34 protein-coding genes, 9 pseudogenes and 3 riboswitches (1 of these 46 running past the window's edge) are annotated in these 48014 nt (G+C 69.4%); of the genes and pseudogenes, 25 read left to right on the plus strand and 18 right to left on the minus strand.

The features are described from left to right. The 6 genes from gcvH to gcvP all read left to right on the plus strand — a co-directional run. A protein-coding gene (gene gcvH / locus BN4348_RS40835) for a glycine cleavage system protein GcvH (protein WP_066912532.1) crosses the window boundary here: on the plus strand, positions 1-104 show its final stretch. Its footprint begins 295 nt before the window's first position; only the last 104 of its 399 coding nucleotides appear in the window; its start codon lies beyond the left edge, outside the window; the stop codon is at positions 102-104. A gap of 256 nt (positions 105-360) precedes the next feature. Further along, on the plus strand, positions 361-846 hold the full coding sequence (gene garA, locus BN4348_RS40840; RefSeq protein ID WP_066912535.1) for a glycogen accumulation regulator GarA: 486 nt from the start codon (positions 361-363) through the stop codon (positions 844-846). After that, complete coding sequence (ftsR, locus tag BN4348_RS40845) at positions 846-1592, plus strand: transcriptional regulator FtsR (RefSeq protein WP_066912537.1); 747 nt, start codon at positions 846-848, stop codon at positions 1590-1592. Before garA ends, ftsR begins: the two co-directional genes overlap by 1 nt. A 65-nt stretch (positions 1593-1657) precedes the next feature. Then, positions 1658-2152 (plus strand): bifunctional nuclease family protein, encoded by a 495-nt coding sequence (locus BN4348_RS40850; RefSeq protein WP_066912540.1) that lies wholly within the window; start codon positions 1658-1660, stop codon positions 2150-2152. 305 nt (positions 2153-2457) lie between these two features. Then, a complete protein-coding gene (locus tag BN4348_RS40855) occupies positions 2458-3087 on the plus strand; it encodes a MerR family transcriptional regulator (RefSeq protein WP_066912542.1) in 630 nt (209 codons plus the stop codon). Positions 3088-3200: 113 nt separating this feature from the next. Then, positions 3201-3298: riboswitch (glycine riboswitch) on the plus strand. Between the two features lie 2 nt (positions 3299-3300). Then, positions 3301-3425: riboswitch (glycine riboswitch) on the plus strand. A gap of 32 nt (positions 3426-3457) precedes the next feature. Continuing rightward, positions 3458-6280 (plus strand): aminomethyl-transferring glycine dehydrogenase, encoded by a 2823-nt coding sequence (gcvP, locus tag BN4348_RS40860; protein WP_066912550.1) that lies wholly within the window; start codon positions 3458-3460, stop codon positions 6278-6280. A gap of 11 nt (positions 6281-6291) precedes the next feature. Here the strand turns inward: gcvP and BN4348_RS40865 are convergent, their stop codons facing one another. The 10 genes and pseudogenes from BN4348_RS40865 to BN4348_RS40910 form a co-directional block, all read right to left on the minus strand. Continuing rightward, the gene (locus BN4348_RS40865) at positions 6292-7152 is read right to left on the minus strand and encodes a haloalkane dehalogenase (RefSeq protein WP_066912553.1); all 861 of its coding nucleotides are present in this window, start codon (positions 7150-7152) and stop codon (positions 6292-6294) included. Positions 7153-7224: 72 nt separating this feature from the next. Then, the gene (locus BN4348_RS40870) at positions 7225-7866 is read right to left on the minus strand and encodes a cation transporter (RefSeq protein WP_235852876.1); all 642 of its coding nucleotides are present in this window, start codon (positions 7864-7866) and stop codon (positions 7225-7227) included. Between the two features lie 93 nt (positions 7867-7959). Then, a pseudogene (locus BN4348_RS40875) lies at positions 7960-9847 on the minus strand (hypothetical protein). A gap of 122 nt (positions 9848-9969) precedes the next feature. After that, on the minus strand, positions 9970-12159 hold the full coding sequence (locus BN4348_RS40880) for a malate synthase G (RefSeq protein ID WP_066912559.1): 2190 nt from the start codon (positions 12157-12159) through the stop codon (positions 9970-9972). 290 nt (positions 12160-12449) lie between these two features. After that, a complete protein-coding gene (locus BN4348_RS40885) occupies positions 12450-13490 on the minus strand; it encodes a hemolysin family protein (protein ID WP_066912561.1) in 1041 nt (346 codons plus the stop codon). After that, the gene (locus tag BN4348_RS40890; RefSeq protein WP_066912562.1) at positions 13487-14848 is read right to left on the minus strand and encodes a hemolysin family protein; all 1362 of its coding nucleotides are present in this window, start codon (positions 14846-14848) and stop codon (positions 13487-13489) included. The genes BN4348_RS40885 and BN4348_RS40890 overlap by 4 nt, the downstream gene beginning before the upstream one ends. A 175-nt stretch (positions 14849-15023) precedes the next feature. Then, positions 15024-16460 carry a GuaB1 family IMP dehydrogenase-related protein gene (locus BN4348_RS40895; RefSeq protein ID WP_066912563.1) on the minus strand — a complete coding sequence of 479 codons (1437 nt, stop codon included), beginning with the start codon at positions 16458-16460 and terminating at the stop codon, positions 15024-15026. A 44-nt stretch (positions 16461-16504) separates the two neighbouring features. Then, the gene (gene gndA / locus BN4348_RS40900; protein WP_066912564.1) at positions 16505-17971 is read right to left on the minus strand and encodes an NADP-dependent phosphogluconate dehydrogenase; all 1467 of its coding nucleotides are present in this window, start codon (positions 17969-17971) and stop codon (positions 16505-16507) included. Between the two features lie 107 nt (positions 17972-18078). Continuing rightward, positions 18079-18835 (minus strand): annotated as a pseudogene (locus BN4348_RS40905) (M48 family metalloprotease). A gap of 14 nt (positions 18836-18849) precedes the next feature. Further along, positions 18850-19269, minus strand: coding sequence for a BlaI/MecI/CopY family transcriptional regulator (locus tag BN4348_RS40910; protein ID WP_066912567.1), 420 nt, complete (start codon positions 19267-19269; stop codon positions 18850-18852). A 292-nt stretch (positions 19270-19561) separates the two neighbouring features. Between BN4348_RS40910 and BN4348_RS40915 the strand changes: the two genes are divergently transcribed. From BN4348_RS40915 to BN4348_RS40965, 11 genes and pseudogenes are all read left to right on the plus strand, one after another. Next, positions 19562-19978 (plus strand): PaaI family thioesterase, encoded by a 417-nt coding sequence (locus tag BN4348_RS40915; protein WP_066912569.1) that lies wholly within the window; start codon positions 19562-19564, stop codon positions 19976-19978. 349 nt (positions 19979-20327) lie between these two features. Next, a riboswitch (guanidine-III (ykkC-III) riboswitch) is annotated at positions 20328-20390 on the plus strand. Between the two features lie 117 nt (positions 20391-20507). Continuing rightward, positions 20508-21671 carry an agmatinase family protein gene (locus BN4348_RS40920; protein ID WP_066912571.1) on the plus strand — a complete coding sequence of 388 codons (1164 nt, stop codon included), beginning with the start codon at positions 20508-20510 and terminating at the stop codon, positions 21669-21671. 615 nt (positions 21672-22286) lie between these two features. Beyond that, positions 22287-22898, plus strand: a pseudogene (locus BN4348_RS40925) (PPE family protein); the annotation flags it as partial. Between the two features lie 31 nt (positions 22899-22929). Further along, on the plus strand, positions 22930-24330 hold the full coding sequence (locus BN4348_RS40930; protein ID WP_235852878.1) for a PPE family protein: 1401 nt from the start codon (positions 22930-22932) through the stop codon (positions 24328-24330). Between the two features lie 60 nt (positions 24331-24390). Further along, entirely contained in the window at positions 24391-25953 is a 1563-nt protein-coding gene (locus BN4348_RS40935; RefSeq protein WP_084454141.1) for an APC family permease, read from the plus strand. A gap of 46 nt (positions 25954-25999) precedes the next feature. After that, the gene (locus BN4348_RS40940) at positions 26000-26302 is read left to right on the plus strand and encodes an urease subunit gamma (RefSeq protein ID WP_066912577.1); all 303 of its coding nucleotides are present in this window, start codon (positions 26000-26002) and stop codon (positions 26300-26302) included. Continuing rightward, positions 26299-26613 carry an urease subunit beta gene (locus BN4348_RS40945; protein WP_066912579.1) on the plus strand — a complete coding sequence of 105 codons (315 nt, stop codon included), beginning with the start codon at positions 26299-26301 and terminating at the stop codon, positions 26611-26613. The genes BN4348_RS40940 and BN4348_RS40945 overlap by 4 nt, the downstream gene beginning before the upstream one ends. Continuing rightward, positions 26610-28325, plus strand: a complete 1716-nt coding sequence (locus BN4348_RS40950) for an urease subunit alpha (RefSeq protein ID WP_066912581.1) — start codon at positions 26610-26612, stop codon at positions 28323-28325. The genes BN4348_RS40945 and BN4348_RS40950 overlap by 4 nt, the downstream gene beginning before the upstream one ends. Continuing rightward, positions 28325-28600 (plus strand): annotated as a pseudogene (locus tag BN4348_RS40955) (urease accessory protein UreF); the annotation flags it as partial. The gene BN4348_RS40950 and the pseudogene BN4348_RS40955, both read left to right, overlap by 1 nt. A 13-nt stretch (positions 28601-28613) precedes the next feature. Further along, entirely contained in the window at positions 28614-29285 is a 672-nt protein-coding gene (gene ureG / locus BN4348_RS40960) for an urease accessory protein UreG (protein WP_066912583.1), read from the plus strand. Beyond that, positions 29285-29935: an urease accessory protein UreD gene (locus BN4348_RS40965; protein ID WP_066912584.1), complete on the plus strand. Its 651-nt coding sequence runs from the start codon at positions 29285-29287 to the stop codon at positions 29933-29935. The genes ureG and BN4348_RS40965 overlap by 1 nt, the downstream gene beginning before the upstream one ends. Here the strand turns inward: BN4348_RS40965 and BN4348_RS40970 are convergent. The 3 genes from BN4348_RS40970 to BN4348_RS40980 all read right to left on the minus strand — a co-directional run bounded on the left by BN4348_RS40970 (position 29932) and on the right by BN4348_RS40980 (position 33153). Next, positions 29932-31317, minus strand: coding sequence for an NAD(P)/FAD-dependent oxidoreductase (locus BN4348_RS40970; RefSeq protein ID WP_066912586.1), 1386 nt, complete (start codon positions 31315-31317; stop codon positions 29932-29934). The two genes, BN4348_RS40965 and BN4348_RS40970, sit on opposite strands and share 4 nt — an antisense overlap. A gap of 176 nt (positions 31318-31493) precedes the next feature. After that, positions 31494-32411 (minus strand): LLM class F420-dependent oxidoreductase, encoded by a 918-nt coding sequence (locus tag BN4348_RS40975; RefSeq protein WP_066912588.1) that lies wholly within the window; start codon positions 32409-32411, stop codon positions 31494-31496. 64 nt (positions 32412-32475) lie between these two features. Beyond that, complete coding sequence (locus BN4348_RS40980) at positions 32476-33153, minus strand: SDR family oxidoreductase (protein WP_066912589.1); 678 nt, start codon at positions 33151-33153, stop codon at positions 32476-32478. A gap of 181 nt (positions 33154-33334) precedes the next feature. Here BN4348_RS40980 and modA point away from each other — a divergent pair, with 181 nt between their 5' ends. The 5 genes and pseudogenes from modA to BN4348_RS41005 all read left to right on the plus strand — a co-directional run. After that, positions 33335-34108, plus strand: a complete 774-nt coding sequence (gene modA, locus BN4348_RS40985; RefSeq protein WP_066912590.1) for a molybdate ABC transporter substrate-binding protein — start codon at positions 33335-33337, stop codon at positions 34106-34108. Positions 34109-34111: 3 nt separating this feature from the next. Continuing rightward, entirely contained in the window at positions 34112-34915 is an 804-nt protein-coding gene (locus tag BN4348_RS40990; protein WP_066912591.1) for an ABC transporter permease, read from the plus strand. Positions 34916-35044: 129 nt separating this feature from the next. Beyond that, the gene (locus BN4348_RS40995; RefSeq protein WP_066912593.1) at positions 35045-36142 is read left to right on the plus strand and encodes a sulfate/molybdate ABC transporter ATP-binding protein; all 1098 of its coding nucleotides are present in this window, start codon (positions 35045-35047) and stop codon (positions 36140-36142) included. 97 nt (positions 36143-36239) lie between these two features. Further along, a pseudogene (locus BN4348_RS41000) lies at positions 36240-36578 on the plus strand (hypothetical protein); the annotation flags it as partial. Between the two features lie 2 nt (positions 36579-36580). After that, positions 36581-36823, plus strand: a pseudogene (locus BN4348_RS41005) (alcohol dehydrogenase); the annotation flags it as partial. A 7-nt stretch (positions 36824-36830) separates the two neighbouring features. Here BN4348_RS41005 and BN4348_RS41010 read toward each other — a convergent pair. From BN4348_RS41010 to BN4348_RS41030, 5 genes and pseudogenes are all read right to left on the minus strand, one after another. Continuing rightward, on the minus strand, positions 36831-37571 hold the full coding sequence (locus BN4348_RS41010; RefSeq protein WP_066912596.1) for a CPBP family intramembrane glutamic endopeptidase: 741 nt from the start codon (positions 37569-37571) through the stop codon (positions 36831-36833). Positions 37572-37707: 136 nt separating this feature from the next. Then, positions 37708-40062 (minus strand): annotated as a pseudogene (locus BN4348_RS41015) (phosphoketolase family protein). Positions 40063-40100: 38 nt separating this feature from the next. After that, entirely contained in the window at positions 40101-40949 is an 849-nt protein-coding gene (locus BN4348_RS41020) for an SDR family oxidoreductase (RefSeq protein WP_066912598.1), read from the minus strand. Between the two features lie 235 nt (positions 40950-41184). Continuing rightward, positions 41185-41681: pseudogene (locus BN4348_RS41025) on the minus strand (DUF427 domain-containing protein). Positions 41682-41707: 26 nt separating this feature from the next. Beyond that, the gene (locus BN4348_RS41030) at positions 41708-42610 is read right to left on the minus strand and encodes an undecaprenyl-diphosphate phosphatase (RefSeq protein WP_066912600.1); all 903 of its coding nucleotides are present in this window, start codon (positions 42608-42610) and stop codon (positions 41708-41710) included. A gap of 149 nt (positions 42611-42759) precedes the next feature. Here BN4348_RS41030 and BN4348_RS41035 point away from each other — a divergent pair. From BN4348_RS41035 to BN4348_RS41045, 3 genes and pseudogenes are all read left to right on the plus strand, one after another. Next, positions 42760-44824 (plus strand): annotated as a pseudogene (locus tag BN4348_RS41035) (CoA transferase). Positions 44825-44886: 62 nt separating this feature from the next. Beyond that, a complete protein-coding gene (locus BN4348_RS41040; protein ID WP_066912602.1) occupies positions 44887-46371 on the plus strand; it encodes an acetyl-CoA acetyltransferase in 1485 nt (494 codons plus the stop codon). Between the two features lie 110 nt (positions 46372-46481). After that, positions 46482-48014: NAD-dependent epimerase/dehydratase family protein (locus BN4348_RS41045; protein WP_066912604.1), on the plus strand; the 1533-nt coding region annotated here is incomplete at its 3' end.

A 48014-nucleotide genomic window follows, 5' to 3' on the forward strand; every position in this document is an offset into this window, starting at 1 on the left:
CCGGCTGGCTCGTGGATGTCCAGGTTGCCGACGGCGCCGAACTTCAGTCGGCGATTTCCGCGCTGCTCGACGCCGAGGCCTACCGCGGGACGCTGACCGAATGACGGTTGCTAATGTGCCTGCCAGCCCCGCTCGCCGACGCGGGCGGCGCGCCCGGTCGGGATTTCGATCATCAGGTGGTGGGGGCATCGCGGACCGGTGCGCGGTACGGTCGACAGATCGACACTTGATCGACACGCGAAGGCACTAGACAGTCAAGTAATAAGCAATACGGGGCCGAGAAAAACTCAGGAAACCCAGAGGAGAACCGGGCGTGCCGCCCGGTCGGATAACGCCACAGCGGCCAGTGAGGAGCAGCGCGTGACGGACATGGACTCGGATATGGGGAAAGACCAGACCTCTGACGAAGTCACGGTTGAGACGACTTCGGTCTTCCGCGCCGACTTCCTCAACGAACTGGACGCCCCCGCCCAAGCGGGGACCGAGAGCGCGGTATCCGGGGTCGAGGGGCTCCCGGCCGGCTCGGCGTTGCTGGTCGTCAAGCGGGGACCGAACGCCGGATCGCGGTTCCTGCTCGACCAGCCCATCACGTCCGCCGGTCGGCATCCCGACAGCGACATCTTCCTCGATGACGTCACCGTCAGCCGCCGCCACGCCGAATTCAGGTTGGAAAACAATGAATTTCACGTCGTGGATGTCGGTAGCCTGAACGGCACCTACGTCAACCGCGAGCCCGTCGATTCGGCGGTGCTGGCCAACGGCGACGAAGTGCAGATCGGCAAGTTCCGGTTGGTGTTTTTGACCGGACCCAAGCAGGGTGACGACGATGGAGGTTCGGGAGGGTAGTGAGCGCGCCCGATAGCCCGGCTCTTGCCGGGATGTCGATTGGGGCGGTCCTGGATCTGTTGAGGCCGGATTTCCCCGATGTGACCATCTCCAAGATTCGCTTTTTGGAGGCCGAGGGGCTGGTGACGCCGCAGCGCGCCGCGTCGGGATATCGGAGGTTCACCGCGTACGACTGCGCGCGCCTGCGGTTCATCCTCACGGCCCAGCGCGACCACTACCTGCCGCTGAAGGTGATCAGGGCGCAGCTGGACGCCCAGCCCGACGGTGAGCTCCCCCCGATCGGATCGCCTTACGCCGTACCGCGATTGGTATCGGTGCCGGACCGCGGGGAAGAGACCGAGGCCGGGCCCGACCCGGCGGCCGTGGCTCCGACCCGGATCCGGCTGAGCCGCGAAGACCTGGTGGAACGCTCCGGTGTGGACGAGCACCTGCTGACTGCGCTGCTCAAGGCCGGGGTGATCAACACCGGTGCGGGCGGTTTCTTCGACGAGCATGCCGTGGTGATCCTGCAATGCGCTCGGGCGCTGGCCGAATACGGCGTCGAGCCGCGGCACCTGCGCGCCTTCCGCAACGCGGCCGACCGACAGTCCGACCTGATCGCCCAGATTGCCGGGCCGGTAGTCAAGGCGGGCAAGACCGGCGCCCGCGACCGCGCCGACGACCTGGCGCGTGAGGTGGCCGCGCTCGCCATCACGCTGCACACCTCGCTGATCAAGTCTGCCGTTCGCGACGTTCTGCATCGCTGAGGATTAGACTTCGTTGGACAGCTTGGTGTTCGGGCGGGCTGAAGAGTTGCGGAGGGCAGACACAGATGGGCGAAGTTCGTGTTGTCGGCATTCGCGTCGAGCAGCCGCAGAACCAACCGGTGCTGTTGCTGCGCGAAGCCGACGGTGACCGATACCTGCCAATTTGGATCGGTCAGTCCGAAGCCGCCGCCATCGCGCTGGAGCAGCAAGGCGTCGAGCCGCCCCGTCCGCTGACGCACGACCTGATCAGGGATCTCATTGCCGCACTGGGGCATTCGCTGAAAGAGGTGCGGATCGTCGACCTCCAGGAGGGCACGTTCTACGCCGACCTGGTCTTCGACCGCAACATCACCGTGTCGGCTCGCCCCTCGGACTCGGTGGCGATCGCGCTGCGGGTCGGCGTCCCGATCTACGTCGAGGAGGCCGTGCTCGCGCAGGCCGGCCTGCTCATCCCCGACGAGACCGACGAAGAGGGCAACACCGCCGTCCGGGAGGACGAGGTGGAGAAGTTCAAGGAGTTCCTCGACAGCGTCTCGCCGGACGACTTCAAGGCCACCTAGCGCCCGCAGTCACCCATCGCGAGCAGTCGCAGAATCGCACGGGCTGCGCTCCAACCGTGCGATTCTGCGTCTGCTCGGCGAAGCACTAGGCTGGGTCTCGACATCACGGATCCATCTCATCTGGCACCGCGATGTCGACACGCTGGTCGATAGTGCGGCCACACAGCTTCGCAGCGGCCATACTTTCATCACGACTTGAAGGCGCGTCGGCTATCGAAAAGCGTAAGCTCTCTAGCACTCGGGCCTGAGCAAACGTGGCTGCGGTGCAGCCAACGAGGACAGCGCGATCGGCGAGAGGAACCACCGTGAGCGAGCAGCCACGTCAAGAGCAGCTGGATCTGGCTGACGGCGCGAACGCCGCGGACAGCGACCAGGCCGTCACCGCAGCGAGCGCGCCCGTGCAGCCGGGGCTGTTTCCCGACGATTCCGTGCCCGACGAGCTGGTGGGTTACCGCGGGCCGAGCGCTTGCCAGATCGCCGGGATCACCTACCGACAGCTGGACTACTGGGCCCGCACGTCGCTGGTGGTCCCGTCGATCCGCAGCGCGGCCGGCTCCGGCAGCCAGCGGCTGTACTCCTTCAAGGACATCCTGGTTCTCAAGATCGTCAAGCGGTTGCTCGACACCGGCATCTCGCTGCACAACATCCGGGTCGCGGTCGACCATCTGCGCCAACGCGGCGTCCAGGACCTGGCCAACATCACCTTGTTCTCCGACGGCACCACCGTGTACGAGTGCACCTCGGCCGAAGAGGTCGTCGACCTGTTGCAGGGCGGGCAGGGCGTGTTCGGCATCGCCGTCTCCGGGGCCATGCGCGAGCTGACCGGCGTCATCGCCGACTTCCACGGCGAGCGCGCCGACGGCGGCGAATCGATCGCCGCCCCCGAAGACGAGCTGGCCTCCCGCCGCAAGCACCGCGACCGCAAGATCGGCTGACGCCCCTCCGTTGGCGCGAGCGTGCGCGGGTGTACACGTTTTGCGGCGTGTCACTGCGCAGACACGCACGCTCGCGGGGGATTGACGGGGGCCGGGTAAACTGGCGCACGCGTCGCACTCGAGCGGGAGAGTTCCGTGGCCGCCAGTCACGGACGCCGAAGGAGCAACACCTCTCCGTCAACCTCTCAGGCACCCGGACCGCGCGAGTTGACGATGCCTCTGGAAAGCGGTGGAGAACCGTAACGGTCCACACCCGCCGATGGGGAAAGGCGTTCGGGCAGCACCCGGCGCCGAATCTCTCAGGCGCCCGGCGAACGGGTGAAGACAGAGGGAGAGGGCCGCTACTCCCTCGACCTCAGGAGTTCTGCCCGTGCCCGACCAGTCAACGTTCGCCTCCCGGCACATCGGCCCCGACGGCCAGGCCGTTGCGGCGATGCTCAACGTCATCGGTGTCCCCTCGTTAGACGAGCTGGCATCGAGGGCGGTTCCCGCCGGCATCCTCGACCGGCTCGTCGACGGCGCCGCGCCCGGCCTGGCCGAGTTGCCGCCGCCGGCCAGCGAGGCCGAGGCGCTGGCCGAGCTGCGGCGGCTGGCCGACGCCAACACCGTGGCCGTGTCGATGATCGGGCAGGGCTACTACGACACGCACACGCCGCCGGTGTTGCTGCGCAACATCCTGGAGAACCCGGCCTGGTACACCGCCTACACGCCGTATCAGCCGGAGATCAGCCAGGGCCGGCTGGAGGCGCTGCTGAACTTCCAGACGATGGTGGCCGACCTCACCGGCCTCGAGGTCGCCAACGCGTCGATGCTCGACGAGGGCACCGCGGCGGCCGAAGCCATGACCTTGATGCACCGCGCCACCCGCGGCGGCTCCAACCGGCTCGCGGTGGACGCCGACGTCTTCGCCCAGACCGTGGCCGTGCTGGCCACCCGGGCCACGCCGCTGGGCATCGAGATCGTCGGCGCGGACTTGCGTCAGGGCCTGCCGGACGGTGACTTCTTCGGCGTCATCACGCAGCTGCCCGGCGCCAGCGGACCGGTCACGGACTGGTCGGCGCTGGTTTCCGAAGCCCACGACCGGGGCGCGCTGGTCGCCATCGGTGCGGACCTGCTGGCGTTGACGCTGATCACGCCGCCCGGGGAGATCGGGGCCGACGTCGCGTTCGGCACCACCCAAAGGTTCGGCGTGCCAATGGGATTCGGCGGTCCACACGCCGGCTACCTGGCGGTGCACGCCAACCACGCGCGCCAGCTGCCGGGGCGGCTGGTCGGGGTGTCGCTGGATGCCGACGGGTCGCCGGCCTACCGGCTGGCGCTGCAGACGCGCGAGCAGCACATCCGTCGCGACAAGGCGACCAGCAACATCTGCACCGCGCAGGTGCTGCTGGCCGTGATGGCCGCGATGTACGCCAGCTACCACGGCGCCGACGGGCTGACCGCGATCGCGCGCCGGGTACACGGTCACGCCGAGGCGATCGCCGCCGCACTCGGCGACGCGCTGGTGCACGACAAGTACTTCGACACGGTCCTGGCCCGGGTGCCGGGACGCGCCGGGGAGGTCGTCGCCGCGGCCAAAGCCAACGGCATCAACCTGTGCCGCGTCGACGACGATCACGTGTCGGTGGCCTGCGACGAGGTCACCACGGACGAGCACGTCACCGCGGTGCTCGAGGCCTTCGGCGTGGCGCCCGCCGAGCCCGCGTGCGCCGGCATCATCACCCGGACATCGGAGTTCCTGACCCATCCCGCGTTCACGCAGTACCGCACCGAAACCGCGATGATGCGTTACCTGCGCACGCTCGCGGACAAGGATATTGCCTTGGACCGCAGCATGATTCCGCTCGGCTCGTGCACGATGAAACTCAACGCCGCGGCCGAGATGGAACCGATCACCTGGCCGGAATTCGCCCGCCTGCATCCGTTCGCTCCGGCGTCCGACACCACGGGTGTGCGCCGTCTCATCGCCGATCTGGAGAACTGGCTGGTGCAGATCACCGGCTACGACGCCGTCTCGCTGCAGCCCAACGCCGGCTCGCAGGGCGAATACGCCGGCCTGCTGGCGATCCACGACTACCACGCCAGCCGGGGTGAACCGCATCGCGACATCTGCCTGATCCCGTCCAGCGCGCACGGCACCAACGCGGCATCGGCCGCGCTGGCCGGGCTGCGGGTGGCGGTGGTCGCCTGCCGCGACAACGGCGACGTCGACCTCGACGATCTGCGGTCGAAGGTGGCCGAGCACGCCGACCGGCTGGCGGCGCTGATGATCACCTACCCGTCCACGCACGGCGTCTACGAGCACGACATCGCCGAAATCTGCGCGGCCACCCACGACGCGGGCGGTCAGGTCTACATCGACGGCGCCAATCTCAACGCGCTGGTCGGGCTGGCCCGCCCGGGCAGGTTCGGCGGCGACGTCAGCCACCTGAACCTGCACAAGACGTTCTGCATCCCGCACGGCGGGGGCGGTCCGGGCGTCGGCCCCGTGGCGGCGCGCGCGCACCTGGCCCCGTTCCTGCCGGGGCACCCCTACGCACCGGAGTTGCCCGGGGGGCATCCGGTGTCCTCGGCGCCCTACGGGTCGGCGTCAATCCTCCCGATCACCTGGGCCTACATCAGGATGATGGGCGCCGAGGGTCTGCGGGCGGCCTCGCTGACCGCGATCGCGTCGGCGAACTACATCGCCCGGCGGCTCGACGAGTACTTCCCGGTGCTGTACGCCGGCGAGAACGGCATGGTCGCCCACGAGTGCATCCTGGACGTGCGCGCCATCACCAAATCGACCGGGGTAACCGTCGACGACGTAGCAAAACGGCTGGCGGACTACGGCTTTCACGCGCCCACCATGAGCTTCCCGGTGGCCGGCACCCTCATGGTGGAGCCCACCGAGAGCGAGACCCTGACCGAAGTCGACGCCTTCTGCGAGGCCATGATCGCCATCCGCGGGGAGATCGACCGCGTCGGCGCGGGCGAGTGGTCCGCCGACGACAACCCGCTGCGGGGCGCGCCGCACACCGCGGAGTGCCTGCTGGTCTCCGACTGGGACCACCCGTACACCCGGCAGGAGGCCGCCTACCCGCTGGGTAAGGACTTCCGGCCCAAGGTGTGGCCTCCCGTGCGCCGCATCGACGGCGCCTACGGCGACCGCAACCTGGTCTGCTCCTGCCCGCCGGTGGAGGCGTTCGCGTAGCCCCGGCCCCGTCAGCCGAAGCGTTCGAGGATCGCCGCCGCGATTCGATCCGGGGCGTCCTCCTGGATGAAGTGCTTGGCCTCGGGCAGCTCGACGACGACGTGATCGGGAAACGTCGCGCGCATCCGCGGGATCGTCGGGCCGGGCCGGAACGCGAAGTCCTTCATGCCCCAGACGAACAGCGCGGGCTTGGCGCCCAGTTCGGCGGGCACCTCGCGGGCGAGCCGGGCCAGCAGGGGATGGGCGGCGAGGATCTGCTTGGGCATCTCGGCCACGCCTTTGCGCGCCTCCGGGCTGGGCTGCACGGCCCGGTAGTGCTCCATCACCGCCCCGCTCGGGCGGTGCTGGGTGCCCGCCGGGATCAGCCGTTCGACGAAAAAGTTGCGGTGCAGGACGGCGTATTGCATGGGCGGGCTGGACATGACCCGGCTGAACGCCTTGGTCGAGAACGTGTCCGCCGGCCAGAACCAGGTGTTGCCCAACACGACGCCGCGCACCCGGTCGGCGCGCTCGACGGCGACGGCCATGCTGATGGGGCCGCCCCAGTCCTGGCCCATCGTCAGGTAGCCGTCGAGCCCGAGGTGATCGACGAACTCGCCGACCACCTGGGCGTGCTCGTCGATCTTGTAGCCGAACCCCGCGGGCCGCTCCGATAGCCCGAAGCCGAGGTAATCGGGTGCGATGCAACGGAACCGGTCGCGCAACGCGACGATGATGTTCCGGTACAGAAAGCTCCACGTCGGGTTGCCGTGACACAACAGGATCGGCGGCCCGTCGCCCTCGTCGATGTAATGGAGGCGCCCGCGCGAGCTGTCGAACCAGCGCGACTGGAACGGGTAGAGCTGAGGATCCGGGGTGAAATCGATCTTCATGGGGCTCCCTTCGGCAACGCCCACGATGCTATGGCGGAGGGGTGACAACGCCGCAGCGTCAACGGGAGGCGGTCAGCATTGGCATGTTTGGCCGCGCCAGGACTGCAGGCCTTCCCAGCCGGCGGCGGCGGCGATGCCCAGGCCGATGACCGGGTCGACCCACCAGACGCCGGGCCGGGCGGCCGTGACCGCCAAACCGACGAGCACGGCGGCGGCCTGGGCGGCGCACAGGTAGTTCTGGGTTCCTTCGCCGGCGGTGGCCCCCGAACGAAGCTCTTCGGCGAGCCCGCGCTTGGCGCGGCCGAGGATCGGCATCGCCACCACCGCGGCGGCGGTGAGCGCGATGCCGATCGCGGTGGTTTCTGCGTGGTCGGCGCGCAGCAGGTGGTGAATGGACTCGGCGGCGATGTAGGGCGCCAGCAACCAAAACGACACGGCCACAGCGCGCTGCGCGTTGCGTTCGGCGGTCGGGGAGTGGGTGCGGGCACCGGTGAACCGCCAGATCACGATGACGCTGGCCACCCCCTCGACACCGCTGCCCAGCGCCCATCCGGCCAGGGCGATCGAGCCGGCGGCCAGCCCTTGCCAAAGCCCCAGGACCGCTTCGGTGAGCATCCAGGCCAGGCTGACCCACGACAACCGCCGCGCCCACCGAGCCGCGCGGAGCCACCGCGGGTCAGCCGCGGATGTCTGCGGCTGCGGCGACTGACACATATCGCAGCAGGGCTCGATCGCTGTCATTGGCAAATGTTATCGCCGAATCCGAGCCGATACCGCGACACCTCCGGTGACCCGGCGGTGTCGCCCTTAGCTCAAAAACGTGTTGAGGGCCGCGGCGAGGTCGGGGGACGCCGAGGTTGCCAGGTTCTGGTAGCCACCGCCGCTGAGCTGAGCGACGGCTTCCCATGTTGACCGGTCCGGGTCGCCGCCGAAGTCGACGACGTTGACCGCGATCGGTTTGGCCGGGTCGGCACTCTTACGGATGAAGTCCTGCAGGCCGGCGCCGTCCAGGGTCTGATCGGTGTGCGGCCCCGAGGTGATCACCAGGATCGAATTCGCCTGCCCCGCATGATAATTGGCCTGCATTTCCTGGTAGATCATGCGCAGTGTGGTGAACGACACGGCGCCGCCGGCCGACGAATACTGCTTGTCCAGCGCCGCCGCCAGCGCCGCCGAGCGCGGCTGGCCGTTGATGGGGTCACCCAGCGGTCCGCCGGGCACCTCCGAGCGACCCTCGTGGCCGTCGAAGGTCCACAACCCCACGCTGGCGGTCGGCGGCAACGACTTGATCTTGTCGCGCAGCGCGCCGATGACGTTGGCGAGCCGGGTCTTTCCGCCTTCATCGGCGGGCATCGACTGGTCCAGCATGATGGTCGCGGCCAGTCCGCTCGACGGGGCGGCCATGGCTTCGGCCAGCGTGGCGCGCATCGCGTCATCACCCACCGACAGGGTGGCGGGCAGCGCGGGGAAACTGGTGACCGGGCTGCTGGGCGGCTTGACCCCGTTGACCCGGAAGCCGGCCTTGGCCAGCTTCGCGAGTTGCTCAGGCTTTTGCAGGAAGCGGGCGAATCCGCTGGCCGCGGAGGTCTGCTCCTGCGTCAGCCACGAGCCACTGAGCAGCACCGCGGGAAAATCGGCGACGGGCGCGGGTCCCGGCGGCAGCCAGGAGGCCAGCGTGCTCTTGGCATCGGACATCGACTGGCCGCGCGCGAACAGCTGCTGCTCGGTGGTGACCACCGCGTGCACCGGCGCGCTCGCCGCGTCGCCGGGCTTCAGCAGCGCGTTCATCGCCTCGGTCAGGGAGTTGTCCGCCAGCTTGGGCTGCGCGCTCAGCAACGTGCGCACGGCGCCGGTGCCCTGCGTAGCCGGCGCACCGGCCGGAACCGAGGCGGCCGCGACNCATGACCGGCGACGTCACCAGCGAATGGCTTTCGGTGATGGTTTTCTGGCCCGCGGTGGCGGCCAGCCGCGCGGCGGAAACGGAGCTGCCCGGGATCCACAACGCCGGCTGGCCGCCCAAATCCGAAGGCCACTTGCCGACGAATCCGTTCAGCACGGCGTCGGAGCCGGCCGGTTTGACGCTGACCACCATGCAGTGATCGCCGACCGGGCCGGCCGTGGCGTTATAGCCCTCGGCGAGCTGCTGCACGGGCTCGGAGATCGACGGGTCGGCGATGACGGCGACCGACTCCTTGCCGCCGACGCAGCGCGCGGCGGCGCTGTGCGAGCGGTGCGACAACGCGTCACCGAAGAAGCTCCACAGGATCACGGTGCCCACCACGACGACGACGGCGACGAGCGCGACGATCACCCCGATGCTGACCCCGCGCCGCCCGCCCTCGCTGCGGTGGCCGCCGAGGCGCTCGCCGAGGCCCCGGTGCCCGCCCCGTAACCGGGACGACAGCGACGGCGGGGAGGCCGGCGGCCCAGCGCCCGCCGGACCCGGGCTACGCGGCGGGAATTCCGGATAGTCGTCGGCGGTGGGCGCGAACTTCTCGGCGGCGGGATAGGGGTTATCGCCCTCGCCGGGAAAGCCCTCGTCGACGTAATCGCCTGCGCGCCAATAATGCTCATCGGCCGCGCCATCGCGGTGATGGTGACCCGTGTCGTCGGAAGCGTCCAGATCGTCGGCGAAGTATTCGTCAGCCGGCTCATCGACGGCATCATCCGGGTCGGGCATGCTGTGCCTACCCATACCGGTGCCCGCCGCCTTTCCGTCGACTCATCATGTGAATTGTTTTCACCATGTGAGATGTTGTGGACTCGGCCCAGATTCTAGTCATCGGCCGCGCTACTTACCGCATCGTCGAGCCGGTTTCAGCCACCGGCGGCGCGGGCTTTGAACTCCCGCCGGCGCCGATGCAGGATCGGCTCGGTGTAGCCATTGGGCTGCTGCGTTCCGGACAAGATCAGCTCCTGGGCGGCCAGGAAGGCGACGCTGTCGTCGAAATTGGGCGCCATCGGCAGGTATTTCGCGTCACCGGCGTTCTGCTGATCCACCATCGGGGCCATCCGTTCCAGGCTGGCCCGGACGTCCTCGCTGGTGATCACGCCGTGCCGCAGCCAGTTGGCCAGCAGCTGGCTGGAGATCCGCAGCGTGGCGCGGTCCTCCATGAGCGCGACGTTGTGGATGTCGGGCACCTTCGAGGACCCCACGCCCTGGTCGATCCAGCGCACCACGTAGCCCAGGATGGACTGGCAGTTGTTGTCGACCTCCTCGCGGATCTCCTCGGGGGCCCAGGCCAGCTCCTTGGCCAGCGGGATGGTGAGCAGCTGATCGATGCTCGCCCGCTTCTTGCCGGCCAGCTCGTTCTGCACTTCGATGACGTCCACCTTGTGGTAGTGCATGGCGTGCAGGGTGGCCGCCGTCGGCGAGGGCACCCAGGCGGTGCTGGCGCCCTGCTTCGGCTGGCCGATCTTCTGCTCGACCATGTCGGCCATCAGCTCGGTCATGGTCCACATGCCCTTGCCGATCTGGGCGTGCCCGGCGAACCCGGCGGCCAGGCCGGTGTCGACGTTGTTGTCCTCGTAGCCCAGGATCCACGGCTGGGTCTTCATCGCGCCCTTGCGGACCATCGGACCGGCCTCCATGGAGGTGTGGATCTCGTCGCCGGTGCGGTCCAGGAATCCGGTGTTGATGAACACGATGCGGTCGGCCGCGGCCTTGATGCACGCCTTCAGGTTGACGGTGGTGCGCCGCTCCTCGTCCATGACGCCGACCTTGAGCGTGGTCTGCGGCAGCCCGAGCACGTCCTCGACCCTGCTGAACAGCTCGGTGGTGTAGGCCACCTCGTCGGGGCCGTGCATCTTGGGCTTGACGATGTAGATGGAGCCGGTGCGGCTGTTGACCAGCGGGCCGTTCGCGTCGGTGGCCTTCAGCCCGTGGACGGCGCACAGCCCGGTGAAGAGCGCGTCCTGGATGCCCTCGAAGATCTCGTTGCCGTCGGCGTCGAGAATCGCGTCGTTGGTCATCAGGTGTCCGACGTTGCGGACGAACAGCAGCGCGCGCCCGGGCAGCACCAGCTCGCCGCCGTCGGGGGTGGTGTAGTGCCGGTCCTGGTTGGGCACCCGGGTGAACGTCTTGCCGTCCTTGTCGACCTCGGCGGCCAGGTCGCCCCGCATCAGGCCAAGCCAGTTGCGGTAGGCGGCGGTCTTGTCGTCGGCGTCGACGGCGGCCACCGCGTCCTCGAAGTCGATGATCGTGGTGACCGCCGACTCCAGGACGACGTCCTTGATGCCGGCGCGGTCGGTCCTGCCGATGGGCGAGGAGGGGTCGATCAGGATCTCGATGTGCAGGCCGTTGTTGGTCAGCAACACCGACCAGTCGGGGGAGCCGAGCTCGCCGCTGTATCCGACGAACTTCTCGGGCTGGGCCAAACCGGTGGACTCACCGCCGCGGTCAACCTTCAGCCGGCCGTCGTCGATGCTCAGGCCGGTCACGTCCGCCCACGAACCCGACGCCAGCGGCACGGCCTCGTCGAGGAACTGGCGGGCGTAGGCGATCACCTTGTCGCCGCGCACCCTGTTGTAGCTGGTGCCCTGCTCGGCGCCGTCGGTTTCCGGGATCACGTCCGTGCCGTACAGGGCGTCGTACAGCGAGCCCCACCGGGCATTGGCGGCATTCAGCGCGAAGCGGGCGTTGGTCACCGGCACCACCAGCTGGGGGCCCGCCGTCGTGGTGATCTCGGGGTCGACGCCGGACGTGGTGATGCTGAAGTCGGCGGGCTCGGGCAGCAGGTAACCGATCTCGGTCAGGAACGCGCGGTAGGCCTGTGTGTCGATCGGCTCGATGACCCGCTGGCGGTGCCATTTGTCGATCTGGGCCTGCAGCTCATCGCGGCGGTTGAGCAAATCCTGGTTCTGCGGAGTGAGGTCGGCGACGACTTTGTCGACGCCCGCCCAGAAGCTGTCCGGGTCGATATCGGTGCCGGGCAGGGCCTCGTTGTTCACGAAGTCGTAGAGCACTTTGGCGACGCGCAGGTTCCCCACCGACACGCGATCAGTCATCTTTCTCCTCCATAACGGGCTCCGTAATGGGCCACGCGGGACCTCACCGGCCTCAACAGGTATTGACGTCAGCCTACCGACCGGCGGCCTGACGACCGTCACCCGGCCGACCCACAACTGCAGGTCACGCCGGGCTCCAGCCACAACGATGGCGCCGCGGCGGGCCTGAGGGCCGCTGCGGGCAACGCATGTTCCGCGGGCCGGGACCCTCTGCTTTCCAGCATCTCGGTGACTGGTAGCCGTTGGAGATCATACGGCCTGCGTCGGGCCTCACCCGCCGGCCAGGCCGACTATGCGTCGCGCATGGCGCCGACGAGGTCCTCCACCAGATCTTCCATCGCCACCATCGCCACGACGGCTCCGTTGTCATCGGTCACCAATGCCAGGTGGCTGTTGCTGCGGCGCATCCGCGACAGCGCGTCGGCCAGCGGCAGCGACCGGGGGACCTGCGGCAGCGGTCGCACCAGCGCCAGGTCGATCACCGTCTGCGGGTCGTCGCCGAGCGTCAGCACATCCTTGATGTGGACGTAGCCGATGAACTGCGCGTCGAGGTTCACGACGGGGAACCGCGAGTATCCGGTCTGGGCCAGGGCGTGTTCGACCGCGCCCACGGTCGGCCCGGAGCCCGCCGTGGCCACCGGTACCGCCTGGATTTCGGCCAGCGGCCGCGCCACCTGGCCGACCGTGCGGTGGCGCAGCTGCAGCGCCCGGGTCAGCCTGCCGTGCTCCTCGGCATCCAGCAGGCCTTCCGACACCGATTCGCTGATCATCACCCTCAGCTCCGTGGTCGAAATCGCCAGGCTGAGTTGGGACTTGGGCTCGACACGCAGCGCGCGCAGCACCACGTTGGCGCATTTGTCGTAGAACGCGATGAACGGCCGCGCGGCGCGCACGTAGGCCAGGTAGGGCGGAACCAGCAGCATCGCGGCGCGCTCGGGGCCGGCCAGCGCGATGTTCTTCGGCACCATCTCGCCCAGCAGCACGTGCAGCGTCACCACGATCGCCAGCGCGATCACCAGCGACACCGTGTGCAGCAGCGCCGGTGGCATCCCCGTCAGCCCGAACGCGCCACGCAGCAGGTTCGCGACCGCGGCCTCCCCGATCCGGCCCAGCAGCAGCGAGGCGACCGTCACGCCCAGCTGCACGCCGGCGAGCATGGACGGAAGATTCTGGCCGGCCCGGATCACCGTGACCGCGCGCGCCTTGCCCTGCTCGGCCAGCGCTTCGAGGCGGTCGCGCCGGGCCGAGATCAAGGCGAACTCGGCCCCGACGAAGAACGCGTTCACCCCGATCAGCAGGATCGCCAGCAACACTCCCAGCGTGTCGTTCATCGGGGGCCTTGTCCCGTGGCGGTCCCGTCCTGCTCCTGCAGCTCGAGCACGTCGATCCGACGACCGTCCATCCGAACCACCGTCGCCCGCCAGCGCATCGACGAATCCAACAGGCCGTCGGCGTCCAGGGCGGTCAGCTCCACCGTCTCCCCGGCCACCGGGATGTGGCCGATCTCGCGCAGCACCAGACCGCCGATCGTCTCGTAGGGCCCTTCGGGGGCCCGATATCCGGTCGCCGCGGCGACCTCGTCGATGCGCAGCAGCCCGCTCACCCGCCAGCCGGTGCCGGCCGCGACGACGTCGGGGGTGGCGTCGTCGTGTTCGTCGCGGACGTCGCCGACGATCTCCTCGATCAGGTCCTCGACGGTCACCATGCCGGCCGTGCCGCCGTATTCGTCGACGACCATCGCCGTTTGCAGCGGATTGGCGCGGATTTCGGCCATCACCGCGTCGCCGTCCAGCGTCGAGGGCACCACCGGAACGTGCTGCGCGAGGGTGGTCAGCAGGGTTTTCGGGCGGTCGGCCGGCGCGATGGCGAACACCTGCTTGACGTGCACGATGCCGACGGTCTCGTCGAGATCGCCGTCGACGATGGGGAACCGGGAGAAGCCGGACTCGGCGGCGGCGACAACCAGATCGGCGACCGTGTCGTCGGTTTGCAGCGCGACGATCTTCGACCTCGGCGTCATCAGCTCCTCGGCCGTCAGTTCGCCGAACTCCAGCGATCGCCGCAGTAGCACGGCGGTGGCCGCGTCCATGGTGCCGCTGCGGGCCGAGCTGCGCACCAGGGACGCCAGTTCCTGCGCCGAGCGGGCCGAGCGCAGCTCCTCGGCCGGCTCGATGCCCAGCTCGCGGACGATCCAGTTGGCCACGCCGTTCGTCAATCGGATGGCCGGGGTGAAGAGCAGCGAGAACAGCAACTGAAAGCCCACGACGGCGCGGGCGCTGGACAGCGGGCGCGCGACGGCGAGGTACTTGGGAACCAGCTCACCGAACACCATCGACACCGACGTCACCACCACCAGCGCCAGGAACGCGATGATCCCGTCGGCCAGCCGGTTCGGGACGCCGATCGAGCTCAACGCCGGATGCGGCAGGTCCGCCACCAGCGGCTCGGTCAGGTACCCCGTCGCCAGCGTGGCGGTGGAGATGCCCAGTTGGGCGCCCGACAGCTGAAACGACAGCCGCTGCTGGGCGCGCTGGATGAAGCGGTCGCGGCGGCCACCGGCGCGCGCGTTGGCGTCCACCACGCTGCGGTCCAGCGCGGTCAGCGAGAATTCGGCCGCGACGAAGACCCCGTTGGCGAAGATGAGCAGCGCGATGGCCAGCAGGCTGACCGCGGTGAGGGCGACGTTCACGACCGCTTCCTGCGGAAGGCCCGGCTCGGTGGCGGGGCCTCGACGCGTGCCTGCGGCACGTCATCCCTTTCCCTCGATGCGGCGCAGCGCTTTGCTGCCGGCCGAAAACTCACGTGAATTCACATGGTAGCCAAGACGTCCAGCGGGCTGAACGACCGTCGGCGACTTAGCGCGCTCACCAGCCCAACGGCAGCGGATGCCCCTCGGCGAACCCCGCGGCCGACTGCACGCCCACGACGGCGCGCTCGTGCAGCTCGGCCAGGGTGCACGCGCCGACGTAGGTGCAGGTGCTCCGCACTCCCGACGTGATGTGGTCGATCAGGTCCTCGACGCCGCCGCGGTCGGGGTCCAGCCCCATCCGCGCCGTCGAGATGCCCTCCTCGAACAGTGCCTTGCGGGCGCGATCGAACGCGGTCTCATCGCCGGTGCGCGCGACCACCGCCCGCTTGGACGCCATGCCGTAGCTCTCCTTGTAGGGCTGGTCGTCGCGGTCACGCATCAGGTCTCCGGGCGACTCGTACGTCCCGGCGAACCACGACCCGATCATCACGTTGGACGCTCCGGCCGCCAGCGCCAGCGCCACGTCGCGGGGATGGCGGATGCCGCCGTCGGCCCACACGTGCCCGCCGGCTTCCCTTGCGGCGGAAGCGCATTCGAGTACGGCGGAGAACTGGGGGCGGCCCACGCCGGTCATCATCCGGGTGGTGCACATCGCGCCCGGCCCGACGCCGACCTTGACGATGGTCGCCCCCGCGCCCAGCAGATCCCGGGTGCCCTCCGCCGACACCACGTTCCCCGCCGCCAACGGCAGACCGAGCTCCAGCTCGGCCACCAGCTTGATCGCGTCGAGCGTCTTGACCTGATGCCCGTGCGCGGTGTCGATCACGAGCAGATCCACGCCGGCCTCGGCCAGCGACCGGGCCTTGGCGCCCACGTCACCGCTGATGCCGACGGCCGCGCCGATCCGCAGCCGCCCGCGGGCGTCGGTGTTCGGCGTGTACAGCCCGGCGCGGATCGCCCCGGTGCGGGTGAGCACGCCGGCCAGCGTGCCGTCCGCGTTGGTCACCATCGCGACGCCGATCGGGGAGTGCTCGAGCAGGTCGAAGATCTTGCGGGGTTCGGTGCCCATCGGGGCGGTGACGAAGTCGGTGGCGACGACGTCGCGCACCCTGGTGAACCGGTCCACGCCCAGGCAGGAGGATTCGCTGACCACACCGATGGGACGGCCCTCGAACAACACGACGGCGACGCCGTGCGCGCGCTTGTGGATCAGGGCCATGGCGTCGGACACCGAGTCGTCGGGCTCCAGCACCACCGGGGTGTCGAGCACCAGGTCGCGGCTCTTGACGAACTGCACCATCTGCTGCACCGCGGTGATCGGGAGGTCCTGGGGCAGGATCACGATGCCGCCCCGCCGCGACACCGTCTCGGCCATCCGCCGGCCGGCCACCGCGGTCATGTTGGCGACCACGACGGGAATGGTGGTGCCGGAGCCGTCGGTGCTGGCCAAGTCGACGTCGAAGCGCGACGCCACCTCGGACCGGTTCGGCACGATGAAGACGTCGTTGTAGGTCAGGTCGTAGCCCGGCCGGTGTCCGTCCAAGAACCTCATGTCAGTCGGCTTGCCCCCTTTCGGCGCTTCTACACGCAGGCCAGCTACGCGGGCACTTCGCTGCGGTCACCGCTCCACAGGGTGTGGAAGCGCTTGTCCGGGTCGTCGTCGGTGCGGCCGTAGGTGTGCGCGCCGAAGAAGTCGCGCAGCCCCTGGGTGAGCGCCGCGGGCAGCCGCTCGGTGCGCAGCGCGTCGTAGTAGGACAGCGCCGAGGAGAAGCCCGGGATCGGGATGCCCAGCCGGGTGGCGGTCACCACGACGCGGCGCCAGCCGTCGATCGCGGCCTCGATCGCGCTGCGGAAGTACGGCGCGACGATCAGCGTCGGCAGGTCGGGGTCCTCGTCGAACGCGTCCTTGATCCGGTTGAGGAATTTCGCCCGGATGATGCAGCCGCCGCGCCAGATGGTGGCCAGGTCGCCGGGCGTGATGCCCCAGTCGTATTCGGCGCTGCCGGCCTGAATCTGGTTGAAGCCCTGGGCGTAGGCGATGATCTTCGACGCGTAGAGGGCCTGCCGGACGTCCTCAACGAATTGCGTTGCGTTGGTGGGCCTTTCACCGAGCTGGCCGGACGCCAGCCCGGTGGTCGCCTTGCGTTGGGTCACCGAACCCGACAGCGCGCGGGCGAACACGGCCTCGGCGATCCCGGTCACCGGGACACCGAGGTCCAGGGCCGACTTCACGGTCCAGCGGCCGGTGCCCTTCTGCTCGGCCTCGTCGAGGATGACGTCGACGAGCGGCTTGCCCGTCTTCGCGTCCTTCTGGCGCAGGACCTGGGCGGTGATCTCGACCAGGAAGCTGTCCAGGTCGCCGGAGTTCCACTCGTCGAACACGTCGGCGATCTCGTCCGCGGTCTTGCCGAGCCCGTCGCGCAGCAGCTGGTAGGCCTCGCCGATCAGCTGCATGTCGGAGTACTCGATGCCGTTGTGCACCATCTTCACGAAGTGCCCCGCGCCGTCGGGCCCGATGTGCGTGCAGCACGGCACGCCGTCGACGTGCGCGGAGATCTCCTCGAGCAGTGGGCCCAGCGACGTGTACGACTCTGCGGGTCCGCCCGGCATGATCGACGGCCCGTTGAGCGCGCCCTCCTCGCCGCCGGAGATGCCGGCGCCGACGAAGTGCAGGCCGCGCTCGCGCATCGCCTTCTCGCGGCGAATGGTGTCGGTGTAGAGGGCGTTGCCGCCGTCGATGATGATGTCGCCTTCCTCCATGGCGTCGGCGAGCTCGTTGATGACGGCGTCGGTGGGGTCGCCGGCCTTGACCATGATGAGCACCCGCCGCGGCCTCTCCAGCGCGTCGAGGAACTCCGCGATGGTCTCCGATCGCACGAACTTGCCCTCGTCGCCGTGGTCCTTGAGCAACGCGTCGGTCTTGGCGACGGACCGGTTGTGCAACGCGACCGTGTAGCCGTGGTGGGCGAAATTGCGGGCGATGTTCGATCCCATCACGGCCAGGCCGGTGACGCCGATCTGCGCGGTACCGGTCTTCGCGTCCTTGGAAGTCGGGGCACTCATCTGTTGGCCTCTCAGTGTCGGGGAACTAACTTCCGAAAAGCTTTCGGTCACACTGTGGCACAGCGGTCACCCATCCGCCCGGGCTGATTGGCTCTTCGCAGCGGGCGTCAGAGGTTGAACAGCCGGCGCAGCTCGGTGAGCCACGGGACGACCAGCGCGACGGTGGGCACCACCATGACGGCGGCCGCGGCCAGGTACGCGGCCGCCGAGAGCCTCAGGCTGTTGCCGCGCCCGGACAGCCGCCGCACCCGCACCACGGTGCTGGGGCCGCCNCAAATCGTGGCGGGCCCGCAGGTGGGCTCGCTCGTGGGTGAGGATCGCCGCGACTTCCTCATCGGCGAGCGCGCTCAGCGCTCCTTCGCTGACCACGACCCGGCTCCGGACCCCGGGCAGGCAGTAGGCGAGCGGCTGCCGAACATCCAGGATGCGAAGGTCGCGCGTGCGGGCGCACGGCTGGGCGGTGGCCGCGTCGTGCCCGACCCCGACCAGGTCGACGACCATGCGGTGATGGGCCCGCCGGCGGCGATTGGCGATGGCCACCCGCAGGACGGCGACCATCAGCCGGGCGCCGACCACCACGGTCAACGCCAACACTGCGATGTAGGCCGCCCAGAGCGGCCAGCCCAGCCGGGCGGCGGCGCCCATGACGCTGGCCGTGGGCCGCCCGTCGGGGCCGGGCACGAGCAGCCTGCTGGCGATCGCGATGCCGGCGCTGAACGCCGACAGGACCGCGGCCAGGGCGACCGCCTGCCACAGCACCATCGCGGCGCGCGGGGCGCGCAACGGCCACGTCGCGCGTGCCAGTAGGGCCGGCGCCGGGCCGACCAACAGCACCGCGAGGAGGGTGAAGGCCAGCGCGGACACGCTGCTAGTCTCCCTCAGTCCTCCGCCGCCGCGCCAGCCGACGGCGTGTTGTTGCGTTGATTGGCTTCCAGTTCGGCGAGTGCGCGCCGCAGCGCCTCGGCCTCGTCGGCGCCCACCCGCTCGACGAAGTGCACCAGCGCCGCCCGCCGGTCCCCGGAGTCCTCCGCCTGCGCCAGCGCATCGACCATGAGCCCGGCGACCAGCTCGTCGCGACCGTGCACCGGTGCGTAGCGGTGGGCGCGGTCGTCACGGATCTGGGAGACCAGGTTCTTCTTGGCCAGCCGCTGCAGGACGGTCATGATCGTCGTGTATGCCAGGTCGCGCCGCGCAGACAACGCTTCGTGGACTTGGCGGACGGTTTGGGGTTCGGCCGTGGACCACAAATGATCCATCACGGCGCGTTCCAGATCCCCCAGCCGGGTCAGCTTGGCCATAGTGCGTTCATCTCCTGAGCGTCGAAATAAGCGTACTCCGCTTACTACTGACGGTCGTACCAACACGTTCCCGATGCGACCTGTTCGGTGAAAACGTACCTTGCGAAATTAGGGCAGCCTTGCCTATGCTGATCTCGGTCGAGCGACAATGACCGTGGCAGAGTCCTGAGGGCTGCAGCGACCCCCGGTCTACTCGATCGGCGAGCCCCGCGCCCGGCGCGGGGCTCGCCCGTTTTACGGGCAGGCGTTCCGCCCCGGCGGCGCCGGGTCGCCAATGGTGTAGACACATAACGTGCCACCGCCGCCCGACCCGACGTTGCCGCCGAACTTCACCGCGCCGTTCGACACCGAGTTGGGGCTGCGGTTCACCGAGCTGGGCCCCGACGGCGCCCGCGCGCAGCTCGAGGTCACACCGAAGCTGTTGCAGCCGATGGGCCTCGTGCACGGCGGCGTCTACTGCTCGATGATCGAGAGCATGGCCAGCGTGTCCGCCTTCACCTGGCTGAACGCGAAAGGCGACGGCGGCAACGTGGTCGGCGTCAACAACAACACGGACTTCCTGCGCTCGATCGGCTCCGGGACGGTGTACGGCAGCGCCGAACCGATTCACCGCGGCCGGCGTCAGCAGCTGTGGCTCGTCACGATCACCGACGACACCGATCGGGTGGTGGCCCGCGGCCAGGTGCGGCTGCAGAACCTCGAGGCATAATTCCCAGCAAGTTCCCAGCAGTCGGCCAGGCGTTACCGAGGCTTCCCCCGACGCGGTGCTCGGTCGCCGAAAATTCCTGTTCCGCAAGGGAAATCCCGACGCTCTGAATCCGGTTCTCGGACCGGCGTGCACTCGTTCCGTTCGGCCGAGTCTTCACGAACGCCTCGAGCCTGCGGGCGAATGCTTGCGCACAGTCCTCCGCTAGAGACGTTGCCCTGCAACATCATTCATGAACGCATTAGCGGCCAGAGACGTACGGACCACCACGCCCGGGCAGAGCCGGTCGCCGCTGCGCGACACGACCACCGGAGAAGTTGCAGCCGCCGGCCGAGCCGGTACCTTCGATAGCGGCGCGCCGCAGCGGCCGCCCGGACGAGTTCGCCGTACCCGGAAAGCGACAAGACGGCGACCGCGGGATGCCTGGCGCGCCGGTTCACCCAAAAGTGGGTCTTGAACCCGTCTTCCGCTTAGACGCCGGTCGTCGGGGCATCCTCCGCCGTGAATTGGTTCGCGACGAGAGGACACATTGATGACAAACCCGTTCGCCGGACAGGCCGACATTCCCAACCGGGAAGGTAGCTGGGCGCAGCAGGCCGAGGCGGAACTCCCCACCCGCCGGCATCGCGAAGAGATCGAGCGGTGCCTGGCCCACGGCCTCGAAGCGGCCCCCACGATCAACGACCGCACGCTGTCCACCTTTTCCCGCGGCGAGCTGCCGCACTTCGCCGGGGAGCGCGGCACGTTCCTCAAGTGCCCGTTCCTGGAGGACGTGAACGACGTGGGCGACGCCGAGGTGGCGGTCTTCGGGGCGCCGCTGGACGCCGGGACCACCTATCGGCCGGGTACTCGGTTCGGGCCGATGGGAATCCGCCGCTCCACCAACCTGTTCGGCACCTACTGCTACGAACTCGGGGTGGACCTGCGGGAACAACTCAACATCGTCGACATCGGCGACGTGGTCACCATTCCGGCCAACATCGAGAAGTCTTTCGACCAGATCAGCACGGCCATGTCCCACGTGGTGTCGAAGGGCGTGTTCCCGGTGATCCTGGGCGGCGACCACTCGATCGGGTTCCCGACGGTGCGAGGTCTGGCCCCGCACATGGACGGCAACGTCGGCATCATCCACTTCGACCGCCACGTCGACACCCAGGAAACCGATCTCGACGAGCGGATGCACACCACGCCGTGGTTCCACGCCACCAACATCAAGAACGCGCCGGCCACCAACCTGGTCCAGATCGGCATCGGCGGCTGGCAAGCCCCGCGCGCCGGCGTGCAGGTGGGCCGGCAGCGCGGCAGCACCGTGATCACGGTCGGCGACGTCGAACGCGTCGGAATCGAAAAGATCGCCGAAATCGCGCTCGAAACGGCGTGGAAGGACGCCAAGGCGGTCTACCTGTCGTTCGACATTGACGTCATCGACGCCGGCTTCGTGCCCGGCACCGGCTGGCCCGAGCCCGGTGGCCTGTTGCCGCGCGAAGCGCTGAACCTGATCCGGATGATCTCCGAGCCCGGACTGAACGGCATCGAGGTGGTGGAGTGCTCACCGCCCTACGACTGGGCGGAGCAGACCGCGCTGATGAGCAGCCGGGTCATCCTCGACAGCCTGGCCGTCATGGTGCGCGCCGGAAAGCTCGGCAAGAAGCCGGCCGCCATGAAGCGGCACGCGTGGGGACCCTATAGCGACTAGCCGCCGGCGCGAGTTTCACCAAGCCTCCGCCCCGGACGGCGGCTGCCAATTGCTGGATATGAAATTGGCAAAGCCGTTGGGGGCCGGAGGTGTCGGCGCTGGCACCATCGACCGGGTTCGCGTCGCGGTTGCGCGCGGCGGGGGGCTTGGGCTTCGGGCGGAGCCCGGGTGCGCGAACTTCGGAAGCTCCCCATGCGGGGTTTCCGATTGCGTAAACGGTCTGTTATGCAAGCATTTTCATGCGTGTGCCGCCGTACCCCGCTGCGGCTGAACCAATCGCATGGCGCGCTCCCGCCGCTCGGGACAAGGGCGCTTGAACCTTAGCTGGCGGGCGCTGCGGCCGGATGCCCAAGCGCGACGGCAGTTCATTTTCAGCTACTTCTCAGGCGTTAGCCAGCGCCATTACAGCGAGCTGCGTCACCATGTAGTCATTGTGCGGCGATCTGGACGCTGGTACGGCAAGGTGCACGTTGGTGCGCTGTCGTGCACATCGCGGGGGACACCATATCGCGCGCATCGCCGGGCGTTCAAAAACCAGCGCCCAGCCTTCGTTCGCGCGGGCGTCCCGGCCAGCAGAGCCTGCGTCGGGCGGCCTTACCAGGGGGACTTGTGACGCTGGATTTTGCGGCATTGCCACCGGAGGTCAACTCCGGACGCATGTATGCCGGGCCGGGCTCGGGGCCGATGGTGGCCGCCGCGGCGGCCTGGGACGGGTTGGCCGCGGAACTCAATATCGCGGCCAGTTCGTATCGCTCGGCGGTGTCCGAGCTCACCGGCGGGCCGTGGGTGGGTCCGTCGTCGACCACGATGCTCGCGGCGGTGACGCCGTACATGTCGTGGATGAGCGCCACGGCCGCGCAGGCCGAGCAGGCGGCCGGTCAGCTCAAGTCGGCGATCGCGGCCTACGAGGCCGCATTCGTGGCGACCGTGCCGCCACCGGAGATCGAGGTGAACAGGGCCCTGCTGGCCGCGCTGGTGGCCACCAACTTCCTGGGGCAGAACACCCCCGCGATCATGGCCACCGAGGCGCAGTACGCCGAGATGTGGGCCCAGGACGCGGCGGCAATGTACGGCTACGCCGGGGCGTCGGCGGCGGCGACGAAGCTGATTCCCTTCGCCTCACCGCCGCAGACCACCAACCAAGGCGGTACGGCCACGCAGGCCGCCGCGGTCAGCCAGGCCGCGGCGTCTGCGGCCGGGCCGAGCGCGCAGTCCGGCCTAACCCAGGCGATGAANAGGCGATGCTGTGATCGGCATCCTGGATTTCGCGGGGTTGCCGCCGGAGGTCAACTCCGCCCGGATGTATGCGGGTCCGGGGGCCGGCTCGCTGACGGCGGCCGCGGCGGCGTGGGAGACGCTGGCGGCCGAGTTGGGTTCGACGGCGAGCTCGTATCGCGCGGTGGTGTCCGGGCTCACCGGCGGGCCCTGGGTGGGTCCGTCGTCGGAAACCATGACGGTGGCGCTGACGCCGTATCTGTCGTGGATGACCGCGACCGCCGCCCAGGCCGCGCAGACCGCCGGTCAGCTCGGCTCCGCGGTCGCGGCCTACGAGGCGGCGTTTGCGGCCACGGTGCCTCCGGCGGAGATCGAGGTGAACCGGGCGTTGTTGGCGTCGCTGGTGGCCACCAACACTTTTGGGCAGAACACCCCCGCGATCGCCAGCACCGAGGCGCAATACGAACAGATGTGGGCGCAGGATGCGGCGGCGATGTACGGCTATGCCGGGGCGTCGGCGGCGGCCACGAGGTTGACGGCGTTCGGCACACCGCCGCCGACCACCAACCAGGCCGGGACGGCGAGTCAGGGCCCTGCGGTCAGCAACGCCGCCACCACCGCGACCGGCTCGAGCACCCAATCGACGCTTGCCAACGTGCCAAACCTGCTGCAGGGCATGTCGGCACCGGCGGCATCGGCCCCCCCGTCGAATCCGATCATCGACTACCTCAACGGGCCGAACCCGATCCTGAGCACGCTGAACAGTTATCCGTTCCAGACGTTCCACACGCTGAGCGCCGGCACGGCGGGTTATCAGATCCTCTCCGAGGGTCTGAACTTCGACGCGTCCGGCGCGATGCTGACCCTCGCGCCGCCGGTGGCCGCGGGCTGGAATCCGTTGGTGAACGCGCTGACGGCCCCGGCGGCCGCAGCGTCCGACGTGCCGGGGGCCGGAGCGCTGGGCGCCGGGCTCGGGTCGAATCTGGTGAGTTCGTCGGGCGCATCGGCGGCCCTGGGCGGGGCGGCCACGGTTGGCAACCTGTCGGTGCCGCCGTCGTGGGGCAGCTCCCCGGCGATCCGGCTGGCGGCGACGGCATTGCCGGCCACCGCCGCCGACGGCTCGCCGCTGGCCGGGCTTGCCGCGCCCGGAACCTTCTACGGGGGCATGCCCCCGATGGGCCCGGTGGCCAGCGTCGTCAACGCGCCACGCGGCGACGGGCCACGGGCGCGGTCCCGCCACAAGGTGGTCGCGGCGCTGCCCGGTGAGCAGGAGGATCCCGCGGCCCCGTGGGTCAAGCCGGGGGCGCCCGCGGACGGCGACGGCGCGGTCAGCGAACGGGAAGAACTCGCCCAGCTCCGCAAGGCGGTCGCGGACGTGACCAGGCAACGCGATGTGCTCAAGCGCACGGCCGCGACGCTGATTAAGGAGGGCACGCAGAAGTAGTCGCGAAGACCGCATTTGTACAACAGGTTTCGATGATTGGGGTCGGTTCAATTGTTTTTCATGAAGTTCGCCGGGTCTGACCAAAGCTTAAAGAGCGACCCGGCCGTCGATGTGGAACCAGCGATCGCGCACAAGGGTACGGCCCCCGAGGCGGTGCCCGACGCCGCGCATGAGGACGAGGACCTCGCCCAGCTGAAGGCGTTGGGATTCTCCTCGGAGTTCAGGCGCGACATGAGCCCGTGGGCCAACTTTTCGCTGGGCTTCACCTACCTGTCGCCGGTGGTCGGCATCTACACGGTGTTCGCGTTCGCCTTGGCCACCGCCGGTCCGCCGATGATCTGGAGCCTGCTGATCGTCGGCGCGGGCCAGATGCTGGTGGCGCTGGTGTTCAGCGAGGTGGTCGCGCAGTTCCCGGTGGCCGGCGGCGTCTACCCCTGGGCGCGGCGGCTGTGGGGCCGCAAATGGGCATGGATGACCGGATGGGTCTACATGTTCTGCCTGCTGGCGCTCATCGCGGATGCGGCCTTCGGCGCGGGTCCCTACCTGGCCGCCATGGTCGGGTTCCGCCCGACCGCGCTGGCCAAGATCTTCTGCGCGCTGGCGGTTTTGGCGGTGGCCACCCTCATCAACCTCACCGGCACCAAGATCCTCGGCTACTTCGCGATCTTCGGCTTCACCGCGGAGCTGATCGGCGCGCTCGTGGTCGGCGTCTGGCTGCTGATCACCCACCGGGCCCACGGCCTGGGTGTGCTGTTCCACAGCTTCAACGCCCAGGGCAGCCACAGCTTCCTGTACGCGTTCCTGGCCGCCAGCCTCATCGGCTTCTATCAGTTCTTCGGGTTCGAGGCGTGCGGCGACGTGGCCGAGGAGGTCCGCAACCCCGGCATCCAGATCCCGAAAGCCATGCGCCGCACCATCTATGTCGGCGGGGCGGCATCCACGTTCGTGTGCCTGAGCCTCATCCTGTCGGTGACCGACTTCGGCGCGGTCATCCGCGGTGAGGACACCAACCCCATCTCGACCGTTTTGCAAAGCGCCTTCGGCGACGTCGGATCGAGGGTCGTGCTCGGCATCGTGTTGATCTCGTTCGTGTCGTGCGCGCTGAGCCTGCAGGCGGCCGCCAGCCGGTTGATCTTTTCCTACGGCCGCGACGGGATGATCTTCGGCTCCCGGCTGTTGGCCCGCTTCGACCACAAGCGGCACGTGCCGCCGTTCGCGCTGCTGGCCGCGGTCCTCGTCCCGGGCGCGCTGATCATCGGGACCATCGTCTCCGAGCACCCGCTCAACAAGCTGGTCAGTTTCGGCACGGTCGGCGTCTACCTCGGGTTCCAGATGGTGGTGTTGGCCGCCCTGCGGGCAAGGCTGAAGGGCTGGAAGCCGTCCGGCAAATACCGGCTGGGCCGGTGGGGAATGCTCATCAATGTCAGCGCCCTGGCCTACGGCGTCGCGGCCATCGTCAACATCTGCTGGCCGCGCACGCCCGACGCCCCCTGGTATGACAACTACGTCGTTCTGCTGATGGCGGGCATCATCATCGGCGTCGGCCTGCTCTACATGGTGTCGGCCCGGGCCTACGCCAACAGCGAGGCCGCCCACGCCGACGCCATTCCGCAACGGGCCTGACTCGAGGTGTCACCTACCGCCGCGCAATGGCAGGATCTACCACGACATGCTTCTCACGCCGCACGAGCAAGAGCGACTGCTGTTGTCCTACGCCGCCGAGCTGGCTCGGCGGCGTAGGGCGCGAGGGTTGCGGCTGAACGTCCCCGAGGCCACCGCCGTCATCACCGACCATATTCTCGAAGGCGCGCGGGACGGCCGCAGCGTCGCCGAGCTGATGGCCAGCGGATGTGAGGTGCTCAGCCGCGACGACGTGATGGAGGGCGTACCGGAGATGATCGACGACGTGCACGTGGAAGCGACGTTCCCGGACGGCACCAAGCTGGTCACCGTCCATCACCCGATCGCATGATTCCCGGCGAGATCCTGTACGGCGCAGGCGATATCGAGATCAATGCCGGCGCGCAACGGCTCGAGATGCAGATCGTCAACACCGGCGACCGCCCGGCGCAGGTCGGCAGCCACGTCCACCTGCCGCAGGCCAACGCGGCGCTGGCGTTCGACCGCGCTGCGGCCCACGGGTACCGGCTGGACATTCCGGCGGCCGCCGCTGTCCGTTTCGAGCCGGGCATTCCCCGGACGGTCGGGCTGGTGCCGCTGCGGGGACGGCGTGAGGTGCACGGCCTGGACCTGAACCCGCCCGGACGGCTCGACCCGTCATGACGCGGCTGTCCAGGCAGCGCTATGCCGACCTGTTCGGCCCCACCACGGGGGACCGGATCAGGCTGGCCGACACCGACCTACTGGTGGAGATCACCGAAGACCGCTGCGGCGGACCGGGTCTGGCCGGAGACGAGGCCGTGTTCGGCGGCGGCAAGGTGCTGCGCGAGTCGATGGGCCAGGGGCGCGCCAGCCGGGCCGACGGCGCGCCCGACACCGTGATCACCGGCGCGGTGATCATCGACTACTGGGGAATCATCAAGGCCGACATTGGGATTCGCGACGGCCGCATCGTCGCCATCGGCAAAGCCGGCAATCCCGACATCATGTCGGGCGTGCACCCGGACCTGGTGGTGGGGCCGTCCACCGAGATCATCGGCGGCAACGGACGAATCCTGACCGCGGGGGCCATCGACTGCCACGTACACCTGATCTGTCCGCAGCTGATGCCCGAGGCGCTGGGGTCCGGCGTCACCACCATCGTCGGCGGCGGCACCGGGCCCGCGGAGGGCACCAAGGCCACCACCGTCACCCCCGGCGAATGGCACCTGGCCAGGATGCTGGAGGCGCTGGATTCGTGGCCGGTGAACTTCGCGCTGCTCGGCAAGGGAAACACCGTCAACGCCGACGGCTTGTGGGAGCAATTGCGGGGTGGCGCTTCGGGTTTCAAGCTGCACGAGGACTGGGGATCGACGCCCGCGGCCATCGACGCCTGCCTGACCGTGGCCGACGCGGCCGGCGTGCAGGTGGCGCTGCACACCGACACCCTCAACGAGATGGGGTTCGTCGAGGACACCCTGGGCGCGATCGCCGGCCGTTCGATCCACACCTACCACACCGAGGGCGCCGGCGGCGGGCACGCTCCCGACATCATGCGGGTCGCCGCCGAACCGAACGTGTTGCCCAGTTCCACCAACCCGACCCGCCCGCACACGGTCAACACCCTCGACGAGCACCTGGACATGCTGATGGTCTGCCACCACCTCAATCCCGCGGTGCCCGAGGACCTTGCGTTCGCCGAAAGCCGGATCAGGCCGTCGACGATGGCCGCCGAGGACCTGCTGCACGACATCGGCGCGATCTCGATGATCGGCAGCGATTCGCAGGCGATGGGCCGCGTCGGCGAGGTCCTGATCCGCACCTGGCAGACCGCGCACGTGATGAAACGCCGCCGTGGCGCGCTGCCCGGCGACGGCACCGCCGACAACAACCGGGCGCGGCGCTACGTCGCGAAATACACGATCTGCCCGGCGATCACGCACGGCCTCGATCACGAGATCGGCTCGGTGGAGGTGGGCAAGCTCGCCGACTTGGTGCTGTGGGAGCCCGCGTTCTTCGGGGTGCGACCGCATGCGGTGCTCAAGGGCGGCATGATCGCGTGGGCGGCGATGGGCGACGCCAACGCGTCGATCCCCACCCCGCAGCCGGTGCTCCCGCGTCCGATGTTCGGCGCCGCGGCGGCTCCCGCCACCTCGGTGCACTTCGTGGCGCCGCAGGCCATCGAAGCGGGCTTGGCCGAGAGACTGGCCGTCGACCGGCGATTGGTCCCCGTCCAGGACGTCGGCTCCGTCGGCAAGGCCGACCTGCCGCTCAACGACGCCATGCCGAGCATCGAGATCGATCCCGACACCTTCACCGTGCGCATCGACGGCGAGGTCTGGCCGGAGCAGCCGGCGACGGAACTTCCCATGACACAACGATATTTCCTGTTCTGATGGTCCAGTTACCTTTGGCCACGCTGCTCGCACTGGCCGACTCGCGACTGCCCACCGGCGCACACGTGCACTCTGGTGGCGTCGAAGAGGCCGTCACCAGCGGGATGGTGACGGACCTGGCCACGCTCAAGGCGTTTTTGGTTCGCCGGATTCGCACGCACGGGCTGGTCACCGCCTCGGTGGCGGCCGCGGTGCACCGCGGCGAGATCTCCCTCGACGACGCGGACCGCGAAACCGACGCGCGCACCCCGGCCCCCGCGGNCCTCTTCGTCTCCTGAAAGGCCAACCATGTCAACGCACCTGCATGCCCACCCGCACACGCACCACGATCGGCCGAAACGGCTCCGGCGGCCGGGGGAGCCGCTGCGCATCGGTGTGGGGGGACCGGTTGGCTCCGGCAAGACCGCGCTCGTCGCCGCGCTGTGCCGACAGCTGCGCGGTGAGAAGTCGCTGGCGGTGCTGACCAACGATATTTACACCACCGAGGACGCCGACTTCCTGCGCCGCAACGCGGTGCTGCCCGACGACCGGATCGCGGCCGTGCAGACGGGGGGCTGCCCGCACACCGCGATCCGCGACGACATCACCGCCAACCTCGACGCGATCGACGACCTGATCGCCGGCCACGACGACCTGGACCTCATCCTGGTCGAGTCCGGCGGCGACAACCTGACGGCCACGTTCTCCTCGGGCTTGGTGGACGTGCAGATCTTCGTCGTCGACGTAGCCGGTGGCGACAAGGTGCCGCGCAAGGGCGGACCCGGGGTGACCTATTCGGATCTGTTGGTGATCAACAAGATTGACCTGGCGCCGTTGGTCGGGGCGGACCTGCAGGTGATGGCCCGCGACGCGGACGCCGTGCGCGTGGGCAGACCGACGATCATGCAGTCGTTGACCAAAGACCCGGCGGCCACCGAGGTGCTGGCCTGGGTGCGCGCCCAGTTGGCCGCTGTGACCTGATGCACTCCGAGGTCGTGCTGGTCGCCTCCCGTGACCGGTTGCCGCGCATCCAGTGCCGCGGCGGCGGCATCCAGGCGCGCTGCACCGCGGCCGCCACGGTGCACTTGGTGTCGGCCGCCGCCACCCCGCTGGGCGGCGACACCATCGACATTCGCATCGTCGTCGAACGGGGCGCCCGCCTGAAGTTGCGCAGCGCCGCCGCCACCGTCGCCCTGCCCGGGGCGGGCACCCCGACGTCGCACGCCCACTGGGCGATCGAGGTGGCCGGGAGCCTCGACGTCGACCTGGAGCCGACCGTGGTCGCCGGCGCCGCCCGGCACCTGTCCAGCGCGGCGCTGTCCCTGCACGACGGCGGCGTGCTCCGGTTTCGCGAACGGGTGCAGATCGGCAGATGCGGTGAGCGCGAGGGGTTCTGGTCCGGATCACTACACGCCGACCGCGACGGCCTTCCGCTGCTGCGCCACCGGGTGGAATTGGGCGCGGGATCGCTGGCCGACGACGACATCTCGGCACCCCGCGCCGCCATCAACGAATTGCGCTACCCCGCAACGAGTTTCGAGACGACAGCCGTCGACGACGGATCGACCGTGCTGGCGTTGGCCGGCGGCGGGACGCTGAGCACCTGGCAGGCCGACCGGCTGGCGGGTTAGCTCGCCCGCCTGGCCGCCGGACGCTTGCCCTCGGCGGCGAGTACCGCCAGCTGTTCGAGGCGGGTGCGGGCAAACGCCTGCTGCTCGGTGATCGTGAGTTGGCCGCGGCGAGTGCTCAAGAAGGTCACCGTCCACGACAGCAGCGTGCTGACCTTGGTCTTGAATCCGACCAGATAGACCAGGTGCAGCACCAGCCACATCAGCCAGGCGATGAAGCCGCTGAACTCCAGCGGACCGACCTTGGCGACCGCGGAAAACCGCGACACCGTGGCCATGGAGCCCTTGTCGAAGTATTGGAACGGCTCGCGCTCGGCCGGGTCGGCGCCGTCCAGTTCGGCCTTGATCGCGGCGGCGGCGTACTTGGCGCCCTGGATGGCGCCCTGCGCCACGCCGGGCACGCCCTCGACGGCGGCCATGTCGCCGATGACGAACACGTTGGGATGCCCGGGGATGGAAAGGTCGGGCAGCACCTTGACCCGTCCGGCCCGGTCGAGTTCGACCGAGGACTGCTCGGCGAGGTCTCCGCCCAGCCCGCTGGCCTGAACCCCGGCGGACCACACCTTGCACGCGGACTCGATACGCCGGGTGGTGCCGTCGGAGTCCTTGACCGTGATGCCGTTGCGGTCGACGTCGGTGACCATCGCGCCGAGCTGGATCTCGACGCCCATCTTCTCCAGCCGCGCCGCCGCCCGCTCGCCGAGCTTTTCGCCGAACGGCGGCAGCACCGCGGGGGCGGCGTCGAGCAGGATCACCCGCGCCTTGGTGGAATCGATGTGCCGGAAGGAACCCTTCAGGGTGTGGGAGGCCAATTCGGCGATCTGCCCGGCCATTTCGACGCCGGTCGGGCCGGCGCCGATCACCGTGAACGTCAGCAGCTTGGCGCGACGTTCGGGGTCGCGGGACCGCTCGGCCTGCTCGAAGGCGCTCAAGATACGTCCGCGCACCTCGAGGGCGTCGTCGATCGACTTCATGCCCGGCGCGAACTCGGCGAACTGGTCGTTGCCGAAGTACGACTGGCCGGCGCCGGCGGCGACGATCAGGCTGTCATACGGGGTTTCGTAGGTGTGGCCGAGCAAATCCGAGACGACGAACTGGCCCTCCAGGTCGATGTGCGTGACGTCGCCGAGCAGCACCTGCACGTTACGCTGCCTGCGCAAAACGACCCGGGTGGGCGGGGCGATGTCGCCCTCCGACACGATGCCGGTGGCGACCTGGTACAGCAGCGGCTGGAACAAGTGGTGGGTGGTGCGCGCGATCAGCTTGATGTCGACATTCGCGTGCTTGAGCTTCTTTGCCGCGTTGAGCCCGCCGAATCCCGAACCGATGATGACGACTTGATGACGACGCTCGGGTGCAGCAGTTGTTTCTGCCTGCGTGCTCATGGTCGGGCTGCTCCTGATCGGGGGCTCCTGGTCGCGCGAGTTCAGTTAGCTACCACGCTAGTAAAGCCGATACCCGCAAGCCCAGATCGTAAGCATGTGTAATCAAGCACATTGCGCATCGGGCCTGGTCGAGTGAGCGTGATACTCGTCATGCCCGATGCCCAATGCGTCGTGCGTTACAGCCCGACGACGGGGCGCAGCGCTTCGCCGGCCGCGCTGATGATGCCCGGCGTGTAGAAGGGCAAATTAATGATCACCCCGTCGATCCCGGCGTCCAGCACCTTGGTCTGGATTTGTTCGGCGACCGACTCGGCGCTACCGACCACCATGCGCTGGGTCATCTCGGCGGGGATCTGGTCGGCCTTGAAGTTCTCGTCGATGACCGCCGTGGTCAGGGTGCTGGTCTCCAGCGTGGCCGGGTCGCGGCCGATCTCCTCGCAGCGCTGCTGCACGACCTTCAGCTTCGCCGGCAGCTCGTCGAACCCGGCGATGACGTTGAGGTGGTCGAAGTGCCGCGCGGCCATCGGGATCGTCTTCTTCTCGCCGCTGCCGCCGATCATCAACGGAATGTGGTCGCGGAAGCGGGGATTGGCCATCGCCTGGTCGACCCGATACCACTTGCCGGAGAAGGTCGGCCGCTCGCCCTTGAGCATCGGCAGGATGATCTGTAGCGCCTCGTCGAGCCGGTTGAACCTGTCGGTGAAGGTGCCGAATTCGAAGCCCAGCTGGTGGTGCTCGAGCTCGAACCAGCCGGCCCCGATACCCAGGATGGCCCGGCCCTGGCTCACCACGTCCAGCGTCGTGATGATCTTGGCCAGCAGCGTCGGATTGCGATACGTGTTGCCGGTCACCAGGGTGCCCAGCTGCACCCGTTCGGTTCCGGTGGCCAGCGCGCCCAGCGCGGTGTAGGCCTCCAGCATCGGCTGGTCGGGATCGCCCAGCATGGGCAGCTGGTAGAAGTGGTCCATCACGAAGACCGAATCGAATCCTGCCGCTTCGGCCTCGCGGGCCTGGGCCAGAACGGTGGGGAAGAGCTTGTCCACCCCGGTGCCGTAGGAAAAGTTGGGAATCTGCAAACCGAGTCGAATAGCCACGCTAGCTACCGTAGCCACCGCCCGGGCGTCCGAACCAGAGCGTCAAGCCGATTTGGATTCAGCCTCAGGCGAAATGCGCCAGCGCGCCGTGGCTCACGTGCAGCGTCTGGCCGGTGATGTGGCGAGCCGCCGGGGTGGTGAGGAACAGCGCCAAGCGGGCCACCTCCGCGGCGGCCGGTGGCGTGGTGCGGGAAAGGCCGTCGTAGCCGGGCTGGACGCTGCGTCCACTGGCCACGGCGTTGATCGTGATGCCGCGGGTGCCGAAGATGTCCGCCTGCCCGGCGATCCAATTGGACAGTGTCGCTTTGATTGCGGCGTCGACGCTCCCGGCGGTGGGGTTCTCGGCCACCACGCCGATGATGGAGCCACCGGAGCGAAGGTTATCGCCGACGGCCTGCACGGTCAGCACCGCTGAGAGCACCGTCGCGTCGAGGGCATGGCGCCACGCGGCGGCGGTGTCGGATGGCGAGTAGGTGCGGGGGTCGCCCTGGTCCCGGGTCGGCGCCGGCACGTGGACGATGGTGTCTAAGTGATGCGGGAACAACCCGCGCACCGATTCCAGGCTGGCCGGGTCGGTGGTGTCGCAGACGATCGCGTCCGCATCGAGCTCCTTGGCGGCGATCTCGAGGTCGTCGCAGCGCGCGCCCACGAGGGTCACCTTGTGACCGTCATCGCGGAAGCCCTCGGCAACCGTGCGCCCCAGGTCCGTGTCCCCGCCCGTGACCAGCACTTCCACTGCCATGCCCTCCCTGTCTCGGCCGCTATGGCATCAATCCACGGTTCATGTTACTGGACAGTAGCTGTCGATGAAATTCCGGACGCGCGCGACGCGCGGATAAATTTGCATAACGCTTCACGCGTCACTTTTTTGCGACGATTCGTCCCAACAGCGGACCGCATCCTCGGCGGGATAGGGTGCACGCATGCGGCGGATCGGGATCCTGGCCGGTGCGATTTCCATGCTGCTGGTCGCGGGCCTGGCCGGGTGCGGTTCGAAATCGCCCTCGGCCCCGCCTCAGGCGTCCGGGAAGCTTGAGGTGTTCGGCGCCGCCTCGCTCAAGCCGGTGTTCACTCGGATCAGTCAGCAGTTTACCGGCGAAAATCCTAGCAGCACAGTCGATTTCGAGTTCGCGGGGTCCTCCGAGCTTGCCACCCAGTTGACCCAGGGCGCGACGGCCGACGTGTTTGCGTCGGCCGACACCGCCCAGATGGACGCCGTCGCCAAGGCGGGCCTGCTGGCCGGCAATCCGACCAACTTCGCCTCCAATACGCTGGTCATCGTCACCGCCGCGGACAACCCGAAAAAGGTCGGATCCTTCGTGGACCTCACCAGGCCGGGGCTGAGCGTGGTGATCTGCCAGAACCCGGTGCCGTGCGGGGCGGCGACCCGGCGCATCGAGGACAACACGGGGGTGCACCTCAACCCGGTCAGCGAGGAGCTCAGCGTGACCGATGTCCTGAACAAGGTCACCACGGGGCAGGCCGACGCCGGGCTGGTGTACGTCACGGACGCCCGCGGCGCCAGCAACACGGTGGCGACCGTGAATTTCCCGGAGGCCGCGGCGGCGGTGAACGTCTACCCGATCGCGGTGTTGAAGAGCGCCCCGCACCCCGCGTTGGCGCAGAAGTTCGTGGCCATGGTGACCGGTGACGCCGGGCAAAACATCCTGGCCCAGTACGGCTTCGCCAAACCCTGACCCGTGCACCGGCCTACGGATCTGCCGCGGTGGGTATACCTCCCCGCCACGGTGGGCACGGCGTTCGTGGTGCTGCCGCTGCTGGCCATTGCGATCAAGGTCGACTGGCCCAACTTCTGGTCGCTGATCACCAGCCCCTCGTCCCGGACGGCGCTGGTGCTGAGCCTCAAGACCGCCACCGCCAGCACCGCCCTGTGTGTGCTGCTGGGGGTGCCGGTGGCCCTGGTGCTGGCCCGCAGCACGGCGCGCCCGGTGCGGCTGCTGCGGCCGCTGATCCTGCTGCCGCTGGTGCTGCCGCCGGTGGTGGGCGGCATCGCGTTGCTCTACGCATTCGGCCGGCTCGGCTTGATCGGGCACTACCTGGAGGCCGCCGGCGTCAGCATCGCCTTCAGCACCACCGCGGTGGTGCTGGCGCAGACGTTCGTCTCGCTGCCGTTTCTGGTGATCTCCCTCGAGGGCGCCGCGCGCACCGCGGGAGCCGACTACGAGGTGGTGGCGGCGACGCTGGGCGCACGACCCAGCGCGGTCTGGTGGCGGGTGACCCTGCCGCTGCTGCTGCCCGGCATGACGTCGGGAGCCGTGCTGGCGTTCGCACGCTCGCTCGGGGAGTTCGGCGCGACGCTGACGTTCGCCGGTTCCCGGCAGGGCGTCACCCGGACGCTGCCGCTGGAGATCTACCTGCAGCGGGTCAGCGACGCCAACGCCGCGGTGGCGCTGTCGATCCTGCTGGTGGCCGTCGCGGCAATGGTGGTGCTGGGGCTGGGCGCGCGCCGGCTCACCGGGACCGGCACCGGGGAGCCGCGATGAGGCAACCGCCAGATCTCGCAGATCTCATCGTGGACATCAACCGTGTCAAGCGAGCAAGGCGATGACCTGGCGGCACCTCGGGCGCATCACCGACCCATCGAAGATCAGTGACTTAAGGATGGTGCACCGGTGAGCCAGTTGCAGTTGCGCGCCGTCGTAGCCGAACGCAACCTCGATGTGGAGTTTTCGGTGTCCGCGGGCGAGGTGCTGGCTGTGCTGGGACCCAACGGCGCCGGCAAGTCCACCGCGCTGCACGTGATCGCCGGCCTTGTTCGTCCGGACGAGGGGGTCGTGCGGCTGGGGGATCGGGTGCTGACCGACTCCGCGGCCGGGGTGAACGTGGCGACGCACGATCGCCGGGTGGGTTTGCTGCTGCAGGATCCGCTGCTGTTCCCGCACCTGAGCGTCGCGGCCAACGTGGCCTTCGGACCGCACAGCCGCCGCCGATTCTTCCGGTCGACTCGTGCCACCGAGCGGGCGACCGCGCTGCGCTGGCTGCGCGAGGTGGACGCCGAGGGCTTCGCGGACCGAAAACCGCGGCAGCTGTCCGGGGGCCAGGCCCAGCGGGTGGCGATCGCCCGCGCCCTGGCCGCCGAACCCGATGTGCTGCTGCTCGACGAGCCACTGACCGGGCTCGACGTCGCCGCGGCCGCGGGCATCCGCGCGGTGTTGCGCACCGTGGTCACCCGAACCGGCTGCGCGGTCGTACTGGTCACCCACGAGCTGCTCGACGTGTTCACGCTGGCCGATCGCGTGCTGGTCCTCGAGTCCGGGAGGATCGCCGAATTCGGGCCGGTGGCAGACGTACTCACCGCGCCGCGCAGCCATTTCGGTGCGCGCATCGCCGGCATCAACCTCGTCAACGGCGCCGTGGGACCCGACGGGGTGCTGCGCGATCGCTCCGGCGCCCACTGGCACGCGACCCCGGCCCAGCGGCTGGACGCCCACGTCGTCAACGCGGTCGCGGTGTTCCCGCCCGCGGCGGTGGCCGTGTATCGGGATCACCCGCACGGCAGCCCACGCAATACGGTCGAGGTGACGGTGGCCGAGCTCGATGCCCGCGGCTCCGCGGTCCTGGTGCGGGGCCGGGAACAGCCGGATGGCGCGCCGGGACTGGCCGCGGAGATCACCGCGGACGCCGCCACCGAGTTGCGGCTGACGCCCGGGGAGCGGGTGTGGTTCTCCGTCAAGGCACACGAGGTGACCCTGTATCCGGCGCCGCAGTGACCTGCACGGACGCTCGCAAGGTTGCACATCGGCAACATCGGCAAAACCGCCGCAAGGCACCCTTGCGTCACAGCCGCAACACGGTAGGTTCGTCGCCATGGAGCAGGTGGACGCGAACTCGACACGTCGCAAAGGATTTTGGGCGACGCTGGCGATTGCCACGGTGACCAGCGCCAGCGCTGTCGCCATCGCATTGCCGGCGACCTCGAGCGCCGATCCCGAGACCCCTACCCCGGTCCCGCCGAGCACGACGGCGGCACCCGGGCCCGCGCCGGCGACCGCCACCACGCCGCCCCCGCCGGGCGCCCCCGGGGCGCCGCCCGCCCAGCCGGGCGATCAAAACCCGGCGCCGCCGCCACCACCGGTTGACCCGAACGCGCCCCCGCCCCCGCCGGTGGACCCCAATGCGGGCCGGATCGGCAACGCCGTCGGCGGGNGGCGATCGCGGGCATTCACCTCTCCGACATCCCGCCCCTGAACTACCAGCGGCACCTGTTTCAGGAGCGCCAGGTCCGGTCGGTCACGTCGAACACGCGGGCCGATGCGCGGGCTTTCCTCGAGTTCGCCGGGCAGCACCACATCGAGGTCACCACGCCGGAGTACCCACTGGGAAAGGCCGACGCAGCCCTCACCGACCTCAGCGCCGGGCGCATCGCCGGGGCCGCAGTGCTGCTCGTGTAGGCGGGGCTCAGGTCGACAGGTGCCAGACCAGCGCCGCGGCCAGGGCACCGAGCCCGTTGAGCGACCAGTGCAGCGCGATGGGCGCGATCAGGCTGCCGCTTCGCCGGCGCAGCCAGCTGAAGACGAACCCGGCGGCCCCGGTGGCCAACACGGCCAACGTCACCCCTGCCAGCATTCCAGCGAACCCGCCGCCGAACAGCCGGGTGAAGCCGACGTTGTTGCTGGTGAGCCCCAGCGACGTGGCGACATGCCAGAGACCGAACAACAGCGACCCGCCCAGCGCCACACCCCGAAAACCCCAGGCGCGGTTCAGCGCACCGTGCAGCACACCCCGAAACGCGAGCTCCTCGGGGATCACGGTCTGCAGCGGGATGACGATCATCGAGGCGATCAGGGCGCCGGAGATCGTGGCGTAGTGGTTGTTCAGGAACATCGGCCGGGTCATCGGCAACAGGATGCCCAGCGCGATCACCGCAGCCACGACGCCGACGGCGCCCAGCGCATACCCCAGCCCGGACCTCCAGTGCGCGCGGCCCAGGCCGAGGTCGGCCCATTCCAGCCCCCTGGCCCGCATCAGCATCGCCAGGCCCACGGCGGCGGCCGGGACGGTGGCGATGCTGGCCCACGGCGTGGTGAAGTGCGCGATCAAGTTGGTCAGCACCAGTACCGCGACGACCACGGCGATGTCGAGGTGCATGTGGAACCGATGCGGCGCCGAAGGCTGTGCGGCAGCGATGGCGTCGGGCATCCGGCAAGTTTACCTGCGCCGGCCGTCGGCCCAGCTCAGCTCGCCTCCCAGGTCTGATCGGTCGTCTCACTCCCGTCACTCGCTACGCTCGTTCCGCTCGTTCGCCTCCCAGGTCCGATCGGTCGTCTCACTCCCGTCACTCGCTACGCTCGTTCCGCTCGTTCGCCTCCCAGGTCCACCCCGAGACCGCCGGGTCGTCCTCGCCGTGCTCGCGGGTGTAGGCGCGGGCGGCCAGGCGGGCGTCGACCATGCGCTGGCGCAGCACCGCCGCCTGGCTGGCCAGCCCGTCCACCCGGTCGATGACGTCGATGACCAAATGGAAGCGGTCGAGGTCGTTGAGCATCACCATGTCGAACGGCGTCGTGGTGGTGCCGCGCTCCTTGAAGCCGCGCACGTGGATGTGCGGGTGGTTGGTGCGCCGATAGGTGAGCCGGTGGATCAACCACGGGTAGCCGTGGTAGGCGAAGATCACCGGCTTGTCGCGGGTGAACAGCGCGTCAAACTCCCTGTCCGGCAAGCCATGTGGGTGCTCGGACTCGGGCTGCAGCCGCATCAGGTCGACGACGTTGATTACCCGGACGGCCAGCCCGGGCAGTTCGCGGCGCAGGATGTCGGCGGCGGCCAGGGTCTCCAGGGTCGGGATGTCCCCGGCGCAGGCGAGGACCACATCGGGTTCGGCGGTGGCGGTGCTCGCCCATTGCCAGATGCCCAGGCCGCGCGCGCAGTGCGCGATGGCCTGGTCCATGTCGAGGTAGGCCAGCGCGGGTTGCTTGCCGGCGACGATCACGTTGACGTAATTGCGGCTGCGCAGGCAGTGGTCGGCGACCGACAGCAGCGTGTTGCCGTCCGGCGGCAGGTACACCCGGGTCAGCTCGGCGCGCTTGTTCGCGACCAGGTCGATGAACCCGGGATCCTGGTGCGACGCCCCGTTGTGGTCCTGGCGCCACACATGCGAGGTCAGCAGGTAGTTCAGCGACGCGATCGGCCGCCGCCACGGCAGTTCCCGGCTGGTGGCAAGCCACTTCGCGTGCTGGTTGAGCATCGAGTCGACGATGTGCACGAACGCCTCGTAGCAGTTGAACAGGCCGTGCCGGCCGGTCAGCAGGTAGCCCTCCAGCCAGCCCTGGCACAGGTGCTCGGAGAGCACCTCCATCACCCGGCCGTCGGGCGCGAGGTGCTCGTCGTCGGGCCCGATCTCCGACATCCACACCTTGGCGGTCGCCCCGTACACGGCGTCGAGCCGGTTGGACGCGGTCTCGTCGGGACCCATCAGGCGGAACCGGTCGGGGTTGCGGGCGATCACGTCGCGCAGGAAGGTGCCCAGCACGCGGGTGGCCTCGTGGGTCTCGGTGGCCGGGCGCGACACCGGCACGGCGTAGTCGCGGAAGTCGGGCAGGTCGAGGTCGTGCAGCAGCAGGCCGCCGTTGGCGTGCGGGTTGGCGCTCATCCGGCGCTCGCCGCGGGGCGCCAGGGCTGTCTCTTATACTCCTCTNTCCTCCAGCTGCGCGCGGTGGGTGGGGTTGTCGTGGGTCTCGGCCAGCGGCACCTGGTGCGCCCGCCAGGTGCCCTCGACCTTCTTGCCGTCGACCATCTTCGGGCCGGTCCAGCCCTTGGGGGTGCGCAGCACGATCATCGGCCAGACGGGGCGCTCCACCCCGTTGCCGGCCCGCGCCGCGCTCTGGATGGCCGCGATGTCGTCGAACGCGTCGTCGAGCGCGGCGGCCAGCTGGCGGTGCACGTCGGCCGGGTCGTCACCGGCGACCGTGATCGGCCGGTAGCCGTACCCGCGCAGCAACGCTTCCAGCTCGGCGTGCGGGATGCGGGCCAGCACCGTCGGGTTGGCGATCTTGTAGCCGTTGAGCGCCAGGATCGGCAGCACCGCGCCGTCGGTGACCGGGTTGAGGAATTTGTTGGAGTGCCAGCTGGCGGCCAGCGGACCCGTCTCCGCCTCGCCGTCGCCGACCACGCAGGCCACCACCAGGTCGGGGTTGTCGAACGCCGCGCCGTAGGCGTGCACCAGCGCGTAGCCCAGCTCGCCGCCCTCGTGGATCGACCCCGGGGTCTGGGCCGCGACGTGGCTGGGGATGCCGCCGGGAAAGGAGAACTGCCGGAACAACTTTCGCAGCCCTTCGGCGTCTTCCTCGATGCCGGTGTACACCTCGCTGTAGGTGCCCTCCAGGTAGGCGTTGGCGACCAGCCCGGGGCCGCCGTGGCCGGGCCCGGTGACGTAGATGACGTTGGCGTCGCGGTTGCGGATGATCCGGTTCAGATGGACGTAGACGAGGTTGAGCCCGGGCGTGGTGCCCCAGTGCCCCAACAGTCGGGGCTTGACGTGTTCGGGCGACAGGGGCTCCGTCAGCAGCGGGTTGTCGAGCAGGTAGATCTGCCCGACCGACAGGTAATTGGCGGCGCGCCAGTACGCATTGATGAGGGCGAGTTCGTCGTCGGCCAGAGCGACGGTTGTCGGGGTTGCGGCGGTTTGTGCGGTCACCCGCCTGATTGTCCGCGCCTGAGGTGAACGGTGCCCGTCTACTCCTCGCCGCGGGCGCGCGCCTCGTAGGCCCGGCGTTTTTCGACGTCGACGTCGTCGGTGAAGACATGGTCGCCGCCGAGCATGCGGTTGAGCCCCTCGGCGAGCCGGCGCGGCCAGAATTTCTGGGACACCACCATCGCGCCCGCCGCCTTGGTGATCCGCACCCGCGGCCTCGGGTGGGCCACCAGCCCGACGATCGCGTCGGCGATCTCCGCCGGCTCGGCGTTCCGAAACCCCTTCATCCCGGGGGTGCCGGCCACGAGCTCGGTGTTGACGAACGTCGGCAACACCATGGAGAACTTCACGCCGGTCGAGTGGTACTCCAGCCGGGCCGAGTCGCTGAACCCGACCACCGCGTGCTTGCTGGCGCAGTAGGTGGCCAGGCCGACGACGTTGAGCTCCCCGGCCAGCGAGGCGACGTTGATGACGTGCCCGCAGCCGCGCGGGACCATGCGCTGCGCGGCCAGCTTGCTGCCCAGGATCACGCCGTAGACGTTGATGTCCAGGATGCGGCGGGTGACCGCGTCCGGCTCGTCGACGATGCGGCCGACCGGCATGATGCCGGCGTTGTTGATCAGCACGTCGATCGGGCCGAGTTGGCGCTCGACGTCGTCGAGGAACTCGGCGAAAGAATGCGCGTCGGTGACGTCGAGCTTGCCGTAGACGTCCAGCCCGAGCGCGGCGCCCGACTCCTTCACCCGCACCTCGTCGACGTCGCCGATGGCGACCCTGGCGCCCAGGTTGTGCAGCGCGGTCGCGGTGGCCAGCCCGATTCCCCGCGCCCCACCGGTGATCACGATTACCTTGTCGCGCACCTTCAGGCCGATGGATGCCGTATCAGCCATTTGGTCCTCCCAGAAAAGTTGACGGGTGTCAGGTTGGCGATGGGGTAAGCACAGCACTCGGCGCCGCGGGCCGCAAGGACCGGGCCGGCGGAACGGACGTCAACTCAACGAGCGGAGCCGAGGCGCTCCCGCAGCAGCAGTTCGGCGGTGCAACGCAATCCGGCCAGCCCCACGCCGATGACGACGACCTCAACCTCGTTGTCCGACACTTATCGGCCGCCGATGACGTCGACGGTCACCACCCCGCCGACCCCGGAATGCCTTTGACGGACCCGACACCCAGCTGGTGATCCAGCCGCCGTAGAAACCGCCCGGTTGCGGCACCACGACCTCGCCATTGACCGTGCAGCGGTCGACCGCCGCCGCCATGATCGCGACCGCGCCGGCGATCGACTCGAACCCCGGCGTCGGATTCAGGTAGCTCCACGCGGCTTTCGGGGCGACGATGCCGCCGCCGACCAGGTCGTAATAGGTTGCCCGGCCTTTCCATTCACACCAGGAGCTGCCGCCCGCGCGGCGCAGGGCCCCGTCGGCGAACGCGTGGCGGGGGAGGTAATAGGTCGGCGGATGACTGGTCTCGAGGACCCGCCAGCACTGGCGGGTGGACGCGATCACTTGGCCACCCAACTCGACGGTCACCGGGGCCGTGAACGACTCGACGCGGGGCGGCCGAGGGTAATCCCACACCGACTCGAGCGGGAGTGCGGGACCTGCGGATCCGGACCGATTCATGTTCGTCACCTCCGACCGTCGAACCCTTAGTGCAAGGTGAGCCACACCAGGCTACCGGCGCCGACCAGCGCGCAGTAGACGGCGAACGGTGTCAGGGTGCGGGTCTGGAAGTACCGGGTCAGGAACCGCACGGCCAGGTAGGCGGCGACGAACGACGCGACGCTGCCGGCCAGCACCTGGCCGCCGATTCCGGCCCCGAGCGGCCCGAACAGGTCGGGGATCTTGTAGACACCGGCGGCCAGGATGATCGGCGTGGCCAGCAAGAAGGAGAAGCGGGCGGCGTCCTCGTGCGACAGGCCGCGCCACAGCCCGGCCACCATGGCGATGCCGGATCGGCTGATGCCGGGCAGCAGGGCCAGAATCTGGGACGCCCCGATCAGCAGGCCGCGGCGCATCGGCAGCTGGGCGAGTCGGTTGTCGATCGCCTCGCCGCGGTGGTCCTCGTGCTCTTCGTCACCCGCCGGGGAAACCCGGCGGCGCAGCACCTCACCGGCGTACAGCACGATGCCGTTCAGCAAGAGGAACGCCGCCGCGGGTATCGGCTTGCCCAGCGTGGTTCGGAAGAGGTGCTCGAGGGCCACGCCGGCCAGCCCCACCGGGATGGTGCCGACCACGATCAGCCAGGCGAGCCGCTCGTCGGGCGCCTGGATCCGGCGGTACCGCACCGACGAGACGAAGCCGGCCACGATGCGCAGCCAGTCCCGCCAGAAGAACACCAGCAGGGCGGCGGCGGTGGCGACGTGCAGGCCGACGATGAACGCCAGGTAGGGCGATTCGGGGGTGGAGACGTTCAGGTCGCGCGCCCATTGCCCACCCACCAGGGCCGGCACCAGCACCGCATGACCGAGGCTGGAGACCGGGAACAACTCGGTGACGCCCTGGAAAGCGCCGACGATCAGGGCCTCGACGTAGCTCAGGTGCGCGGTCACGGGTCGGAGTCCTCCATCCGGGGATCGTCGGCAGAACTACCGAGCGTAGCGGGTCCCGTTTTCCGTTCGAACCGGCTTGGGCGGCTGGGCATTTGGTCGCGGCGCGAACACGCGCGGTTAGCTGAGGATGCTCCGGGTACCGTGGGCGGATGGCCGACCCGTTGCTCGAGGGTGTGCGCGTCCTCGACCTGTCGAGCGGCGACGCCGACGCGGTGACCCGGCTGTTCGCCGACCTGGGCGCCGACGTGCTCAAGGTGGAACCCCCCGGCGGCAACCTGGGTCGCGACGAATTGCCGACGCTGGCCGGCGCGAGCATCCCGTTCGCCGTGCACAACGCCAACAAGCGCAGCGCCGTGCTGGATCCGTTCGAGGAGGAGGACTGCTACCGATTGCTCGGCCTCGCCGGCGAGGCCGACATCGTCGTGGACAGTGGCCTTGACGGCCTGGCCGGTGCCTTCGGGGCTCCCGGCCCCGACTTGGCCGCCCGCTACCCGCACCTGGTGGTGCTGTCGATCACCGACTTCGGCGCGAGGGGCCCGCGGTCGTCGTGGCGCGCCACCGACGCGGTGTTGTACGCGATGTGCGGCGCGCTGTCGCGATCCGGTCCCACCACCGGCACCCCGGTGTTGCCGCCCGTCGGAATCGCTTCGTCCACCGCCGCCGTGCAGGCGGCGTGGGCCGCGCTTGTCGCCTACTACAACCGATTACGTTGTGGTACGGGTGATTACATCGATTTTTCGCGTTTCGACGCCGTCGTGATGGCGCTCGACCCGGCGTTCGGCGCGCACGGGCAGGCCGCCGCCGGCGACCGCGGCGCCNGCCGAACTCGTCCCCGGGGTGCGCACCAGCGTCCCCACCGGTTATTTCGTGGTCGACGGCCAGCGGTCGGGTTTTCGCGCGCCGGCCCCCACCGCGGGGGCCGACGACCCGTACTGGCGCGGCAGTCCGGTGGTGGTGCCGGCGCCGTCGGGCCGGGTCGGCGAGCAGCCGTTGGCGGGGCTGCGGATCCTCGACCTCGGCATCATCGTCGCCGGCGGCGAGTTGGGCCGGCTGTTCGGCGACCTGGGCGCAGAGGTCATCAAGGTCGAAAGCGCCGAATACCCGGACGGGCTGCGGCAGGCCCGCGCCGGCGACGCCATGAGCGAGTCGTTCGCGTGGACCCACCGCAATCAGCTCGGGCTCGGCCTGGACCTGCGCAGCGAGCGGGGCAAGGATGTGTTCGGCCGCCTGGTCGCCGAGGCCGACGCGGTATTCGCCAACTTCAAACCGGGAACCCTTACCGCCCTTGGGTTTCCGCACGAAACCCTGCGCCGGCTCAACCCGCGGATCGTGCTCGCCGGCAGCAGCGCCTTCGGCGACACCGGGCCGTGGAGCACCCGGCTGGGCTACGGGCCGCTGGTGCGCGCCGCCACCGGCGTCACCCGGCTGTGGACGTCCGACGATCCGGGCGAGGACGCCGACGGCGCAAGGCATTCCTTTTACGACGCGACGACGATCTTCCCCGATCATGTGGTCGGGCGGGTGACCGCGATCGCCGCGCTGGCCGCGCTGATCCACCGCAATCGGACCGGTCGCGGAGCCCACGTGCACATCTCGCAGGCCGAGGTCGTGATCAATCAGCTCGACACGCTCTACGTCGCGGAGGCCGCACGGGCCGCGGGCATCGGCCCGATGCGCGACGACACCGGCCTGCACGCGGTGTGCCGGTGCGCCGGCGACGACGAATGGTGCGTCATCTCGATCGGTTCCGACGACGAATGGCGCCGCGTGGCAAACCTTTTCGATCATCCGCATTGGGCGGACGACCCGCGCTTCGCCACCGGCGAGGCGCGGCTGGCCAACCGGCGCGAGCTGGTGGAGCTGGTGGCGGCCCTGACCCGCACCCGCACCCCGGTGCGCGTCGCCGAACTGCTGCAGTCGGCCGGGGTGGCGGCCGGGCCGATGAACCGTCCGCCCGACATCCTGGAGGACCCGCAGCTGATCGAGCGAAACCTGTTCAGCGACATGGTTCATCCGCTGGTGGAGCGGCCGCTTCCGGCGGAGACGGGACCGGCGCCGTTTCAGCACATTCCGCCCGCCCCGCAGCGCCCGGCGCCCCTGCCCGGCCAGGACACGCGGGAGATCTGCCGCGATCTGCTCGGCATGAGCGCCGACGAGACCGAGCGGCTCATCCAGGAGGGCGTGCTGTTCGCGACCACCCATGAGAACGCCTGAGCGGTCCGTCCGCACCGAGTGTGCGGCCGGCCGCATACTCTGAGTCCGATAGGTTCAGTCGTATGACCGTCGATTCCAGGACACCGGTGTTGATCGGCTACGGCCAGGTCAATCACCGGGGTGAGATCGACCCCGCGACGCGGTCGGTCGAGCCGGTCGACCTGATGGCCGCCGCGGCCCGCGAGGCCGCGGACTCCCGGGTGCTCGCGGCCGTGGATTCCATCCGCGTGGTGAATGTGCTCTCGGCTCACTACCGCGATCCCGGGCTGCTGCTCGGCCGGCGGATCGGCGCCGCTGACTTCACCACCCTGTACAGCCCCGTCGGCGGCAACGTGCCGCAGTCGCTGGTCAACCAGGCCTGCCTGGACATCCAGCGGGGCCAGGCCGGCGTCGTGCTGCTGGCCGGCGCCGAAACCTGGCGCACCCGCAGGGGGCTGAGGGCCAAGGGCGCCAGGCTCGAGTGGACCGTGCAGGACGAGGCCGTCCCATTGGCACCGGTCAGCGGCGACGACGTCCCGATGGCCGGCGACGCGGAGATCAGGATCGGGCTCGACCGACCGGCCTACGTCTACCCGCTGTTCGAACAGGCGCTTCGCATCGCCAACGGCGAATCGATCGAGGACCACCTCGAGCGCATCGGCGGGCTGTGGGCGCGGTTCAACGCCGTCGCGGTCGGCAACCCGCACGCGTGGATCCGCAAACCGGTGACCGCCGAGGAAATCCGGTGGCCCGGGCCGCAGAACCGGATGATCAGCTGGCCGTACACCAAACTGATGAACTCCAACAACATGGTCGACCAGGGCGCCGCGCTGATCCTGACCTCGGTCGAGCAGGCAAAGCGCCTGCACATCCCCGCCGAGCGGTGGGTCTTCCCGTACGCGGGCACCGACGCCCACGACACCCCGGCCATCGCCGAGCGCGACGAGCTGCACCGCTCGGCGGCCATCCGGATCGCCGGGGCGCGGGCGCTCGAGCTGGCCGGCCTGGGCGCCGACGACGTCGACTACGTCGACCTGTACTCCTGTTTTCCCTCCGCCGTACAGGTCGCGGCCGGCGAGCTCGGACTGAGCGTCGACGACCCCGCCCGCCCGCTCACCGTGACCGGCGGGCTGACGTTCGCCGGCGGCCCGTGGAGCAACTACGTGATGCATTCCATCGCCACCGTGGCCGAGTTGCTGGTGGCCAATCCCGGACGCCGGGCCCTCATCACCGCCAACGGCGGCTACCTGACCAAACACAGCTTCGGCGTCTACGGCACCGAGCCTCCGGCCGAATTTCGTTGGGAGGACACCCAACCGGCGGTCGACCGCGAGCCCACCCGCGACGGCCCGGTCGAGTGGGAGGGCGTCGGGACCGTCGAAGCGTGGACGACGCCGTTTGACCGCGACGGAAAACCCGAGAAGGCCTTCCTCTCGGTGCGCACGCCCGACGGGTCACGCACCCTGGCCGTCATCGCGGATCCCGCGGCCGCCGAAGCGACCGTGCGCGAAGATATCGGTGGCGCCAAAGTTGCCGTCACCGCGGACGGCGCCGCGGCGTTGCAGTAGCCGACCGAGAACATCATCGCAGGCCAGCGCGCCGTTACCGGGGTAACGGTCGCGTAAGTGCTATCGACTTGCCTATTGTCGAGACTGGACGTTGGGAGAGGTGGACCCAGGTGCAGATCCTGGTTACCGACGCCACCGGCGCAGTCGGGCGGCTGGTCGCACGGCAGTTGATGGCTGCTGGGCACACGGTCACCGGGATTGCTGAGCGCCCCCACCCCTACCTGGATCCCGGCGTCGAGTTCGTACGCGCGCCGCTGCGCCACCCCGTCCTGCGAGACCTGGCCGACGAAGCCGACGCGGTGGTCCACCTCGCCCCGATCGACACCAGCGCACCCGGCAGCGCGGACATCGACGGCGTCGCGCGCGTCACCGACGCCGCCGCCCGCGCGGGTGCTCGGCTGCTGTTCGTGTCGCAGGGCGCGGGCAGGCCCGAGGTGTATCGGCCGGCCGAGGAGCTGGTGTCCACCAGCTGGGCGCCCAGCCTGGTCGTCCGCATCGCGCCGCCGGTCGGCCGGCAGCTCGACTGGATGGTGTGCCGCACCGTCGCCACGCTGCTGCGCACGAAGATTTCTGCGGTCTCCACCCGGCCGGTCCGAGTCCTGCACCTCGACGACCTGGTGCGTTTCCTGGTCGCCTCGGTGAACACCGACCGCACCGGTGTGGTGGATCTGGCCACCCCGGACACCACCAACGTGGTCACCGCGTGGCGCCTGCTGCGGTCCGTCGACCCCCGCGCCCGGCTGAATCGGGTCCGCAGCTGGCCGCAGTTGACCCCGGCAATGGATATCGCTGCGGTGCAAGAGGATTGGGGTTTCGAATTCGGCTGGCATGCGCTCGAGGCGATCGGGGACACCGCGCGTGGACTCGTCGGGCGCCGGCTGCACGCGGCGGGCGCCGTAAGCCACGACCGCCGGCTGGCCCTCCCGGTGGAGGTTTTTCCGCGCCCCCGACCGTCCGACGACCTGCGCAGCGCGGCCCCCGAGGGCATGGAGGGGGAGTTCGACGACCGGATCGATCCGCGGTTCCCGGTCTTCAGCGCGGCCGGGCTCGCCGAGGCGCTGCCCGGGCCGCTGACCCCGATGACGCTCGACGTCCAGCTGAGCGGCCTGCGCACGGCCAGCCGGGTCATGGGTCACGTGCTCGCCCTGGGCGGCGTCGTCGACGACGAGTGGGGCAGCCGGGCCATCGCGGTCTTCGGCCACCGCGCCTACATCGGGGTGTCGGCCAACGTGGTCGCCGCCGCGCAACTGCCCGGCTGGGACCAGGACGCGGTCGCCCGCCACGCCCTGATGGACCAGCCGCAGGTGGGCGACGTCCTGCCGTTCGGGGAGCCGAAGCTGGCGGAGGGAGCGCTCGGGTCGATGGCCAAGGCCGTCGTCGCGGCGCGGTCGCTGACGCTGGTGCGCCGGCTGGGGCCCGACACCCGCGCCTACAGCGCGGCCGCCGCGGTGGAACACCTCGACGCCGCGCAGCTGGCCGCGCTGCCCGACGCGGCGCTGGAGGTTCGGGTGCGGCTGCTGCGGGATCGCATCCACCAGGGCTGGATCCTCACGGCGCTGTGGCTGATCGACTCCGGAGTCACCGCCGCGGCGCTGCACCACACCAGGGCCGCGTCCAGGATCTCGGGGCTCGGCATGATCGTC

This window comes from Mycobacterium interjectum (genome assembly GCF_900078675.2).
Taxonomy (GTDB): Bacteria; Actinomycetota; Actinomycetes; order Mycobacteriales; family Mycobacteriaceae; genus Mycobacterium; species Mycobacterium interjectum.

Bases quoted from the DNA above. Each gene is read 5' to 3' on its own strand.
- BN4348_RS40850 (WP_066912540.1), top strand. From the start codon at position 1,658: ATGGGCGAAGTTCGTGTTGTCGGCATTCGCGTCGAGCAGCCGCAGAAC.
- BN4348_RS40865 (WP_066912553.1), bottom strand. From the start codon at position 7,152: ATGAAGATCGATTTCACCCCGGATCCTCAGCTCTACCCGTTCCAGTCG.
- BN4348_RS40870 (WP_235852876.1), bottom strand. From the start codon at position 7,866: ATGTGTCAGTCGCCGCAGCCGCAGACATCCGCGGCTGACCCGCGGTGG.
- BN4348_RS40880 (WP_066912559.1), bottom strand. From the start codon at position 12,159: ATGACTGATCGCGTGTCGGTGGGGAACCTGCGCGTCGCCAAAGTGCTC.
- BN4348_RS40885 (WP_066912561.1), bottom strand. From the start codon at position 13,490: ATGAACGACACGCTGGGAGTGTTGCTGGCGATCCTGCTGATCGGGGTG.
- BN4348_RS40895 (WP_066912563.1), bottom strand. From the start codon at position 16,460: ATGAGGTTCTTGGACGGACACCGGCCGGGCTACGACCTGACCTACAAC.
- gndA (WP_066912564.1), bottom strand. From the start codon at position 17,971: ATGAGTGCCCCGACTTCCAAGGACGCGAAGACCGGTACCGCGCAGATC.
- BN4348_RS40910 (WP_066912567.1), bottom strand. From the start codon at position 19,269: ATGGCCAAGCTGACCCGGCTGGGGGATCTGGAACGCGCCGTGATGGAT.
- BN4348_RS40920 (WP_066912571.1), top strand. From the start codon at position 20,508: ATGACAAACCCGTTCGCCGGACAGGCCGACATTCCCAACCGGGAAGGT.
- BN4348_RS40935 (WP_084454141.1), top strand. From the start codon at position 24,391: ATGAAGTTCGCCGGGTCTGACCAAAGCTTAAAGAGCGACCCGGCCGTC.
- BN4348_RS40940 (WP_066912577.1), top strand. From the start codon at position 26,000: ATGCTTCTCACGCCGCACGAGCAAGAGCGACTGCTGTTGTCCTACGCC.
- BN4348_RS40945 (WP_066912579.1), top strand. From the start codon at position 26,299: ATGATTCCCGGCGAGATCCTGTACGGCGCAGGCGATATCGAGATCAAT.
- BN4348_RS40950 (WP_066912581.1), top strand. From the start codon at position 26,610: ATGACGCGGCTGTCCAGGCAGCGCTATGCCGACCTGTTCGGCCCCACC.
- ureG (WP_066912583.1), top strand. From the start codon at position 28,614: ATGTCAACGCACCTGCATGCCCACCCGCACACGCACCACGATCGGCCG.
- BN4348_RS40965 (WP_066912584.1), top strand. From the start codon at position 29,285: ATGCACTCCGAGGTCGTGCTGGTCGCCTCCCGTGACCGGTTGCCGCGC.
- BN4348_RS40970 (WP_066912586.1), bottom strand. From the start codon at position 31,317: ATGAGCACGCAGGCAGAAACAACTGCTGCACCCGAGCGTCGTCATCAA.
- BN4348_RS40980 (WP_066912589.1), bottom strand. From the start codon at position 33,153: ATGGCAGTGGAAGTGCTGGTCACGGGCGGGGACACGGACCTGGGGCGC.
- modA (WP_066912590.1), top strand. From the start codon at position 33,335: ATGCGGCGGATCGGGATCCTGGCCGGTGCGATTTCCATGCTGCTGGTC.
- BN4348_RS41010 (WP_066912596.1), bottom strand. From the start codon at position 37,571: ATGCCCGACGCCATCGCTGCCGCACAGCCTTCGGCGCCGCATCGGTTC.
- BN4348_RS41020 (WP_066912598.1), bottom strand. From the start codon at position 40,949: ATGGCTGATACGGCATCCATCGGCCTGAAGGTGCGCGACAAGGTAATC.
- BN4348_RS41040 (WP_066912602.1), top strand. From the start codon at position 44,887: ATGACCGTCGATTCCAGGACACCGGTGTTGATCGGCTACGGCCAGGTC.